The sequence below is a fragment of the Hyphomonas sp. genome (assembly GCF_046313975.1).
In the GTDB taxonomy this organism is placed as follows: domain Bacteria; phylum Pseudomonadota; class Alphaproteobacteria; order Caulobacterales; family Hyphomonadaceae; genus Hyphomonas.
In genome coordinates this window covers 1-54228 of record NZ_JBKBXB010000010.1, presented here as the reverse complement: position 1 = coordinate 54228, position 54228 = coordinate 1, and the positions used below count along the sequence as shown (strand labels likewise).

General features: G+C 63.4%; 57 protein-coding genes (1 of these 57 only partly in view). 29 read left to right on the top strand and 28 right to left on the bottom strand.

Features of this window, described 5'->3' with window-relative positions; all coding sequences use genetic code 11:
- The 8 genes from ACK4TE_RS05700 to ACK4TE_RS05665 form a co-directional block, all read left to right on the top strand.
- A protein-coding gene (locus ACK4TE_RS05700) for a peptidylprolyl isomerase (protein ID WP_409910522.1) crosses the window boundary here: on the top strand, window positions 1-229 show its end. Its footprint begins 695 nt before the window's first position; 229 of the gene's 924 nt are visible here — the last part of the coding sequence; its start codon lies beyond the left edge, outside the window; its stop codon occupies window positions 227-229.
- Between the two features lie 108 nt (window positions 230-337).
- Window positions 338-859, top strand: a complete 522-nt coding sequence (locus tag ACK4TE_RS05695) for a tellurite resistance TerB family protein (protein ID WP_409910521.1) — start codon at window positions 338-340, stop codon at window positions 857-859.
- A 26-nt stretch (window positions 860-885) separates the two neighbouring features.
- The gene (locus ACK4TE_RS05690) at window positions 886-1329 is read left to right on the top strand and encodes a TerB family tellurite resistance protein (RefSeq protein ID WP_409910520.1); all 444 of its coding nucleotides are present in this window, start codon (window positions 886-888) and stop codon (window positions 1327-1329) included.
- Window positions 1330-1520: 191 nt separating this feature from the next.
- A complete protein-coding gene (locus ACK4TE_RS05685; RefSeq protein ID WP_409910519.1) occupies window positions 1521-2831 on the top strand; it encodes a hypothetical protein in 1311 nt (436 codons plus the stop codon).
- A gap of 127 nt (window positions 2832-2958) precedes the next feature.
- Window positions 2959-3993: a ribonucleotide-diphosphate reductase subunit beta gene (locus ACK4TE_RS05680; RefSeq protein WP_409910518.1), complete on the top strand. Its 1035-nt coding sequence runs from the start codon at window positions 2959-2961 to the stop codon at window positions 3991-3993.
- A gap of 132 nt (window positions 3994-4125) precedes the next feature.
- Window positions 4126-4656: a hypothetical protein gene (locus tag ACK4TE_RS05675; protein ID WP_409910517.1), complete on the top strand. Its 531-nt coding sequence runs from the start codon at window positions 4126-4128 to the stop codon at window positions 4654-4656.
- A 108-nt stretch (window positions 4657-4764) separates the two neighbouring features.
- On the top strand, window positions 4765-6450 hold the full coding sequence (locus ACK4TE_RS05670) for a DNA polymerase III subunit gamma/tau (RefSeq protein WP_409910516.1): 1686 nt from the start codon (window positions 4765-4767) through the stop codon (window positions 6448-6450).
- A gap of 12 nt (window positions 6451-6462) precedes the next feature.
- Window positions 6463-6786, top strand: a complete 324-nt coding sequence (locus ACK4TE_RS05665) for a YbaB/EbfC family nucleoid-associated protein (protein ID WP_409910515.1) — start codon at window positions 6463-6465, stop codon at window positions 6784-6786.
- A gap of 69 nt (window positions 6787-6855) precedes the next feature.
- Here the strand turns inward: ACK4TE_RS05665 and ACK4TE_RS05660 are convergent, their stop codons facing one another.
- Window positions 6856-7308, bottom strand: coding sequence for a hypothetical protein (locus ACK4TE_RS05660; protein WP_409910514.1), 453 nt, complete (start codon window positions 7306-7308; stop codon window positions 6856-6858).
- Between the two features lie 146 nt (window positions 7309-7454).
- Here ACK4TE_RS05660 and ACK4TE_RS05655 point away from each other — a divergent pair, with 146 nt between their 5' ends.
- Together ACK4TE_RS05655 and recR are read left to right on the top strand one after the other, a co-directional pair.
- A complete protein-coding gene (locus ACK4TE_RS05655) occupies window positions 7455-8675 on the top strand; it encodes a Coenzyme F420 hydrogenase/dehydrogenase, beta subunit C-terminal domain (RefSeq protein WP_409910513.1) in 1221 nt (406 codons plus the stop codon).
- A 33-nt stretch (window positions 8676-8708) separates the two neighbouring features.
- A complete protein-coding gene (gene recR, locus ACK4TE_RS05650) occupies window positions 8709-9314 on the top strand; it encodes a recombination mediator RecR (RefSeq protein WP_409910512.1) in 606 nt (201 codons plus the stop codon).
- On the opposite strand, the gene thiD is transcribed toward recR, so the two are convergent.
- The 3 genes from thiD to ACK4TE_RS05635 form a co-directional block, all read right to left on the bottom strand.
- Window positions 9311-10123, bottom strand: a complete 813-nt coding sequence (gene thiD / locus ACK4TE_RS05645) for a bifunctional hydroxymethylpyrimidine kinase/phosphomethylpyrimidine kinase (RefSeq protein WP_409910511.1) — start codon at window positions 10121-10123, stop codon at window positions 9311-9313. The two genes, recR and thiD, sit on opposite strands and share 4 nt — an antisense overlap.
- A gap of 189 nt (window positions 10124-10312) precedes the next feature.
- Complete coding sequence (fsa, locus tag ACK4TE_RS05640; RefSeq protein ID WP_409910510.1) at window positions 10313-10963, bottom strand: fructose-6-phosphate aldolase; 651 nt, start codon at window positions 10961-10963, stop codon at window positions 10313-10315.
- Window positions 10964-11105: 142 nt separating this feature from the next.
- Window positions 11106-12416 carry a UDP-glucose dehydrogenase family protein gene (locus tag ACK4TE_RS05635; RefSeq protein WP_409910509.1) on the bottom strand — a complete coding sequence of 437 codons (1311 nt, stop codon included), beginning with the start codon at window positions 12414-12416 and terminating at the stop codon, window positions 11106-11108.
- Window positions 12417-12579: 163 nt separating this feature from the next.
- Between ACK4TE_RS05635 and ACK4TE_RS05630 the strand changes: the two genes are divergently transcribed.
- Window positions 12580-13200 carry a glutathione S-transferase family protein gene (locus tag ACK4TE_RS05630; RefSeq protein ID WP_409910508.1) on the top strand — a complete coding sequence of 207 codons (621 nt, stop codon included), beginning with the start codon at window positions 12580-12582 and terminating at the stop codon, window positions 13198-13200.
- Between the two features lie 6 nt (window positions 13201-13206).
- Here the strand turns inward: ACK4TE_RS05630 and ACK4TE_RS05625 are convergent, their stop codons facing one another.
- Window positions 13207-14958, bottom strand: a complete 1752-nt coding sequence (locus ACK4TE_RS05625; protein ID WP_409910507.1) for a hypothetical protein — start codon at window positions 14956-14958, stop codon at window positions 13207-13209.
- Window positions 14959-15037: 79 nt separating this feature from the next.
- Between ACK4TE_RS05625 and ACK4TE_RS05620 the strand changes: the two genes are divergently transcribed.
- Genes ACK4TE_RS05620 through ACK4TE_RS05610 form a run of 3 tightly spaced genes read left to right on the top strand, consistent with a single transcriptional unit; the run spans window position 15038 to window position 17105 of the window.
- Entirely contained in the window at window positions 15038-16051 is a 1014-nt protein-coding gene (locus ACK4TE_RS05620; RefSeq protein ID WP_409910506.1) for a glycosyltransferase, read from the top strand.
- Window positions 16051-16749, top strand: coding sequence for a class I SAM-dependent methyltransferase (locus tag ACK4TE_RS05615; protein WP_409910505.1), 699 nt, complete (start codon window positions 16051-16053; stop codon window positions 16747-16749). Before ACK4TE_RS05620 ends, ACK4TE_RS05615 begins: the two co-directional genes overlap by 1 nt.
- Entirely contained in the window at window positions 16746-17105 is a 360-nt protein-coding gene (locus ACK4TE_RS05610) for an EamA family transporter (RefSeq protein ID WP_409910504.1), read from the top strand. Before ACK4TE_RS05615 ends, ACK4TE_RS05610 begins: the two co-directional genes overlap by 4 nt.
- 4 nt (window positions 17106-17109) lie before the next feature.
- Here the strand turns inward: ACK4TE_RS05610 and ACK4TE_RS05605 are convergent, their stop codons facing one another.
- The gene (locus tag ACK4TE_RS05605; RefSeq protein WP_409910503.1) at window positions 17110-18627 is read right to left on the bottom strand and encodes a phosphomannomutase/phosphoglucomutase; all 1518 of its coding nucleotides are present in this window, start codon (window positions 18625-18627) and stop codon (window positions 17110-17112) included.
- Between the two features lie 231 nt (window positions 18628-18858).
- Between ACK4TE_RS05605 and ACK4TE_RS05600 the strand changes: the two genes are divergently transcribed.
- On the top strand, window positions 18859-19647 hold the full coding sequence (locus ACK4TE_RS05600) for a P44/Msp2 family outer membrane protein (protein ID WP_409910502.1): 789 nt from the start codon (window positions 18859-18861) through the stop codon (window positions 19645-19647).
- Window positions 19648-19659: 12 nt separating this feature from the next.
- On the opposite strand, the gene ACK4TE_RS05595 is transcribed toward ACK4TE_RS05600, so the two are convergent.
- From ACK4TE_RS05595 to ACK4TE_RS05585, 3 genes are all read right to left on the bottom strand, one after another.
- On the bottom strand, window positions 19660-20379 hold the full coding sequence (locus ACK4TE_RS05595) for a glutamine amidotransferase-related protein (RefSeq protein WP_409910501.1): 720 nt from the start codon (window positions 20377-20379) through the stop codon (window positions 19660-19662).
- Between the two features lie 8 nt (window positions 20380-20387).
- On the bottom strand, window positions 20388-22250 hold the full coding sequence (locus ACK4TE_RS05590) for an ABC transporter ATP-binding protein (RefSeq protein ID WP_409910500.1): 1863 nt from the start codon (window positions 22248-22250) through the stop codon (window positions 20388-20390).
- A gap of 81 nt (window positions 22251-22331) precedes the next feature.
- Window positions 22332-24053, bottom strand: a complete 1722-nt coding sequence (locus ACK4TE_RS05585; protein WP_409910499.1) for a DUF885 domain-containing protein — start codon at window positions 24051-24053, stop codon at window positions 22332-22334.
- 96 nt (window positions 24054-24149) lie between these two features.
- On the opposite strand from ACK4TE_RS05585, the gene sdhC reads away from it, so the two are divergent.
- From sdhC to ACK4TE_RS05560, 5 genes are read left to right on the top strand one after another with little or no spacing between them, the layout of a single operon-like run.
- The gene (gene sdhC / locus ACK4TE_RS05580; RefSeq protein WP_409910498.1) at window positions 24150-24548 is read left to right on the top strand and encodes a succinate dehydrogenase, cytochrome b556 subunit; all 399 of its coding nucleotides are present in this window, start codon (window positions 24150-24152) and stop codon (window positions 24546-24548) included.
- Window positions 24549-24559: 11 nt separating this feature from the next.
- A complete protein-coding gene (sdhD, locus tag ACK4TE_RS05575; protein WP_409910497.1) occupies window positions 24560-24943 on the top strand; it encodes a succinate dehydrogenase, hydrophobic membrane anchor protein in 384 nt (127 codons plus the stop codon).
- A gap of 28 nt (window positions 24944-24971) precedes the next feature.
- Window positions 24972-26759 (top strand): succinate dehydrogenase flavoprotein subunit, encoded by a 1788-nt coding sequence (gene sdhA / locus ACK4TE_RS05570; protein ID WP_409910496.1) that lies wholly within the window; start codon window positions 24972-24974, stop codon window positions 26757-26759.
- Between the two features lie 30 nt (window positions 26760-26789).
- Window positions 26790-27086: a hypothetical protein gene (locus ACK4TE_RS05565; RefSeq protein ID WP_409910495.1), complete on the top strand. Its 297-nt coding sequence runs from the start codon at window positions 26790-26792 to the stop codon at window positions 27084-27086.
- A gap of 26 nt (window positions 27087-27112) precedes the next feature.
- The gene (locus tag ACK4TE_RS05560) at window positions 27113-27895 is read left to right on the top strand and encodes a succinate dehydrogenase iron-sulfur subunit (RefSeq protein WP_409910494.1); all 783 of its coding nucleotides are present in this window, start codon (window positions 27113-27115) and stop codon (window positions 27893-27895) included.
- 9 nt (window positions 27896-27904) lie between these two features.
- Here the strand turns inward: ACK4TE_RS05560 and ACK4TE_RS05555 are convergent, their stop codons facing one another.
- Window positions 27905-29197, bottom strand: coding sequence for an adenylosuccinate synthase (locus ACK4TE_RS05555; RefSeq protein WP_409910493.1), 1293 nt, complete (start codon window positions 29195-29197; stop codon window positions 27905-27907).
- A 183-nt stretch (window positions 29198-29380) separates the two neighbouring features.
- On the opposite strand from ACK4TE_RS05555, the gene ACK4TE_RS05550 reads away from it, so the two are divergent.
- On the top strand, window positions 29381-30928 hold the full coding sequence (locus ACK4TE_RS05550; protein ID WP_409910492.1) for a S8/S53 family peptidase: 1548 nt from the start codon (window positions 29381-29383) through the stop codon (window positions 30926-30928).
- A 3-nt stretch (window positions 30929-30931) separates the two neighbouring features.
- Here ACK4TE_RS05550 and ACK4TE_RS05545 read toward each other — a convergent pair whose 3' ends face one another.
- The 5 genes from ACK4TE_RS05545 to ACK4TE_RS05525 all read right to left on the bottom strand — a co-directional run bounded on the left by ACK4TE_RS05545 (window position 30932) and on the right by ACK4TE_RS05525 (window position 35585).
- On the bottom strand, window positions 30932-31510 hold the full coding sequence (locus tag ACK4TE_RS05545; protein WP_409910491.1) for an acyloxyacyl hydrolase: 579 nt from the start codon (window positions 31508-31510) through the stop codon (window positions 30932-30934).
- A gap of 56 nt (window positions 31511-31566) precedes the next feature.
- A complete protein-coding gene (locus ACK4TE_RS05540; protein ID WP_409910490.1) occupies window positions 31567-32169 on the bottom strand; it encodes a flavodoxin family protein in 603 nt (200 codons plus the stop codon).
- 115 nt (window positions 32170-32284) lie between these two features.
- A complete protein-coding gene (gene serA, locus ACK4TE_RS05535; RefSeq protein ID WP_409910489.1) occupies window positions 32285-33880 on the bottom strand; it encodes a phosphoglycerate dehydrogenase in 1596 nt (531 codons plus the stop codon).
- Window positions 33873-34394 (bottom strand): GNAT family N-acetyltransferase, encoded by a 522-nt coding sequence (locus tag ACK4TE_RS05530; RefSeq protein ID WP_409910488.1) that lies wholly within the window; start codon window positions 34392-34394, stop codon window positions 33873-33875. Before ACK4TE_RS05530 ends, serA begins: the two co-directional genes overlap by 8 nt.
- A gap of 30 nt (window positions 34395-34424) precedes the next feature.
- Window positions 34425-35585, bottom strand: coding sequence for a phosphoserine transaminase (locus ACK4TE_RS05525; RefSeq protein WP_409910547.1), 1161 nt, complete (start codon window positions 35583-35585; stop codon window positions 34425-34427).
- Between the two features lie 190 nt (window positions 35586-35775).
- On the opposite strand from ACK4TE_RS05525, the gene ACK4TE_RS05520 reads away from it, so the two are divergent.
- Entirely contained in the window at window positions 35776-36612 is an 837-nt protein-coding gene (locus tag ACK4TE_RS05520) for a TauD/TfdA dioxygenase family protein (RefSeq protein WP_409910487.1), read from the top strand.
- On the opposite strand, the gene ACK4TE_RS05515 is transcribed toward ACK4TE_RS05520, so the two are convergent.
- Both ACK4TE_RS05515 and ACK4TE_RS05510 read right to left on the bottom strand, forming a co-directional pair.
- Window positions 36609-37166, bottom strand: a complete 558-nt coding sequence (locus ACK4TE_RS05515) for a lysoplasmalogenase family protein (protein WP_409910486.1) — start codon at window positions 37164-37166, stop codon at window positions 36609-36611. The two genes, ACK4TE_RS05520 and ACK4TE_RS05515, sit on opposite strands and share 4 nt — an antisense overlap.
- A 98-nt stretch (window positions 37167-37264) precedes the next feature.
- Window positions 37265-37666, bottom strand: a complete 402-nt coding sequence (locus ACK4TE_RS05510) for a YkvA family protein (RefSeq protein WP_409910485.1) — start codon at window positions 37664-37666, stop codon at window positions 37265-37267.
- A gap of 93 nt (window positions 37667-37759) precedes the next feature.
- On the opposite strand from ACK4TE_RS05510, the gene ACK4TE_RS05505 reads away from it, so the two are divergent.
- Entirely contained in the window at window positions 37760-38542 is a 783-nt protein-coding gene (locus ACK4TE_RS05505) for an SDR family NAD(P)-dependent oxidoreductase (protein WP_409910484.1), read from the top strand.
- Between the two features lie 186 nt (window positions 38543-38728).
- On the opposite strand, the gene ACK4TE_RS05500 is transcribed toward ACK4TE_RS05505, so the two are convergent.
- Entirely contained in the window at window positions 38729-39211 is a 483-nt protein-coding gene (locus tag ACK4TE_RS05500; protein WP_409910483.1) for a GFA family protein, read from the bottom strand.
- A 61-nt stretch (window positions 39212-39272) separates the two neighbouring features.
- On the bottom strand, window positions 39273-39740 hold the full coding sequence (locus tag ACK4TE_RS05495) for a MaoC family dehydratase (RefSeq protein WP_409910482.1): 468 nt from the start codon (window positions 39738-39740) through the stop codon (window positions 39273-39275).
- 138 nt (window positions 39741-39878) lie between these two features.
- Between ACK4TE_RS05495 and ACK4TE_RS05490 the strand changes: the two genes are divergently transcribed.
- Entirely contained in the window at window positions 39879-40556 is a 678-nt protein-coding gene (locus tag ACK4TE_RS05490; RefSeq protein WP_409910481.1) for a nitroreductase family protein, read from the top strand.
- Here the strand turns inward: ACK4TE_RS05490 and ACK4TE_RS05485 are convergent.
- The 5 genes from ACK4TE_RS05485 to ACK4TE_RS05465 form a co-directional block, all read right to left on the bottom strand.
- The gene (locus ACK4TE_RS05485) at window positions 40553-41095 is read right to left on the bottom strand and encodes a DUF4199 domain-containing protein (protein WP_409910480.1); all 543 of its coding nucleotides are present in this window, start codon (window positions 41093-41095) and stop codon (window positions 40553-40555) included. The genes ACK4TE_RS05490 and ACK4TE_RS05485 overlap by 4 nt on opposite strands.
- A gap of 92 nt (window positions 41096-41187) precedes the next feature.
- The gene (locus tag ACK4TE_RS05480) at window positions 41188-41652 is read right to left on the bottom strand and encodes a response regulator transcription factor (RefSeq protein ID WP_409910479.1); all 465 of its coding nucleotides are present in this window, start codon (window positions 41650-41652) and stop codon (window positions 41188-41190) included.
- A 131-nt stretch (window positions 41653-41783) separates the two neighbouring features.
- Entirely contained in the window at window positions 41784-42539 is a 756-nt protein-coding gene (locus tag ACK4TE_RS05475; RefSeq protein ID WP_409910478.1) for a VWA domain-containing protein, read from the bottom strand.
- Between the two features lie 190 nt (window positions 42540-42729).
- Window positions 42730-43413 carry a VWA domain-containing protein gene (locus ACK4TE_RS05470; RefSeq protein ID WP_409910477.1) on the bottom strand — a complete coding sequence of 228 codons (684 nt, stop codon included), beginning with the start codon at window positions 43411-43413 and terminating at the stop codon, window positions 42730-42732.
- Window positions 43414-43530: 117 nt separating this feature from the next.
- Complete coding sequence (locus ACK4TE_RS05465; RefSeq protein ID WP_409910476.1) at window positions 43531-44421, bottom strand: acyl-CoA desaturase; 891 nt, start codon at window positions 44419-44421, stop codon at window positions 43531-43533.
- A gap of 226 nt (window positions 44422-44647) precedes the next feature.
- Between ACK4TE_RS05465 and ACK4TE_RS05460 the strand changes: the two genes are divergently transcribed.
- Window positions 44648-45847, top strand: coding sequence for a hypothetical protein (locus ACK4TE_RS05460; RefSeq protein WP_409910475.1), 1200 nt, complete (start codon window positions 44648-44650; stop codon window positions 45845-45847).
- Here the strand turns inward: ACK4TE_RS05460 and ACK4TE_RS05455 are convergent.
- Both ACK4TE_RS05455 and epmA read right to left on the bottom strand, forming a co-directional pair.
- Window positions 45826-46869, bottom strand: a complete 1044-nt coding sequence (locus ACK4TE_RS05455) for a lysine-2,3-aminomutase-like protein (RefSeq protein WP_409910474.1) — start codon at window positions 46867-46869, stop codon at window positions 45826-45828. The genes ACK4TE_RS05460 and ACK4TE_RS05455 overlap by 22 nt on opposite strands.
- Window positions 46866-47909 carry an EF-P lysine aminoacylase EpmA gene (gene epmA / locus ACK4TE_RS05450; RefSeq protein ID WP_409910473.1) on the bottom strand — a complete coding sequence of 348 codons (1044 nt, stop codon included), beginning with the start codon at window positions 47907-47909 and terminating at the stop codon, window positions 46866-46868. The genes ACK4TE_RS05455 and epmA overlap by 4 nt, the downstream gene beginning before the upstream one ends.
- Window positions 47910-48022: 113 nt before the next feature.
- Here epmA and efp point away from each other — a divergent pair, with 113 nt between their 5' ends.
- The 3 genes from efp to ACK4TE_RS05435 all read left to right on the top strand — a co-directional run bounded on the left by efp (window position 48023) and on the right by ACK4TE_RS05435 (window position 49996).
- The gene (gene efp / locus ACK4TE_RS05445; protein WP_409910472.1) at window positions 48023-48595 is read left to right on the top strand and encodes an elongation factor P; all 573 of its coding nucleotides are present in this window, start codon (window positions 48023-48025) and stop codon (window positions 48593-48595) included.
- Window positions 48596-48849: 254 nt separating this feature from the next.
- Window positions 48850-49194 (top strand): PilZ domain-containing protein, encoded by a 345-nt coding sequence (locus tag ACK4TE_RS05440; protein ID WP_409910471.1) that lies wholly within the window; start codon window positions 48850-48852, stop codon window positions 49192-49194.
- 100 nt (window positions 49195-49294) lie between these two features.
- Entirely contained in the window at window positions 49295-49996 is a 702-nt protein-coding gene (locus tag ACK4TE_RS05435) for a response regulator transcription factor (RefSeq protein WP_409910470.1), read from the top strand.
- Here ACK4TE_RS05435 and ACK4TE_RS05430 read toward each other — a convergent pair.
- Window positions 49978-52731 carry a PAS domain-containing protein gene (locus tag ACK4TE_RS05430; RefSeq protein ID WP_409910469.1) on the bottom strand — a complete coding sequence of 918 codons (2754 nt, stop codon included), beginning with the start codon at window positions 52729-52731 and terminating at the stop codon, window positions 49978-49980. The two genes, ACK4TE_RS05435 and ACK4TE_RS05430, sit on opposite strands and share 19 nt — an antisense overlap.
- An 87-nt stretch (window positions 52732-52818) precedes the next feature.
- Entirely contained in the window at window positions 52819-53292 is a 474-nt protein-coding gene (locus ACK4TE_RS05425; protein WP_409910468.1) for a hypothetical protein, read from the bottom strand.
- A 340-nt stretch (window positions 53293-53632) separates the two neighbouring features.
- On the opposite strand from ACK4TE_RS05425, the gene ACK4TE_RS05420 reads away from it, so the two are divergent.
- Complete coding sequence (locus ACK4TE_RS05420; protein ID WP_409910467.1) at window positions 53633-54163, top strand: integrase arm-type DNA-binding domain-containing protein; 531 nt, start codon at window positions 53633-53635, stop codon at window positions 54161-54163.
- Window positions 54164-54228 lie beyond the last annotated feature (65 nt).

The following is a 54228-nucleotide window of genomic DNA, read 5'->3' as shown; positions in this document are numbered from 1 at the left end:
GCGCGCAAAGCTCGATGCGAATTTCATCACCTCGGCGAAAGTCGCCGCGGACATGCCGGAGGACGAGCGCCCTGTGTTTGAAGTGATGAATACAGCCTCCGCCGAGTGGGCCGCGCTGAAGGAGTCCAAGCGCGACTATTCCGCCATCGACGCTTTTGTTTCGACGCCGCCAAAGGTCCTGGACATCTGCACGCTGCCGGTGCCGGCACGCCGGGAAAATGGCGGATAGAGTGCCTTGTCCAGAAACCCGGAGTTGACAATTCCGAGCCGAAGATAGTCAATAAAAGCTGCATATGGCGTTCAAAGGGACACGCCGTTTGCTGCGAGGGACGCTTTTATGGCTCGGACGAATGTGGCGCTGCCTCAGCTCTCCTTGGGCGACTTGCTGAGCACGGCTGAACGCAAGCCCAAAGAGAGCATTCCATTCGGAGAGCGCATCGCCAGGATACTTGGGTTGCGGATGGACGCGCGGACATCTTTCTTCCTTGTAGTGTATGGCGCGGCAGCTGCAGATGGGCGGATTTCAGAAGAAGAAGCGACGGAACTCGATGCTCTGATGAGCCGGTCGCCAACATTGTCGAAGCTGTCGGCGGAACGGCGCGCGAAGCTGATGCGCAAGTACCATGCCCGATTGATGGATGCGGGTCGGCGCCGGTCACTCCTGTCGCGTGCCGCACGATCCGTGCCGGCAAAGAAGCGGCTTTCAGCCTTTGCCCATGCTGTCGATATCATTCTCGGTGATCGGGTCGTGCTGCCCTCCGAGCGGGCGTTCATCTCGGATATGGTTGGCCTGCTCGAGCTGGATGAAGCCAGCGCAACCGCGATCCTCAACGCTCTGCGCAAGAAGAATGACCACTGAACCCCAACCGGACGGAGGAGTTCCGAATGTCCATCAACGATATCCTGGACCAAATTCTCGGCGGGATGACCAAGGAAGAGGCATTTTACGCTCTTCTTGCTGCGGCAATGCTGATAGACGGAGAGGCCGACGAGCGTGAAGAACAAGAACTTGCCGCCCTCGCGCAGCGCACCCGAACGCTGTCTGCTCTCAAGCCGGGTGATTTGCAGAAGCTCAAGGAAAAGATCGATCCCCGCTTGCAAAAGGGATCTATCGACAGCTTGATCGCCGATGCCTGCGCCTCACTTCGATCAGAATCACCAGCCGTGGGGCTCGCGATTTTTGGCCATTGCTGCGACATTGTCCTGGCAGACCGGATCGTGCGCAATGAAGAGAAGATCTATCTGAAGACATTGATCGAAAAGCTGTCGATCGATCAGAAGGAGGCGGAATCCATGTTGCACGCGATCCGCGCCAAGAACGAGCACTAGGCGCCATCCACCCAACCTTACGCATTTATAATCTGCCGCATTTTCTACAGGAATCAGGGCGTTAGGCAGAGCGTGGATTTCAGCAGGCAGAAAGCCCCCGCGGCCCGCCTTGCCAGCGCAAAAGCGCCATTGTTTCGTCAGGGCGGGCTGGTTGTGTGGATGGGCGCGCCGGCAAATGAGGCGACGGGGCAGTGAGCATGGCGTTCGAGGGCAAGACACAGGTTGCGGAGAAACCCGCAGAGTTTGAAGCGCGTCAGACCGGGCGGCGATGCTTCGTCATCCTGCCTTACGCGACACCGAATGAAGGCGACGGGCCGCAGATCGATTTCGATGCGGTGTTTCACGAGCTGATCCAGCCGGTGGCCGAAGACCTTGACCTCGACTGTATCCGCTCCGACCGGGTCAGCCGCTCCGGCCTCATCCACCGCGAGATGGTGGAGAACATCATCGACGCCGATGTGGTGATTGCCGACATCACGCTCGGCTCACCCGACATCTTCTTCGAGCTTGGCATCCGCCAGGCCGCGCGCCGCGCCGGCACGGTTGTGATGTGCCATCAGGGCTCGGGCGAGGAATACAACATCACCGGGGTGCGCGCGCTCGACTATGAGCTGCCGCCCGAAGGCGCGCCCGGCCGCGCGCAGATCATCGCCGACTGCCGCGCCCTCCTGCGCACGCATATCAAGAACAGTCTCGACAACCGCGCGACCGATTCGATCGTGCACTCGCTGATCCCCGGCATCTCGATCCGCCTGCCGGACCGGCCCCTGCCCGAGCGGCGCTACCATATCTACAAGATCGGCCTTGCCGGCATCACCGGCCCGAAAGCGGCGCGCCAGATCGAGATCGTCACCGGCGACATTGCCGATGTGGACGACATCGATGTCTGGGTGAACCCCGAGAACACGCGGATGGAACTCGCGCGCCTGCACGATTCCTCCGTCTCCGCCACAATCCGCTATCTCGGCTCGCGCCGCGACCGGCACGGTTTCGTGCGCGATGATGCGATCACGCGCCTCTTGCGTTCAAAGGTCGGCACCCATCACCGCACCGGCATCGAACCCGGCACGACGATGGTGACGAAATCCGGCGCGCTGGCGAAAACCAACAAGGTGAAGCTGCTGGTGCATGTCGCCGCGCATCAGGGCGAGCCGGGTCGCGGCTACCAGCTGATCGGCGCCTACCGCAAATGCGTCACCAATTCGCTCGCCGCGGTGGACGAATACAACACCCGCTTCGGCGCCAAGATGAATTCCAAGTCCGTGCTGAAATCGGTTCTGATTCCCCTGTTCGGCAGCCGCGCACCCGGCGAAAGCCCACATGAGCGGGTGCAGGGCCTGATCCATGCCGCCAACCAGTTCCTGCTGCATTCTCCGGAAACGCGGATCGAGCGGGTTGCCTTCCTTGCATGGACGCAGGTGGACCTCGAACTCTGCCAGGCCGCGCTCCACCGTCTGGGCCTCAAACCCGCCGGCGCGCCGCGGGGTCCGGGAAAGGCCTGATACCGGCTCCCAAAAGGCGCGCTATCTTGTGCAATTCAAACCGCACATCTTGCGGCGTTAACACATTTTAAGCACAATATGTGGTGTTTTGATCCCATATCAGATACCTGCCTCAAGGAGCCCCACCATGGCTGACGGAAATCCCAATGTGCCCGGCCTGCTCACCCCGAGCCGCGCCTACAAGCCGTTCCGCTACCCTTGGGCCTACGAGTTCTGGAAGAAGCAGCAGCAGGTCCACTGGATGCCGGAGGAAGTGCCCCTCGGCGAGGACTGCAAGGACTGGGCGGTGAAGCTGACCGACGCGGAGCGCAACCTTCTGACCCAGATCTTCCGCTTCTTCACCCAGTCGGATGTCGAAGTCGGCGCCAACTACATGGAACACTACATGCCGCTGTTTAAGCCGGTGGAAGTGTCCATGATGCTGTCTTCGTTCTCCAACATGGAGACGATCCATATCGCGGCCTATGCCCTGCTGCTCGAGACGATCGGCATGCCGGACAGCGAATTCTCCGCCTTCATGGAATACAAGGAGATGGCGGCGAAGCACGACTATCTCGGCCAGTTCGGCACCGAGACGAACGAAGACATCGCCGTCTCGATGGCCGTGTTCGGCGCCTTCACCGAAGGCCTGCAGCTGTTCGCCAGCTTCGCCATGCTGATGAACTTCCCGCGCTTCAACAAGATGAAGGGCATGGGCCAGATCGTCACCTGGTCGATTCGCGACGAGAGCCTGCACTGCGAAGGCATGATCAAGCTGTTCCACACTTTCTGCGCCGAGACCGGCGTGATGACGGACGCGCTGCGCGAGCGTATCCGCGAGTGCTGCCGCACGGTGGTGGCGCTGGAGGACAAGTTCATCGAACTCGCCTTCGAGATGGGCCCGGTGGAAGGCATGACGCCGGACGATATCAAGAACTATATCCGCTACATCGCCGACTGGCGCCTCAGCCAGCTGAAGCTGGAGCCGATCTTCGGCATCACCAAGCACCCGCTGCCCTGGCTGTCGGAAATCCTGAACGGCGTGGAACACGCCAACTTCTTCGAGCAGCGCGCCACAGAATACTCCAAGGGCGCCACCCGCGGCGACTGGCACGGCGATGACGGCGTCTGGAGCCGCTTCGACGAACGCCGGAAAAAGGCGGAGACTGTTCAGGCCGAATAAGTATTCGTTGCCCGGTCCGGCGGGCCTGTGCGTATCCAGTCGAATCGATGTTTCGTTGCACAGCGCCCCGATAAAGGTTGCCGAATCAAAATCTCCCTTGCTAGTTTCCTGAATGGAAACAAGGGGACATACATGAATCGCATCAAAGCTTTTTCCGCCGCTTCGCTCATCGCACTCGGCCTTGGCGCTTGCGCAACCGCGCCGGAAGCCCCGCCCGCCGAAATTGCCAAACTGTCGGATGAAGCCTTCAAGGCCTTGATTGACCCGATCCTCGCCCAGCGGGACGTTTTCAAGAAGCCCTCCCTCCCGAGAGCGGATCAGCAGCTGACAGACCTGCTGCAGCGCCAGGACCTCACCGCAGACCAGCGCGCCGAAATTTATTACAATCGTGGTATCTCGCGCGGCCTGTATGTCCGCGATTATCCGCTGGCCTTCCCGCAATGCGCCGTCATGGACTATCAGGAGATGGAAAAGCTTTCGCCGAACCATCGCCTGATCGACAAGATGAAGGACAATCGCCAGTACCAGTTTGCGCGCGCCAAGTTCTTCGATGATGCGCCGGCTGCATGTGTTTCCGGTGCTGCCGCCTACAAGGCTGAACTCGGCGACTGTACCGGCCTGCGTGATGAAGCAGGCCAGTGCATCATCAAATACTCGTATTAGGGTCAGGTGCGCGCCAGCGGGCCCTGCAGGCAGATACATTCCGGGATGACAGCTGAGGCTGAACTCCCATTTGCCCCTCCGCCCTTCCCCCGCTAGTGTCCCGCCGACATGAGCGGTGACGATTCCCTGTTTGGAGACGAGGCTGGCGGCGCCTATCAGGTGCTCGCCCGCAAATACCGTCCGCGCCGCTTCGAGGACCTGATCGGCCAGGAAGCGATGGTGCGCACGCTTTCGAACGCGTTCGAGACTGGCCGCATCGCGCACGGCTTCATGCTGACCGGTGTGCGCGGCGTCGGCAAGACGACCACTGCGCGCCTCCTCGCCCGCGCGCTCAACTATGAGCCGAAGGCGGGCGCCAAGGGTAAAAAAGGCAAGTCCGAATCCGTGCCGTCCATCCATCTCGACCCGCCCGGTGAGCATTGCGATGCGATCATGGCGAGCCGCCACCCGGATGTGCTGGAACTCGACGCCGCCTCGCGTACAGGCGTCGCCGAAATGCGCGACCTGCTCGATTCGTCCCGGTACGGACCGGTTTCGGCCCGCTACAAGGTCTATATCATCGATGAAGTGCACATGCTGTCGACGGCCAGCTTCAACGCGCTGCTGAAGACGCTGGAAGAGCCGCCGCCGCACCTGAAATTCATTTTCGCCACCACCGAGATCCGCAAGGTTCCGGTCACCGTCCTCTCCCGCTGCCAGCGCTTTGACCTGAAGCGGCTGGATGCCGGCCTGCTGGCACAGCATCTGGGCAATGTTGCGGCGCAGGAGAAGGCCACGGTTTCCGAAGAGGCCCTCGCCCTGATCGCGCGTGCCGCAGAAGGCTCCGTGCGCGATGCGCTCTCCCTGCTGGACCAGGCAATTGTTCAGACTACGGAAGGTGAAGTCTCCGGCGCTGCTGTGCGCGACATGCTTGGCCTCGGCGACCGCACACGGCTTTACGATGTGTTCGAGCGCGCTGTCGCCGCGGATGCCAAGGGCGCGCTTGCCGAACTGAAAGACCAGATTGCTGCCGGCGCAGACCCCGCCGTGATCCTGAAAGACCTGATGGACATTGCCGCCGATGTCTCTGTGGCGCAGGCGACCGGCGAGGACTGGGCGCCTGCCGGGCCTGCCGAATGGGGCCAGCGCACGCAGGCCCTCGCCCAGCGCCTGACGCCGGCGCAGGCGGCGCGCAACTGGCAGATGCTGCTCTCCGGATACGGCGACCTGCAGCTTGCGCCCGATCCCGCCACGGCGCTCAACATGATCATCCTGCGCCTTGCTGCCGCCGCCGGTCTTCCGTCTCCGGAGGAAGCGGCCCGCATGATCGCCGAGGGGTCGCGTCCGCCGGGAAAGGACGCAGCGCCCCTTGAGGCGCCGCCGCAAGCGCCCGGCGGCCTCAACACCTTTGCCGATATCGTCCGTGCGCTGACTGATGCCCGGGAAGTGGCCCTCCAGGTGGACACCGAACGCTATATCCGCCCTGCCGCCGTACGCGAAGGCTATCTCGCCTATGCGCTCGCCCCCGGTGCGCCGGCCGGCCTTGCCGGGCGACTCAAGACCTTTCTCGATTTCGAAACCGGCATCGACTGGGCACTGGAGAACACCGAGACCAACTCCGAATCGATCCGCGAGCGCGAGCGCCGCGAGAAAGCCGAGCGGATTGCCGAAGCCGCCAGGCATCCGCTGATCGCCGCGACCCTTGAGGCCATCCCCGGCGCGGTAATCCTGGATGTGGACAGTGCAGACGCCCCGCTTGAAAATGGGGGCGATGGGGGCAATGTCATCCCCTTCAAGACCCGCCGCCCGGCCTGACGGAGACCGCAGATGAAAGACCTCGCCCAGATCATGCAGCAGGCCCAGGCCATGCAGGCGAAGATGGCTGAAGTGCAGGCCAAGATCGAGGCCACCGAAGCGGATGGAGTCGCCGGCGCAGGGCTCGTGCGGGTCAAGCTGAAAGGCAAGGGCGAGCTTGTCTCGGTCACCATCGACAAGAGCCTGATGGGCGACGAACCGGAAATCGTCGAAGACCTGATCAAGGCGGCCCATGCCGACGCAAAACGCCGGCTCGACCAGGCGATGGAAGATGCGATGCGCGCCGCCACGGCCGGTTTCGGCGGCCTGATGCCGGGCTTCAAACTGCCATTCTAGACCCGCTCAGCCCGGATACATGGCCGTGGCTAAGTCGGTACAAGAAAGCCAAACTACGATGTCAGCGGATTATCGCTTCGACTCTTTTTTGACTTTCTCCAGTATGTATCGCCCCGAGGAGATTTTCTTTGTCTTGTTGGCATATCCAGCACACATACTCTCTAGTCGATCTTGGTGTATCTTGAAGTAAAAAGAGCCTACGCCGTCGTCATAAATGTGGCGCGATGCGTAAGTTCCGGAGATATGACCACGCTCAGCAATCATACCCTCAAGCTTCCACTCGCGCTTGTCAGGGTGAACCTCAGTCCCCCAAACTTTCAAGCCGCGTTGCTTTATCTTGACCCGCGACTCCGTCCATTGATCGGTCTCGGGATAATCCTGGAACTTCGAAATATAATCTCCGGAAACATTGCATCGTCGTTTCAATACCCACTGTTTGGCGACATGCAGGCCGCCAATAATCAAGGAGCTGGCCAAGCCACCACCGACAGCCAACGAGATATCAAGGACGAGTTGGGACACATCAACCTCCAGTAGGAGGTCTATTTTATTGGATTGCAACATCCCAACCGTCAAGTGAGATTCAAAGGCGGCAGCAGACTCGCCAAATGGGTGAGCGAACGGATTCGCTCATGACACGGTCCTGGCTCCATCCTAGTCTAAATTCCATGACCACCGCCCCCTACACGCCTGCCCTTCGCCCCCCTGAGCCCCGCGGTCTGTGCACCGATTGCGGCGTCTCGCGGATGGCCGACGCAAAGGCCTGCGGGCGGGCTTGCCAGTTCATCCAGCCGGACTATCCGCGCCACGAACTGCGGCTTCACGGCCGGACGCGGGATGATCAGACAGCGGATGAAATGCATTTCGGCGTATTCCGCCGGATGCTGCGGGCGCGGCTTGTCCCCGCGCGGGACGGCGCGCAGTGGACCGGAATTGCGACAACGCTCGGCGAGCGGCTTCTCGCATCCGGCAAGGTCGAGGCTGTTCTCACGGTTGCGCCGGATCCGGATGACCGATGGAAACCGAAGCCCGTAATCGTGACACGCGCCGGTGACATGGCCGGGTGCCGGGGCATGCGGATGGGCTATTCGCCGCTGATCGCGTTGATGGAGGAAGTTGCCGCGCGGGGACTCAAACGCATTGCGCTGATTGGCATCCCCTGCCAGGTCTACGCGCTGCGCGCGCTGGAAGAGGAGTTTGGCCTTGAACAGCTCTATGTCATCGGCACGCCCTGCTCCGACAATACGACCACGGAGAATTTCCACGACTTTCTCAATCTGCTCGATCAGGCGCCCGAGATGATTTCCTACCTCGAGTTCCGCGCCGATTTCCGGGTCGAGCTGCGCTTTGATGATGGCCGCACGAAGCTGATCCCGTTCCTCTCGCTGCCGATCTCGAAACTGCCGCGTGATTTCTTCCCGCTCACCTGCCGCACCTGCGTCGACTATACCAATGCCCTCAGTGACCTGACGGTCGGCTATATGGGCGGCGAGGGCGAGCAATGGCTGATCGTGCGCAATGCGCGCGGCGAGGAACTGGTCAGCCTGCTGGGTGATGCGCTAGTGACGTCGACGCCCGGCTCGAAAGGCAAGCGCGCGCCGCATGTGGCGGCCTTCATCACCAATGTGGAGCGCGCCGCGGGCGGCCTGCCTCTGCGCGCCATGCCGGACTGGGCGCGCCCGATCGTGTCCTTCCTGCAGCCGCGAATCGGGCCGAAGGGACTGGAATTCGCGCGCACACGGCTGGAGATGAAAGCGGCTGAAACGGTGATACATCTGCGGCGCGAGGAGCCGGCGAAACTCAAGAACATGGTGCCGGTACATGTCTGGAAGTTACTGGAAAAATACGGAATTTTTCCAAAGGACGGCGAACGCAAGGAGCCCTCGTGACAGCGCCGCCGGACTGACGCATAACGCCCTGCCATGTCCCAACGCTCTGCCGGCCCCGAACTCCTGCGCCTGATCGACCTGATCGCGAAGCTGCCCGGGCTTGGCCCGCGCTCGGCGCGGCGCGTGGCGCTGCACCTCCTGAAGCGCAATGACCAGCTGCTGAAGCCGCTCGCCGAAGCGATGGCGGAAGCGGGCGCGCGGATCCAGAAATGCGAGGTGTGCGGCAACTATGACACCGTGCAGCCCTGCGCCGTGTGCCAGCTTCCCGGCCGCGATGACGGCGTGCTCTGCGTGGTGGAGGATGTGCCGGACCTCTGGGCGCTGGAACGCGGCGGCGCGTATCGCGGGCGCTATCATGTGCTCGGCGGCGTGCTCTCCGCCATCGACGGCATCGGCCCGGACGATCTCGGCATCGCCTCTCTCATCCGGCGCGTGGAAGCCGGCGGCGTGCGTGAAGTGATCCTAGGCCTCAACGCCACGGTAGATGGTCAGACCACAGCGCATTACATTGCGGACCTCTTGCAAGGCAAAGGTGTAGAGGTCACCCGCCTCGCGCACGGCGTGCCCGTCGGGGGCGAACTCGATCACCTGGATGATGGCACGCTGGCCGCGGCCCTACGTGCCCGCCGGGGCGTCTAGCGCTTTTTCTCGTCCAGCAGCCAGCCATGATGCACGGGCCCGTGGCCCTTGCCGAAACCCTTGGCGGCCCGAATCGCGCCCATGAGGTAGTCCCTGCCCTCCTGCACCGCTTCCGGCACGCTGCGCCCCTGCGCCAGCAGCGCGGCGATGGCGGAGGCGAGCGTGCAGCCTGTGCCATGGGTTGAGGTCGTTTCGATGCGAGGGCTTTCGAAAATCCATTCGCCCGTCGTCGTCTGCAGCACATCATGGATCACACGGTCGGCGATATGTCCGCCCTTCACTAGCGCGCCGTTCGCGCCCAGCTCCAGAAGCCGCTCCGCGGCCCGCCGCTGTCCGTCCAGAGACTCCACCGCCTTGCCGGTCAGAACCTCCGCCTCCGGAGCATTCGGCGTCACGAGGCGTGCGCGCGAAACAAGCTCCGTGCGGATCGCGCCGACGGCCTTCTCGTCCACCAGCCTGTCGCCGGAGGTTGCCACCATGACGGGATCGATCACGCGCGGGATGATCCCGGCCTGCGCATGCAGCGTCTCCGCCACCGCCTCGACCAGCGCCGCGGTGCCAAGCATGCCGGTCTTGACCGCGTCCGCGCCGATATCTGCAAGCGTCACTTTCATCTGATCCGTCACAACGCCCACCGGCGCCGGCCAGACGCCGTGCACGCCGCGCGTATCCTGCACGGTCAGCGCCGTGATCGCGGTCATCGCATAGCCGCCGAGCATCGTGACCGCCTTGATGTCCGCCTGGATGCCTGCGCCGCCGCCGGAATCTGAGCCGGCAATGATTAGGACGCGGCCTTGAGGTGTGGTCATGAAATCGCTGGCCTTTCCACAAAATCCATAGCGCACACAGCGGCGGAGAGGAACTTCCCCCTCCGGCCCTGCGGGCCACCTCCCCCGCTAAGCGGGGGAGGATGGCGCGGCACTGGACGGAACCGTATCCTCCCCCGTTTACGGGGGAGGTGTCAGGCGGCGAAGCCGCCTGACGGAGGGGGAGAATAACTAAACCTTGATGCCCGCCTTCTTCGCGTCGGCGAGGAAGGTTTCCAGCCCTTTGTCCGTGAGCGGATGGTTGACCAGGCTGCGAATCACTGCGGCCGGGGCGGTCATCACATCTGCGCCCGCCAGCGCGGCGAGCTTCACATGGTTCGGCGAGCGGATGGAGGCGGCGAGGATTTCGGTGTCGAACAGGTAGTTGTCATAGATCTGGCGGATCTCGGCGATCAGGTCCATGCCGTCGATATGGATATCGTCGAGCCGCCCGATGAAGGGCGAGATGAAGGTCGCGCCGGCTTTCGCGGCGAGCAGCGCCTGGTTTGCCGAGAAGCAAAGCGTCACGTTGACCTGGATGCCCTCCCCCGTCAGCGCCTTGCACGCCTTCAGGCCGTCGAGCGTCAGCGGCAGTTTCACCGCGACATTGGGCGCGATCTTCGCGAGCTTCTTGCCCTCTTTCATCATGCCGTCGAAATCGGTGGCGACGACTTCGGCGCTGACCGCGCCGGGCGTCAGCGCGCAGATCTCGGCGATGACCTCGGCGAAGGGCTTGCCGGCCTTGGCGATCAGCGAGGGGTTGGTCGTCACGCCGTCGATCAGGCCATAGGAGGCGAGCTCGGCGATCTCTTTCGTGTCGGCGGTATCGGCGAAGAATTTCATGGGTCGGGGTCCAGTCTGGTCAGCGAATCTGCGGGAAGCTGCGCCTGCATACTCAATCGGCGCCCCCGTTCCAAGTGTAGCGCTAACAAAACGCCCCTCCCGGAGGCCGGAAGGGGCGCAAATCTGCCCTGCGGGCGGGGGCTCAGACGGCGGGGCGGCCGATCGAGGTGTAGGCGAAGCCATGCTTGGCCATGTCTTCCGGCGCGTAGATGTTGCGCAGGTCGACCACCACATTGCCCTTCATCACGCCCTTGATGCGGCCGAGGTCGAGCGCGCGGAACTGGTCCCATTCGGTGATGATGACCATCGCGTCGGCTCCGTCGACCGCCTTGTAGGCGCTGTCGGCATAATCGATGTCCTTCAGGAGGTGGGAGGCCTCCTTCATCGCTTCCGGATCATAGGCGACGACCTTCGCGCCGGCGTCAACCAGCGCCGGCAGGATGTCGAGCGAGGGCGCATCGCGCATGTCGTCCGTGTTCTGCTTGAACGCCAGGCCGAGCACGCCGATGGTCTTGCCCTTCACATCGCCGCCGAGCGCGTTGATGACTTTCGTCGCCATCGCCTTCTTGCGGGCGGCGTTGACCTCGACCACCGTGTCGACGATGCGCACCGGGCTGTTGTAATCATTCGCCGTCTTGGTCAGGGCGAGCGTGTCCTTCGGGAAGCAGGAGCCGCCATAGCCGGGGCCGGCATTCAGGAATTTCGAGCCGATCCGGCCATCGAGGCCAATCCCGCGCGAGACTTCCTGCACGTTGGCGCCGACCTTTTCGCACAGGTCTGCCATCTCGTTGATGAAGGTGATCTTCACGGCGAGGAAAGCGTTGGCGGCGTACTTGATCAGCTCGGACGTGCGGCGCGCCGTGAACAGGATCGGCGTCTCGTTGAGGAAGAGCGGGCGGTAGAGTTCCTTCATCACCTGCTTGGCGCGGTCATCATCTGTGCCGACGACGACACGGTCCGGAATCTTGAAGTCCTTGATGGCGGCGCCTTCGCGCAGGAATTCCGGATTGGAGACGACTGCAAAGTCGCCGTCGGGCCGGACCTTGCGGATGATCGCCTCGACTTCGTCGCCGGTGCCGACCGGCACGGTCGACTTGGTGACGATTACGGTGAAGCCATTCATCATCTGGCCGATCTCTTCGGCGGCGGCATAGACATAGGACAGGTCCGCATGCCCGTCGCCGCGGCGCGAGGGTGTGCCGACCGCGATGAACACGGCATCGGCATCCTTCACCGCTTCGGCCGCGTCGGTGGTGAAGAACAGGCGCTCTTCCTTGACGTTCTTGGAAACCAGCGTGTCGAGCCCCGGCTCATAGATCGGCATGATGCCGGCATGCAGCTTGTCGATCTTCGACTTGTCCTTGTCGACACAGGTAACGATGTGGCCGAAATCGGCAAAACAGGCGCCAGAGACAAGGCCGACATAGCCCGTTCCGATAATCGCGACACGCATGGGGAATCCCTCAAAAAGATACAAAGCCGGGGGTGATCGCGTGCGGGGTGCAATTTTTGTGCGAGAGGGTCAAGGGGCGATTGCCTCAAGGGCACCGGCTTGACGGCACAGGTCCGCCGACATAGAACAAAAAGCGAACATAGTCTGCTGGCAGGAGCCCGGGATGAGCCTTGTTTTATATACAAACCCCATGTCGCGCGGGCGCATTGCCCACTGGATGGTGGAGGAAACCGGCGCGCCTTACCAAACGCGCTGGGTGCGCTACGGGCCGGAGATGAACGCGCCGGACTATGCTGCCATCAATCCGATGCGGAAGGTACCGGTGATCGAGCACAACGGAACGATCGTTACCGAATGCGCGGCCATCTGCCTTTACCTTGCCGATGCCTTTCCCGAGGCGGATCTCGCGCCCCTGCCTGACCAGCGCGCGGCCTATTACCGAGCAATCCTCTTCGCCGCAGGCCCTTGGGAACAGGCAACCACAATGCAGGCGCTCGGCATCAATATACCGGCCGACAAGTCCGCGATGGCCGGCTTCGGCGATTTTGACCGCACCTTGAACACCCTGCTCAGCCTCGTGCCGGAGGAAGGCTATCTCGCGGGGCCCAAATTCACCGCAGCGGATGTCTATACCGGCGCGCAGATCGGCTGGGGCGTGCAGTTCGGATCGATCCCGAAAACGCCGGAGGTGGAAGCCTATCTCGCGCGCATCCAGTCGCGCCGCGGCTTCATCCGGTCGAGCGAGATCAGCAATGCCGCCGCTGCCCAGTATGGCCCGGGCTGAACGGGGTCAGGGGCGGACGCGGTAGACCACGGTCTCGCCGGCGCTGGCGGCCGGCTCTAGCCAGCCGGGCACCTCTCCGGCCATCAGCCGGGCGATCAGTCCGTCCGGCGCATAGTCTGCGAAGAAAGCGAGATACTGATCGCCAGGACAGACCATGACATAGGAGACGCGCGAGGCGGCAAGCTTGGACTGCGCGTCCTCGGCCGGCACCGTCAGGATCGAGATGGCGGCATCGATTCCGGCTGTGTTGCGATGATAGTTGCCATGCAGGGCGCTGTGCGGCGTCTCCAGCAGGAGGTCTGGCGTATCATTTGGCGAGGCCAGGATGCGCCCCGCCGGCAGCGCCTGCAGCGCTGCCAAAGCTTCCGGCGTCAGGCAGCGCACGATCTCTGTCTCCGTCACCGCCGTCTTTGGCGTGATCATTATGCCGAGCGTCGCCCAGCTTGTCGGGAACCCGAGCAGCACCACAAGCATGTAGGAGAGGCGCGGCAGGCCCGTTTCGCCGGACTGGGTCTTTGCCGCGAGCAGGGCCAGCGGAAGGATGGCGAACAGCTGGCCGAAAATGTAGAAGCGCGTCTGATAGATCGTCAGCGCCGCCGAAATCGTCAGCAGAAGGACGAAAATCAGCATCTCGCGCCGGTGGATCGCTTTCCAGGCGAGGTAAGCCGCGGCGCCGAGACCGAGAAGGACAGGCCCGAGGCGGAACAGGATATTGGCCGGACGCGCGGGCCAGTCGGCAAATACCGGATGCGCCTCCGTCACACGGTCCAGCCAGAGCAGGCGGGCTTCCGGCGACAGGGCGTTCAGCGGGTTGGACAGGCAGTGCGGGCCAAGCAGCAGGACGAAACCGAGGCAGAACACACCGACAAGGCCGAGCGCGGCGAGGCGCAGGACCATCGGGCGCAGCGAGGCCAGCTGCGCGGTAAGGGCCAGCCCGGCGCCGCCGGCAACTCCGGCAAGCAGGGAGACCGATGACAGCGCGTCACAATGCACGACGCCATAGTCCAGCGGATTGACCGTGATGAGAAAGGCGGCTGTCAGCGTCGAGGCGAAGGATGCGCCGAACACCACGGCCGCCTTTCGCGCCGGCTCGCCCGTGAGCGCCCAGTCGAGCGCGACAAACCCCGCCATCGCGGCGACAAAGATATAGACTTCGACCCCGATGGCCGCCGCCAGCGCCAGCGCCGCGCCGGACAAAGCATAGCCGCGCAAACGGCGCGCGTCTCCGAACTGGCCCACCGCTGCGGCCGCCAGCAATCCGAGCTGCAGGTTGTGGTGATCGATTGCGCCTGGCAGGAACCTCGGATGAAAGAACAGGAGGCTGAAGGTCATAAGGCAGACAAACAGCAGCAGGAGGCGGCCGCCGAGCACCCGTGCGCCCGCAACCAGAGAGAACGTTACAATCAGTACACTGATGAGTGGCCAGGCAGAGATGGCAGCCGCAATTGCTGTCTCCTGCCCGACGAGGGGCGTCAGCAGGAAAGCAATCGATGCAATCGGCAGATCGACGAGGCGCGACCAGTGCATCAGCGTGCCGCCTTCCGGCCCGAGACGCAGCTGCCAGAGATCATACCAGCCCTTGCCGTCCAGGAGTTCGCGCACCTGGACGAGGCGCATGATATCGTCCGTATCGAGGCCGATATTTCCGAACTCTCCCGACAGGATCCTGTTCGTCATCAGGCTGATCACGACAGCGGCCGACAGGATCAGCCCCGCATGGCGTGCGGCCAGATCGGAAAGATTGGAGCGTGTCGGCACAGGTATTCCCTTCAAGAGCAAGGCAAACTTAACGAGTGCCGGTCTATGACATGGAAACTTTCATGAAGACTGAACGCGGATGACAACTCCTGAACTCCCCCGTTACAGCATCGCTGTCCTCCTGCCCTGCTACAATGAGGGCCTGTCGATCGCGTCCTGCGTGATCAGCTTCCGCAAGGCGCTGCCGGGCGCGCGGATATATGTCTACGACAACAACTCCACGGACGACACGGCGCAGCAGGCCGCCATCGCGGGCGCAACGGTCATCACCTGCCGCCGCCAGGGCAAGGGCAATGTCGTGCGCCAGATGTTCGCCGACATCGAAGCCGACATCTACATCATGGCGGATGGCGACGGCACCTATGACGCGTCCGCCGCGCCGCAGATGATCGAGGCCCTGCTGCGCGACCGCGCCGACATGGTCGTCGGCACACGCCGCAACATCACTGAAGACGCTGGCCGCCGCGGCCACGCGCTCGGCAACAACGCCTTCAACATGATCTACCGCGCCATGTTTGGCCGCGACTTCACGGACATCTTCTCAGGCTACCGCGTCTTCACGCGCCGCTTCGCCAAGAGTTTCCCGGCCCATTCTGCCGGCTTCGAGATCGAGACGGAAATGTCCGTACACGCCTCAACCCTGCGCCTGCCAGTCACCGAAATGGAACTGGACTATGGCCGCCGCGTGGAAGGCTCAAAAAGCAAGCTCTCCACCTTCCGCGACGGCTTCCGCATCCTCTCCATGATGGCGATGCTGCTGAAAGAAACTAAGCCCTTAGTCTTCTTCGGCCTTATCGCCGCCGCCCTCTTCGGCGCCTGCACCGTCCTGATGACGCCGATCACACTCGAATTCTTCGCCACCGGCCTGGTGGACCGCATCCCCACCGTGATGCTCTCCATGACGCTGCTCGTCGGCGCCATGCTGTCGCTCTCCTGCGGCGTCATTCTCGACTCAGTCTCCCGTGCCCGTATCGAACAGAAGCGCATCTTCTATCTCTCGCAGGCGCCCGCACGCGGCGAGCGCGCTTTCTTCGGCGCGCAGCCGATAGAGGAGCGCGAAGCGCCGGCCGCTGTCCGGGGCACGGGCTTCTGATGCGCCGCGAGATGACCAATCGCATCCGCTTCGTGCTGGAGGATATCGTGCCTCCGGCGCTGCGCGATTCCGGCCTGTTCCGCGCCGCCGCCTCGATGGCCTGGGGAAACCATATCGGCGATCTCGCGCGCTTCCGCGAACGCGCCGCCTTCCTCACGGATGAGGAGTATGAGGCGCTCTACCGCAAGCATCCGCGCGTGCATGAGGACACGGACAATTCCGAAGCCTGCATCGCCGCTATCACCGCCGATATCCTCGGCGACAGCGTGGTCGATGTCGGCTGCGGCACGGGCGCGCTTCTCCGGCGCATCCGCGCCGCCCGCCCCGGCCTCGCGCGGATGACGGGCGTCGATTTTGTCATTGATCCGGGCCTCGCCGATGACGGCATCAACTATATTGCGGAGAAGGTTGAAGCCCTCCCTTTCCCGGACAAGGCCTTCGATACCGTCATCTGCACGCATGTGATCGAGCATATCGTCGACTACCGCGCCGCCATCGCAGAGCTGCGCCGTGTGGCGCGCCGGCGCTTGATCATCGTCGTGCCGCGCGAGCGGGAATACCGCTACACCTTCAACCCGCACGTCAATTTCTTTCCATACACGCACAGTTTCCTGCGCGCCATGATGCCGGTTCCGGAGAGCCATGCCTGCCGCAATATCGGCCGCGACATCTATTACCGCGAGGACCTCGCGCCATGAGGTCGCTGCCGCTGCACGTCATCAGCCTGCTGGTGCTGACACCGTTCCTCATCGCCGCAGGACAGGTGATGTTCAAGCTGACGGGCGAAAAGCTTGCCGCCTATCCGGCGCAGCCTCTCCAGTCCGCCGTGTTCAGCCCCATCTTCCTCGGCGCCATGGCGCTCTATGGCGGCGCCACCCTGCTCTGGGTCTATGTACTGAAAACCGTGCCGCTGTCCTATGCCTATTCCTTCATGGCCCTGACATTCGTCATCGTGCCGGTGCTCGCCCATCTCTGGTTCGGCGAGCCGCTGAACGCGAAATACTTCGCCGGCATGGCGCTCATCCTCGCCGGCCTCTTCACGCTCTGGTCCTGATGCCTCAGATTTCCTGATTGTAGGTGCCGACTTCCGGATGCTTGCCAAGGCGCGGCTTCACTTCGTTGTGGAAGAGGTCCTTCATGTCGGCTTCGCTGGCCATCGACTCGACGACGACGACCAGTTCCGGCTTGTTGGATGAGGCGCGCACCAGAACCCAGGAGCCATCCTCCAGCGTCACGCGCGCACCATTGACTGTGTTTACGTCCACAACCTTCCGTCCAAGGATGGTTTCGCCCTTCAGGCCCTGATACTCGGCCACCATCTTGTCCACGACGCCGTACTTCACCTCATCGCCGCAATGCGGCGACATGGTGAGCGAGGTGTACGCCACGCCAAGTTCGTTCTTGAGATCCGCCATCGTGCGGCCCGGGTTGCGGTCAAGCATTTCAAGCACGGCCTTTGCCGCGACAAGCCCGTCATCATAGCCGAGCCCGATCGGCGGGCGGAAGAAGAAGTGGCCGGACTTCTCGAACCCCGCCAGCGCGCCCAGTTCCGTCGTGCGGCGTTTGATGTAGGAATGGCCGGTCTTGTAATAGTCGACCGTTGCGCCGTTCGCCTGCAGCACAGGGTCTGTCTTGTAAAGGCCGGTCGATTTCACATCGACCACGAATTTCGCATTCGGATAATGTCTGGAAAGATCGCGCGCCAGCATCAGGCCGATCTTGTCGGCAAAGATTTCTTCGCCGGTATTGTCGACCACGCCGCATCGGTCGCCGTCACCGTCAAAGCCTAGCACGACATCGGCGCCGTGTTCCTTTGCTGCCAGCGACATCTCGTGCAGCATCTCATGATCTTCCGGGTTCGGATTATATTTCGGGAACGTGTTGTCGAGATTGCAATCCATCTCGATCACCTCGGCGCCGATGCCCCGCAGCACATCGCCGGCAAACGCGCCGGCCGTGCCATTGCCGCAGGCGGCGACAACTTTCAGCTTCCGCGTCAGCTTCGTGCCGCCGATGATCGCCTGGATGTATTTCTCGCGGATGCCGTCGATGCGGCGATGCTTTCCGCCCTCGCGCGTGACAAACTTTCCGCCCATCACGATCTCTTTCAGGCGGCCCATCTCGTCCGGCCCGAAGGTCAGCGGGCGGTTCGCGCCCATCTTCACGCCGGTCCAGCCATTCTCGTTATGCGAGGCGGTCACCATCGCGCAGCAGGCCGCGTCCAGCTCGAACTGGCTCCAGTAGACCATCGGGGAGAGCGCGAGGCCCACATCCAGCACCTCGCAGCCGCCGGCAATCATGCCGAGCGTCAGCGCATTCTTGATCGGCTGGCTGATCGAGCGGAAATCATGTCCCGTCACCACGGACGGCTTCACGCCCAGCTCGTGGAACAGTGTCGCCATGCCGAGGCCGAGCGCCTGCACGCCCGTCAGGTTCAGCTCCGGCGCCTTGGCATGGCCGATGCCATTAAACCACCAGCGCGCGTCATATTCCCGGAATCCCGTGGGCTTCACCAGCGGCAGGATCTCGAATTCGAGCGTGTTCGGGGCGATATCGGCGAGCGGTTTCGGCAGCATCTGTGTCTCCGTGAAACGGGTCTGGCACGCTCCCAGGCGGGGAGCGGCGATTTCGCGATCCTTTTGCAGCTTTCGCGCCGCAGGGGAAGCATGCGCCCGGCGCCTGCTCACGAAAAGTTCAACAGACCTTAATTTGCCCCGCCTCGCCCCAGCCCTAGCTCGGGTCTCGCACCGGGTTTGGTCACCGGCCCTGTGCACCCCTCCCAGTTCAGATTTGCAGGAGACTTCAGAATGAATATTCGCGCAGCTTTGTGTGCCCTTGGCGCCGGCTCCTTCATCGTATCGATGCCTGCCCATGCGCAGGAATGGTATGTCAGCGGCTCAGTTGGCTACCTGATGCAGAATGACAGCTCGAACACCGGCGCAACCGGCGCGTTCACCACCGGCAACGGCGCCCCCGCCCTGCCCTTCGGCACGCCCGTCGCGACCGGCACGCCCTATGGCTGGGAAACGGAATTCGACACCGGCTATTCAGTGGCCGGCGAATTCGGCACCGCCTATGGCAACGGTTTCCGCTCCGGCATCGAACTGGTGTTCAGCAAAGCAGACGTCGACACGCACCGCCGCGTGAATGTTGCCGGCACGGTCATCGACGGCGTCGACGCCGCCGTGCTCACCGGCTCGGACACGCAGCTCGGCGTGACGGTCGGCGACGTTGTCGCTGCGCCGGACGGCGACAAGATCGAAGTGACCAGCCTGTTCGCGAACCTCTATTACGACTTCAATCGCGATGGCATGATCAGCCCCTATGTCGGCGCCGGTATCGGCTATTCCGATGTGCAGGTTACCTACCGCCCCTCCGGCGTCAGCATCATTGACGACAGCGAAGGCAAGCTCGCCTACCAGCTGAAGGCCGGCGCCACCTGGGCCATCAGTGAGCGGATCGATCTGTTCGGCGAAGCGGCCTACCGCACGACGGACGATATCAGCGTCCGCAACCAGCTCTTCCCGGGCTCGCTCGAGATCGAGAATACGCAAACCGTGCTCAGCCTCGGCGCGCGCTACCGCTTCGGTGGTTGATAGGTCTGCCTCTCACGAGGAATGCTGGCGGAGGAAGTTGACTATCCAACTCGCCAGCAGGCGGCGATCGCACTCACCCCCTAGAGATGCGATCGCCGCATCCGCCATTGCGGGATCAAGCGATTTTCCCCGCCGCGCACCGTACAGCGCCGCGGCATAGTCCGGCTCGAACTCCGGATGGCACTGGAAGCTGATCGCCGGAAAGCCGCGATAGTCGAGCCCCGCATAGGGCGTGAATTCCGACCGCGCGATCACGGAAGCCGCTTCCGGTCGCACCACCACCTGGTCCTGGTGGCTCACCGCCACCGACAGCGCCGGCGGGCAGGGCCCCGCCGACCAGTCCGGACACTGAACAATATCGTAGGTGTGCCGCCCGACGCCCCAGCCCTTGTCGGATTTTGTCACCTTCCCGCCGAGCGCCTCGCCCATCGCCTGATGGCCGAAACAAATCCCCACCTGCGGTGTCTGCGCCGCCGCCGAGGCGCGTATAAACTCCATCAGCGGCGCGATCCACGGCTCGTCATCATACACGCCTGCAGGCGATCCGGTATAAAGCACCGCGTCCAGCGTCGCCGGATCCGGCAGCGCCTCGCCTTTCACAACTGAAACCGTCTCGCACATGATCGCCGCATCCTGCGCCGCGACCATGCGCCGGAACATTTCCGGATAGTCCGGAAAGTCCGCGCGGATCGGCGCCGGCACGAGGCCTGTCTCGATGATGGTGAGTTTCATGCCCTGCCCTATTCCGCCGGCACTTCTTCTGCCTCGCGCCGTTTCGGCTCGACGAGGAAGCCGCCCGACTGGCGCGCCCAGAGATCCGCGTACAGACCACCTGCGCCCGCCAGCTCGCCATGCGAGCCCTGCTCCACGATCCGGCCCTCATCGAGGACAATCAGCCGGTCCATCGCCGCGATGGTGGACAGCCGGTGCGCAATCGCGATCACAGTTTTGCCTTCCATCAGGTCGAACAGGCTCTCCTGGATCGCCGCCTCGACTTCGGAGTCGAGCGCCGAGGTTGCCTCATCAAGGATCAGGATCGGCGCGTCCTTCAGGAAGATGCGCGCAATCGCGATACGCTGGCGCTGGCCGCCCGAGAGCTTCACGCCACGCTCGCCGACATGCGCGTCCAGCCCGCGCCGGCCTTTCGCGTCCACCAGCGTAGCGATGAACTCGTCGGCCTTCGCCTTGCGAATCGCGGCATGAATTTCCTCATCCGTCGCCTCCGGCCGGCCATAGGCGATGTTCTCGCGGATCGAGCGGTGCAGCAGCGAGGTATCCTGCGTCACCACACCAATCTGTGCCCGGAGCGAATCCTGCGTCAGCCCGGCAATGTCCTGCCCGTCCAGCAGGATGCGCCCGCCTTCGACATCATAGAAACGCAGCAGCAGGTTTGTCAGCGTCGTCTTGCCCGCGCCGGAACGCCCGACAAGGCCGATCTTCTCTCCAGGACGGATATGCAGGCTCAGCTTCTGGATCACGCCCGCGCCCTTGCCATAATGGAAGGTCACATCCTCGAAGCGGATATCCCCGCGCGACGCGCCCAGCGGCTTTGCCGCCTCCGCATCCGTCACCGCGACCGGCTTTTCCAGCATCGCCTTTCCGTCATAGACAACACCAATGTTCTCGAACAGGCCCGCCACTTCCCACATGATCCACTGCGACATCGACTTGATCCGCAGCGCCAGCGCGACCGCTGCCGCCACGGCGCCCGCGCCGACGAGATTGCCCATCCACAGGTACAGCCCGATTGCGGCAATCAAGAACACCAGCAGCGAATTATTAAGGTAGACGACAAAATTGAAGCCCGTCACCATCCGCATCTGGCGATAAACCGTGTCGAGAAAGCCCTGCATGCTGCCCTTGGCATAGGCTTCTTCGCGGCCTGCATGTGCGAACAGTTTCACGGTCTGAATGTTCGTGTACGAATCAACGATCCGCCCGGTCATCACCGAGCGCGCATCTGCCTGCGCCTCGGCAATCTTGCCCAGCCGCGGCACGAACCAGCGCAGTACGAAGCCGTACACCACGGCCCACAGGATGAACGGCGCCATCAGCCACGGGTCCGCCGCCGCCACCAGCGCCAGCGCGGAGAGGAAATAGACGATGACGAACACGAACACGTCGAGCACCTTCATCACCACTTCGCGCACCGCGAGCGCCGTCTGCATCACCTTGGTGGCGACCCGGCCCGCATATTCATTCCCGAAGAAACCCATCGACTGGCCGAGCATCTGCCGGTGCATCCGCCAGCGCGCGCTCATCGGCACATTGCCCATCAGGCCCTGGTACACGACGAGGCCCTGCACCAGCGTCAGCAGGGGCAGGCCCACCAGCAGCACGAAGCCCATGATCGCCAGCGCGCCGCCCTCGCGCGCAAAGAAATTCTCGCGGTCTGCCTGCGACAGCCAGTCGACGATGCCGCCGAGGAATCCGAACAGCGCCACCTCGCCGATGGCGATCAGCGCCGTGAACACCGACATGATCGCCAGGAACGGCACCGCATCGCGGATATAATGATACACGAACGGCCAGAATCCCTCCGGCGGCACGCCCTGCCGCGTTTCGGGAAAGGGCTCGATCAGGCGTTCAAAGAAGCGGAACATAGCCCGCCCCATGTGGCGTGGGGGATGGCAAAGAGCAAGGCCACCAAAGCCCCTTCTCCGTTGGGAAAAAGGTGCGTTGCACTAGGGGGCAACGCCCTCCGCAATCCACGCCTTCACCTGCGCTTCCAGAACGTCCAGCGGCACGGCGCCCTGCCCGAGCACGACGCCGTGGAAATCGCGGATGTCGAACCTGTCGCCCAGCGCCGCCTCCGCCTCTGCCCGCAGCGCGCGGATCTTCAGCTCACCGATCTTGTAGGCCGTCGCCTGCCCCGGCCAGCCGATGTAGCGGGTGACTTCGGTTTCGATATTCAGCGGGCTCAGCGCTGAGTTTTCCTTGAAACAGGCCTCCGCCTCCTCCCGCGTCCAGCCATACCAGTGCAGCCCCGTATCCGCGACCAGCCGGCAAGCCCGCCACATCTCGTAAGACAGCGCACCGAACCGCTCATACGGCGTCTCATAGATGCCCGCCTCGCCCGCAATCCGCTCGGCATAAAGCCCCCAGCCTTCGCCGAAAGCGGTGGCGTAATAGTCCTGCCGGAAGCGCGGCTGATCTGCCATTTCCTGCGCCAGCGCAATCTGCAAATGGTGCCCCGGCACCGCCTCATGCGCCGAAAGCGCCGGCAGCTCATACAGCGGGCGCTGCTCCAGCGCGTAGGTGTTGACCAGGTAGCTGCCCTTGCGCCCTTCCTCGATATCGCCCTGCACATAGCGGCCCGTCGTATAGCCCGGCGCAATCGACAGCGGCACCGGGTCCACCGTGTAGCCGAGCTTCGGCAGCGTATGGAAATACTCGGGCAGGATCACATCAATCCGGCTGGTAATCTCCCGCGCCTTCGCCATCAGTTCGAGATCGGTCTCGGCATAGAATTGCGGATCAGAGCGCAGGAAGGCGAGGAAGTCGCTGAAGCTGCCCTTGAAGCCGGTCTCGGCCATCACGCCCTGCATCTCGGCGCGGATGCGCGTAACCTCGGCCTGGCCGAGCGCGTGGATCTCTTCCGGGCTGTAGCCGGCGCCGGCCGTGTGCGTCTCGATGGTTGCGGCATACGCCTCATGCCCGCCGGGCAGGGCGGCGATGCCGGCGCCCTGGCGCGTGGCGGGGGCGTAGACGAGGTCGATGAACCGCGCCGTGTCGCGATAGGCCTGGATTGCCCGCGCCGCAGCCGCCAGCCCCTTGGCCCGAAGGCGCTCCGCCTCCGCCGCCGGGATCGTGTCCGGCAGGGTGAGGAATGGCTGGTAGAGGTCGCTGGTGGCCGGATCGTCCACAATCTGCGCCTCGATCTGTTCCCGCGTCGTCGCCAGCGGGTCCCTGTAGGCGGTCCAGCCCGTGGTGATGCCGCGCGCCATGTTTACGCGGTTCTCGGCAAAGTATCGGGGTACATCGTTCAGTCTCTGGACCCAGGCCTCGCCATCCTCGACACTTTTCAGCCGCACCCGCATCGCCGCAAACACCGGCGCCGCCTGGAACCCCCAGTCACCGGTGAACGGGATGCGCGCCATGTCCAGCTCGGCGGAGATGATGTCTTCCTTCAAGAGGCGCTCGAGGATGGCGATGTCCACCCGGCGCGGCGAATCAACCGCCTCGATCTCGGCCAGCAGGGCGCGGGCCTGATCGGCGCGGGCATTGATATCCGGCAGGCGCACGCTGCCCCAGCTGCGCGGCGCAGTGCCCGCGGCCCGGGCCGCCTCCCCGGGACTCCCGGCCTCGACATAGGCCTGATAGGCCTCGATCAGCGGCTCCAGCGGGTCGGCCGCGGCCAGCGGCGCAAACGCGATCAGGCATGCCGCGAGGACAGGTAGTTTCATAATGTCGCTCCCCACATGGCCGCGCGTTGACTTGACCATAGAGGCGCCTAGAACGCAGAGCCAAGTCCCTATTTAGGCAGGCAAGGATCCGTTCCCATGTCCGGCAGTCAAAAGGCCGATCCGCGGCCTCTTTCTCCGCATCTCCAGGTCTGGCGGTTCCACGCCACGATGGCCGCCTCGATCACCCACCGCATCACCGGTGTCGGCCTGTATGGCGGCACGCTGCTGGTCGCCGCATGGCTGATCGCGCTCGCCAGCGGGCCGAAATCCTACGCCACGGTCGAGGACATCGCCTTCTCGATCCCCGGACAGATCCTCCTCTTCCTCTGGGCAGTTGCGGTGCTCTACCATTTCGCCAACGGCATCCGCCACCTCCTGTGGGACGGCCCCGGCCTCGGCTTCTCGCCGAAAGTCGCAAGCCAAGTCTCGCTGTTCAACTATGCCTTCGCGGTGGTCGGCGCAGTTGCCCTCTTCCTCGCCGCGACGATGGCGTGAGGAGAGAGCCCATGTCCAAAGGCCAGTACCTCACCCCCGCCAAAGCCGCCCGCGGCCTCGGCTCCGCCAAGAGCGGCACCGCTCACCATATCCGCCAGCGCGTCTCTGCCATCGCGCTGATCTTCCTGGTGCCGTGGTTCCTGTTCTCGGTGATGAAAGCCGTGCTCGGCGGCTATGCCGGCGCCCTCGCCTGGGCCAGCTCCCCGATCAACTCGGTGCTCCTTATACTGACGGCCGCCGCCGCCATCTACCACATGCGCCTCGGCATGCAGGTCGTCATCGAAGACTATATCGGCAAGTCCGGCACCCGCGCCGCACTGATGATCCTCAACACCTTTTTCTGCGCCGCGCTGTTCGCGGTCATCGCCCTTTCCGTCCTGCGGATAGCGGTGTGAACACGAACCCCGGAAGACTGGACACCTGATGAGCACCTATAACTGGATCGACCATACCTACGACGTCGTCGTTGTCGGCGCCGGCGGCTCGGGCCTGCGCGCAGCGCTCGGCGCAGCCCAGGCCGGCCTGCGCACCGCCTGCATCACCAAGGTCTTCCCTACCCGCTCGCACACCGTCGCGGCGCAGGGCGGCATCGCCGCCTCGCTCGGCAACATGTCCGCCGACAGTTGGCAGTGGCACATGTACGACACCGTCAAGGGCTCCGACTGGCTCGGCGACCAGGACGCGATCGAATATCTCGTGCGCAACGCGCCGGCCGCCGTCTACGAACTCGAACACTGGGGCATGCCCTTCTCGCGCACCGAGGAAGGCAAGATCTACCAGCGCGCCTTCGGCGGCATGACGCGCAATTTCGGCGAAGGCCCGGTCCAGCGCACCTGTGCCGCGGCTGACCGCACCGGCCACGCCATGCTTCATACCCTGTACGGACAATGCGTGCGTGAAGACACCGAGTTCTTCATCGAATATTTCGCGCTCGACCTGATCATGGACGAAGACGGCGCTTGCCGAGGTGTCACCGCCTGGAAACTCGATGACGGCACGCTGCACCGTTTCCGCGCGCAGAAAACCATCCTCGCCACCGGCGGCTATGGCCGCGCCTATTTCTCCTGCACCTCGGCCCACACCTGCACCGGCGACGGCAATGCGATGGTGCTTCGTGCCGGCCTGCCACTGCAGGACATGGAATTCGTTCAGTTCCACCCGACCGGTATCTACGGCTCCGGCTGCCTGATCACCGAAGGCGCGCGCGGCGAAGGCGGCTACCTGACGAACTCCGAGGGCGAACGCTTCATGGAGCGCTATGCGCCGTCCGCGAAAGACCTCGCCTCCCGCGATGTCGTCTCCCGCGCCATGACGATGGAAATCCGCGAAGGCCGCGGCGTCGGCCCGGAGAAGGATCACATCTTCCTCCACCTTAACCACCTGACGCCCGACGCGCTGCACGCGCGCCTGCCCGGCATTTCCGAATCCGCGAAAATCTTCGCCGGCGTCGATGTCACCAAGGAGCCGATCCCGGTCCTACCGACCGTGCACTACAACATGGGCGGCATCCCGACCAACTATCACGGCGAAGTGCTGACGAAAAAAGGCGGCGACCCGGATGCGGTCGTACCCGGCCTGATGGCCGTGGGCGAAGCGGCCTGCGTGTCCGTACACGGAGCAAACCGCCTCGGCTCCAACTCGCTAATTGACCTTGTCGTCTTCGGCCGCGCCGCCGGCCTGCGCTGCGGCGCAACCACCGAAGCCGGCGCCCGCCAGCCGGAACTGCCGAAAGCCGCCACCGACGCGCACCTCGCCCGCTTCGACCGGATGCGCAATGCGTCGGGCGACCAGCCCGTTGCCGCCCTGCGCCTCGAAATGCAGAAAGCCATGCAGAACGACTGCGCGGTCTTCCGCAACGGCTCGGTCCTGAAGGAAGGCGTCGAGGCGATCGAGGACGTCTACAGGAAACTCCCCGGCATCGACGTGAAGGATCGCGGCCTCGTCTGGAACACCGATCTCGTCGAAGCGCTCGAATTCGACAACCTGATCGCCCAGGCCGCCGTCACTGTGAATTCGGCCGCCAACCGCGAGGAAAGCCGCGGCGCCCATGCTCGCGAGGATTTCTCCGAACGCGACGACGCCAAATGGATGAAACACACCCTCGCCTGGGTCGACGAGGCCGGCAAGGTCACCATCGATTACCGCCCGGTGCACGAATACACGCTCTCCAACGAGATCGAGTACATCAAACCGAAAGCGCGGGTGTACTGAGGATATAGCGGCCTGAAGGCGGAGCCCCCGATGAGCGAGTACAAATCGGTCTGGGTCCGCGCCGGAAGGCACATGAAGGAAGAGAAGAAACTGCTCGGAAAGGGCAAGAAACATATCGAGGACCCGAAAACGGCAGACCTCGCTGACCTTTCCGCCCAGATCGAAGACGCCTGCAACAGGCTGCATGAAGAAGGCTATGACGTGATCTCCATCCTCCCCTCCGTAGGCGGACATTCCGAACGCGGCGCCATCAATCAGGGCGGCTACGGGTTCGGCTACAGCGTCACCGATGGCGCGGTGATCACAGCGCGCCGGCGCGCACTTTAATTCAGGGATAATTCCAGGAACGCATCATGGTCCAGTTCACACTCCCCCAGAATTCCAAGGTCCAGAAGGGCAAGACCTGGCCGAAGCCCCAGGGCGCAACCAATCTGCGCGAGTTCCGCATCTATCGCTACAGCCCCGAGGAAAAGGCCAATCCGCGCTGGGACACCTATTGGGTGGACATGGACAAGGCCGGCACGATGGTCCTCGACGTGCTGATCTACATCAAGAACAATATTGACCCCACCCTCGCCTTCCGCCGCTCCTGCCGCGAAGGCGTGTGCGGCTCCTGCGCGATGAACATTGCGGGCCGCAACACCATCGCCTGCACCAAGGGCTTCGACGAGCTGCCCGGCGGCGTCATCTCCATCAGCCCGCTGCCGCACCAGCCCGTGATCAAGGACCTGATCCCCGACCTGACGCAGTTCTACGCCCAGCACGCCTATGTGAAGCCCTACCTGCAGACCGTCTCGCCGGTGCCGGAAAAGGAATGGCGCCAGTCGGAAGAAGACCGCACCAAGCTCGACGGCCTGTATGAATGCATCCTGTGTGCCTCCTGCTCCACCTCCTGCCCGTCCTATTGGTGGAACGGCGACAAGTATCTCGGCCCCGCCGCGCTCCTGCAGGCCTATCGCTGGCTGATCGACAGCCGCGACGAAGCCACCGGCGAGCGCCTCGACGACCTCGAAGACCCGTTCAAGCTCTACCGCTGCCACACCATCATGAACTGCGCTCAGGTTTGCCCCAAAGGCCTCAACCCCGCAGAAGCGATCGCCAAGATCAAGCACATGATGGTCGAACGCATCGCCTGAGGACGCGGTTCACCCCTCAAACGGATCGCGCATCAGGATCACGTCCTCGCGCTCCGGCGAGGTCGAAACGAGCGCGCAAGGCTTGCCGACGAGTTCTTCCAGCCGGCGCACATAGACAACCGCTTCGGCCGGCAGATCCGCCCAGCTGCGCGCGCCGCGGGTCGAGCCGCTCCAGCCTTTCAGGGTTTCGTAAACCGGCTCCACCGCCGCCTGGTCGGTCAGGCCGGCCGGGAAGTAATCGATCGTCTTGCCGCCGAGCTTGTAGGCGACGCAGACCTTGATTTCGTCAAACCCGTCGAGAACATCGAGCTTCGTCAGCGCCAGGCCATTCACGCCAGAGGTCGCGCAGGCCTGTTTCACCATCACGGAATCAAACCAGCCGCAGCGCCGCGCGCGGCCTGTATTGGTGCCGAACTCATGCCCGACCGTGCCGAGGCGCTGGCCGATCTCGTTCGCCTGCTCGGTCGGGAACGGTCCGGACCCAACGCGCGTGGTGTAGGCCTTCGCCAATCCGAGTACGTACGAAATCGCCCCCGGCCCGACGCCTGAGCCCGCGCTCGCATTGCCCGCAACCACGCTCGAAGAGGTAACAAACGGATAGGTGCCGTGATCGACATCCAGCATCACGCCCTGCGCGCCTTCAAACAGGATGCGCCGGCCCTTGCGAACCTGTTCGTCGAGAATCTTCCAGACCGGCTGCGAATAGGCGAGCACTTGCGGCGCGATCTTCAGAAGCTCCGCCTTCAGCTCCGCCGCATCCGGCGCCGGCAGGCCAAGTCCGGTACGCAGAGGCGTGTGATGCGCGATAAGCCGCTCAAGCTTCATGTCGAGCGCGGCGGGATCGGACAGGTCCGCGACGCGGATTGCGCGGCGGCCAACGCGGTCTTCATAGGCCGGGCCGATGCCGCGCTTGGTCGTGCCGATCTGCGCCGATCCAAGGGCCCCTTCCCTCGCCGCATCGATATCCTTATGCCAGGGCAGGATCAGCGAGGCATTGTCGGCAAGGATCAGGCTCTCCGGCGAGACGTCAACGCCCTGCGCGCGGATGCCCTCGATCTCGGTCAGGAGATGCCAGGGATCGACGACCACGCCATTGCCGATAACCGAGAGCTTGCCCCCGCGCACAAGGCCGGACGGCAAGAGCGCCAGCTTGAACACCTTGCCATCGATGACCAGCGTATGGCCGGCATTATGCCCGCCCTGAAAGCGGACCACCACATCGGCGCGCGCCGAGAGCCAGTCCACGATCTTGCCCTTACCCTCATCGCCCCACTGGGCTCCGACGACGACTACGCCTGCCATGGCGCCCTCCGTTCATAACCGCGGCGACAAGGGCAGGAATCGGAACCGAAAAGCAAGGGGCAGATGCGCGCGGGTACGCAATGCGTTGCGTCCCGCCCATAGCTCCCCAACGCGCGCCGAGTGAGCGCTTGAGTCTCACTAAAGTTGAATATATATCTATCGATACCGTATGTGGAGGGACAAGTGGCCGGTTTTGGAGATTTCCTGACTTACTTGGATCGACTGGGCGGCGACTTGGCGGCTATGGCAGGGGCAGATGGTAGACCCATGCTGCCAAGCGCTCTCATCATTGAGACCGCGGATATTCTGTCGGTTGGGCAGCTGAGGGAGCGCATGTGGCTCGTCTTCCGCGATATCCTACGGCAAGCAGGCAGACCCGAATTCCGCTTCGACGATGTGAAGGTTGAAACGCTGAGTGTCGATTCAGAAACGACGGATGACGAATTCGACCGCTTCTTCCTCGTCGAGCTCGATCCGGTCGATCAGTTGGCTGACGATGTGGCGCATGGCCGAGCGCTTATCGAGCTCGCAGAGTGGCTTGAACTGACCATCGACTGGATCGTCAGCGCCCATGCAGACCTGACTCTTCAATTGAATGAACTGAGGCCAACTGGTCCGGGTACGGAAATGCTCAGTGGTATATGTTCGGTCGGCCCTATTCCTCTTGGCGACACCTCGTTCAAACAGGATTGGTGGTTGCACAAAATCCGGCATCCCGAATTTTTTCCGTGCGACGGGCTTCCTCGGGGCGATTTTTCGGGACGAGGAATAACAATCGGCCATATCGACACCGGGTATGGCGCTCATCCCGAAATCGAGACCGGGTCTTGCATTCCGGGAATCGGCTTTGATTTCATCCTCAAAAGGGCGGGCGGATGGGAACCAGCCAATAGCGGGGCAAGGTCCCATGGACATGGCGACAGTACAGCCTCAGTGATCATAAGCCGGACACCCCACAACATGCGCGGCGTCGCCACCGGAGCTGTAACCGTTCCCTACAGGGCCATTGAGTTCGTCGCCGTGTTTACCGGAATGGGCCGGGTTGTTAAGGCGATAAGGATGGCTGCGCAAAGCGGCCATCCTGTTATCAGCATGAGTCTTGGGGGCATCTCGGCATTTTCCGGGCTGGAGAAACAGCTCAGCAAGGCCGAAGCGGCTGGAGCGATCTGTATCGCCGCTGCTGGCAATTGCGTAAAGCTTGCAGTTGCCCCCGCCATCTCGAACTACTGCATTGGTGTCAGCGGCACAGCCCCGAATGACGCGCCATGGCCATATGCCTGCAGCAGCCCGCATGGAAAACTCGACATCGCCGCTCCGGCACAATGGGTGCAGGCAGCAAGCCACAAAACTTCCCGCCCAGACCTGCTCTCAGAACGCGGCGAGGGCACTTCCTACGCAACGGCAATGACAGCGGGCGCTGCCGCCGTCTGGCTGGGCTATCATGGCTTGCAGGCGTGCCGGGATGCTGCGGATGCCTCAGGTGTTCCGCTTGCGCGATACTTCAAGGCATTGCTCCGCCAGACGGCGCGCGAGCCTAGCAACTGGAGTACTGATTATGGCGAGGGTATCCTGGATATGTGCAAACTGCTCAAAGCAGGATTGCCAGCGATCCCCCCGGCCGTAACCCAGCTTGTGGTGAAGCCGCCGCCACCTACAGCCCGCGCCATGTTCAACCAGTTTGTGCGGACCGCACGGCCTGATCGCGCCGATCAAATGCTTGCGGACGAATAGGGCTCAGTCGCCGAAACGGTAGCGAACACGCACGCCGATATTGTCGAGGCCCTGGTTGCGGCCCGAGCCCAGGATCTGGCCGTGGCTGAGATGTTCATACATCAGCTGCACGCCCCATTTCTCGCCCAAGTCCTTGTTCAGCGACAGGCTGGTCCGGAACAGGTCGCGCGAGCCGAAGAAAACGGCGGTGGCCGAGATCGGATCATTGCGCGGATCGCCCTGCGGATAAGGGAAGGTCAGTTCGCCATCGTGGATGGCATAGCCAACGCCCGGCTCGATCGCCCAGCCTTCGGCAAACTCCCAGTCCCATTGCAGGCCGACGCCGCCGAAATTCGTGTCGCCGGCGGTGTTGAGGCTACCCATCACATAAGGCCTCGGGCTCCAGAGGATGCTCAGGAACTCCGGCGAGTCGAAGACGATTTCGCCATTGATGTTCGGGCCATCTTCCTTGTTGGCATTGTCGCAATTGGCGATGCACACGTTGTGGGCAATGACGCCGAGGCGGATTTCATCAACGGGGCCGGCCTGCGCCACGAGCGCGGGCGCAAAGGTCAGGGACAGGACGAGAGCGGTTCGGCGCATGGACAATCCTTCATGACAGAAGCGTCACGCAGCCATCGCGCCCTGCCCCTGATCCGTCAAGCCAGCGCGGGCTCTGCGGGCACGCGGGCCCAGCGCAGCGTGGCTTCTGCGACACGCCGGCCGAACAGTTCCGCTGTTTTCAGGTCGGCGTCATTCGGTGTCTGGTCGGCGGGCAGGTCGACCAGCGACTGGGTGCCGAGGCCGAGGAAGAAGCCCGCCCGGTTGAGGGCCGTCCCGAAGTCGTGACCCGAGGCGTTGTAGCCGGTGGGCAGGCTGTTACCGACCCAGATCATGCCCTGCTGTGCCGCAAAGGTCGCGAGCTGCTGCAACGTCACCTGCTTGTCACCGGACAGCGAGCCTGAGGTGGTGAAACCGGCCGCGAGCTTGTTCTCCCAGGTGCGGCTCATCCAGACCTTGGACGAGGCGTCAATGAACTGTTTCATCGCTGCGGAGACTGAGCCCATGTAAGTCGGCGCACCAAAGATGATGGCATCCGCCGCCGCAAGTTCCGCCCACGGGCCCTTGTCGGGCGCACTCAGATCTTCCGCCTCGTAGAGGCGGACATCGGCGCCTGAAATTGCTGCGCCCTTGCGGACATGTTCGGCGACCTTGGCTGTGTGGCCGTAGCCGGAGTGATAGACGATTGCGATTCTGGCCATGACGGGGCCCCTTCTCTGTTACCGCCGAACAGATTGGGGCGGGTGACCCGAAGATCAGCCCGCCCCGGAGGCATAGGATTTATTCACCCCGCGCATGGCCGCGCGGAGGCTGCGCTCAAAAGCTCAGCACTTTCGCATAGCGAACCTGTGGCAAGGCATCGAGCTTCTCGATCACCGAGGCCGGCGGCATCGAGTCGATGCCGATCAGGGCAATCGCCTCGCCGCCCGCGGCCTGACGGCCAAGGTGGAAGGTGGCGATATTGACCTTGGCTTCGCCGAGCATCTGGCCGAGTGCGCCGATGAAGCCCGGCTTGTCTATATTGTTGACGTAGAGCGTGACCGGCGAGAAATCGCCTTCCAGCGCCATGCCCTTCACTTCAACGATGCGCGGCTTTCCGGCGATCAGCGCGCCGGCGAGCGTGCGCCAGCCGCCTTCGGGCGAATTCTTCGTCGCCTTGGTTTTCACCTTGATGCGGATCAGGCTGTCATAGACCGGGCTCTTCTCGGTCTTCGTCTCGGTCAGCTTGACGCCGCTATCGGCAAGGATTGCGGGCGCCGACACCATGTTCACATCGCCGCGCGAGGCGCGCAGCAGGCCCGCGAGCAGCGCGGCGGTCACCGGCTTGCGGTTGAGGTCTGCAACCTCGCCCTCATACTCGATCACAACTTCATCATATCCGTAGTCGGAGATTTGCCCTGCGAAGCTGCCCAGCTTTTCCGCAAGCTCCGCGAAGGGCCGGATGCGCGGAGCTTCCTCAGCCGTGACCGATGGCATGTTCAGCGCGTTCGTCACGGCACCTGTCAGCAGGTAGTCCGACATCTGCTCGGCCACCTGCAGGGCGACATTCTCCTGCGCTTCGTTGGTGGAGGCGCCGAGGTGGGGCGTGGCAATGAAGTTCTTCTTGCCGAAGAGCACGTTCTCCTTGGCCGGCTCGACCGCGAACACGTCGAAGGCGGCGCCCGCGATATGTCCGGTTTCGAGAAGTTCAGCGACAGCCTGCTCGTCCACCAGGCCGCCGCGCGCGCAGTTGACGAGGATGAGGCCTTTCTTGGTCTTCTGCAGGTTGTCGCGCGACAGGATGTTGCGCGTCTGATCCGTAAGCGGAACATGCAGCGTGATCACATCGGCGCGGCGCAGGAGTTCATCGAGCTCGACCTTCTCCACGCCGAGTTCCATCGCGCGCTCTTCCGTCAGGAACGGGTCATACGCGACCACGCGCATCTTCAGGCCGATGGCGCGCTCGGCAACCCGGCTGCCGATATTCCCTGCCCCGATCAGGCCCAGCGTCTTGAACGACACTTCGACGCCCATATAGCCGGATTTCGGCCACTTGCCGGCCTGCGTGTCGGCATTCGCGGCAGGGATCTGGCGGGCAGCCGCGAACATCATCGCGATGGCATGCTCGGCGGTGGTGATGGCATTGCCGAACGGCGTGTTCATCACGACGACGCCCTTGGCGGTCGCGGCCTTGATGTCGATATTGTCGACGCCGATTCCGGCTCGGCCGATGACTTTCAGGTTGGTAGCCGCCGCGATCACATCCGCGTCCGGCTTGCAGGCTGAGCGCACGGCGAGGCCGTCGAACTCGGGGATGATCTTGATCAGTTCCTCTTTCGAGAGGCCGGTCTTGGTGACGGTTTCGATGCCGCGGGACTTGAAGATCTCGACGGCAGCAGGAGACAGCGAATCTCCGATAAGGACTTTAGGCATTGGGGTCTCCATGGCGCCAGGCGGCGCGGGTGAGTTGATAAACAAGGCAATCATCAGGGCCGAAACGGCGCGGCCCCAGAAGTTTGAACCCGAGGGATTCGTAGAAGCGCTGGGCGCGGGTATTGTCCGCCATCGGATCGATCAGGATGTGCTCACAGAGCGGCCGGGCGAAGCAGCGGTCGATGGCGAGGTGCATCATCGCCCTGCCATGGCCCTTGCCCAGCTCGTCCCCTTCCCCGATCCAGATATCGATCGCCCAGGAATGCTCGGGGCAATCATTGCCCCAGTAATGGCTTTCCTCTTCGCGGCAATCGATCAGCTGGACGAAGCCGATGGGCCGGCCGTTCAGCTCTGCGATCAGGAACTCGCGCCACGCAACCTCGCGGCCAAGCTCCTCGTCCCAGTTCCAGTCATTCCATTCGGGGTCGCCGCCCACATCACGCACATGAGGCTGCTCATCCCAGTGCAGGATAAGCGGCAGGTCTGCGAGGGTCGCGGTGCGCAGGCGGATCATCAGCGGCGAGCGGGCATACGCCCTTCCCGGTCAGAGTTTCGACGCTTCCTCATGGAACGCCCAGTCCAGCCACGGCAGCAGCTTGGCGACGTCCGAAGGCTCCACCGATCCGCCCGCCCAGATGCGCAGGCCCGGAGGCGCTTTCGCGTATCCGGCGGCGTCATAGCAGGCATTCTCGGTCTCGAGGCGTTTCATCATCTTCTTGATGAAATCCCGCTGGCCCGCCTCATCGAGTTTCGCGACGCGCGGATCGGCGATGCGGAAAGTGATGCCGGTGTTCGAGCGCACATCTGCATCGTTGCAGAGGAACTGGATCCAGCTGGTCTTCGCTTCCCATTCCGTCAGGATACGGAGGCTTTCGTCGGAGCGCTCTTTCAGCTTCTTCCAGCCGCCGATTCGCTCCACCCAGTCCAGCGCCTGCAGGTAATCTTCAACGCATAGCATCGAGGGCGTGTTGATGGTGGCGCCTTCGAACAGGTCCTCGTCGAGCTTGCCGCCCTTGGTCATGCGGAAGAGTTTCGGCAGCGCGCGGTCCGGCGTGTAGGTCTCGAGCCGCCGCACGGCGTTCGGCGACAGGATCAGCATGCCATGGGCCGCTTCCCCGCCGAGGCATTTCTGCCAGCTATAGGTGATCACATCGAGCTTTTCCCACTCGATGTCCTGGCTGAAGGCGGCCGAGGTCGCATCGCAAATCACGATCCTGTCGGGGTTCGGCTTGATCCAGTCGGCATTCGGAACGCGCACACCCGAAGTGGTGCCGTTCCAGGTGAAGATGATGTCGGCATCATCGCGCGCCTTCGAGAAGTCCGGCAGGCCGCCATAATCGGCGACATGGGTCTTGCAGTCAGCGAGCTTCAGCTGCTTGGTCGCATCCGTCACCCAGTCGGAGCCGAAGGCTTCCCAGGCGAACACATCGACCGGCTTGGCGCCGAGCATCGACCACATGCACATCTCGACAGCGCCGGTGTCGGAGGCGGGCACGATGGCGACCCGGTAGCCTTCCGGCAGGCCGAGGATCAGCTTGGTGCGGTCAATCGCGGCTTTGAGTTTCTTCTTGGCGTCGCCCGAACGGTGCGAGCGGCCAAGGGCAGCCGTCACCAGGTTCTGAAGCGAAAATCCGGGGTATTTTGCGGTCGGGCCCGACGAAAAATGCGGGCATGCGGGGCGCACTACCGGCTTGGCGGTGATCACGGTCATCTGTTTTACTCCTATCCTCACAGATAGGCTGGGCACCGTTGGGGGTGCCTGGCCCGCGGCTGCTGTCGCATATTTCGGGGGCGCCTGCCAGTGGCATTTTTGTGAAGCCCTCAGGGAACCCCGCAGTTTCTCTCAACACACGTATTTCTTGCGCGAGCCCGGAACGGGTGCTTCACTCTGGCCCATGAGCCTCGACATCATCCCCCTCTCCGGCACGCTGGGCGCTGAAATTTTCGGGCTGGACCTGCAGTCCGGCCTGACGAATGCCGAGTTTGACCGGGTCCATCAGGCCTTCCTTGACCACAAGGTCATCGTCATGCGCGGCCAGAAAAACCTGCAACCGGAGGCGCAAAAGGCCTTCGCCCGGCGCTTCGGCACACTGAACATCCACCCCTATGTGAAGGGCATGGCAGACCATCCGGAACTCCTCGAGATCATCAAGGAGAAGGAAGACAAGGTGAATTTCGGCGGCGGCTGGCACACCGACATGAGCTTCGAGGAGACCCCGGCGCTGGGCTCCATCCTGCATGCCATCGAGATCCCGCCCTATGGCGGCGACACGCTGTTTGCCGACCAGCAGGCGGCCTATGACGCGCTGTCACCGGGCCTGAAGGAAACACTCAGCAGGCTGAAGGCCGTGCATTCGGCGAGCCGCGAATACGGCGTACACGGAGCTTCCGCGCAGGTGCGCAAGTCGATGGACTCGTCCGTCGCAGATGACGCGCCGGAATACGAACATCCCGTGGTGCGCACCCATCCGGTAACGGGGCGCAAGGGCCTCTATGTGAACCCGGCCTTCACGCTGCGCTTTGCCGGCTGGTCGAAGCGCGACTCGAAGCCGCTGCTCGATTACCTGTTCAACCATTCGCGCGAGGAACGCTTCACCTGCCGCGTGCGCTGGCAGGCCGGCGACGTGACGATGTGGGACAATCGCTGTACCTGGCACTATGCGCTGAACGACTATCCCGGCCACCGCCGCCACATGCGCCGCGCAACGGTAAACGGCGACAAGCCGTTCTAGGCGAGCGGCAGGATCAGGCCGAGCGTGATCGCCGCCTGCCCGAAGAAATACAGGAACCAGACCGCATAGGACGCAAGCTTCTGCGGCGGGGCACCCGCCGGGCGGCAGAACAGCTGGTGGGCGAGAATGGAGTCCGAGGCGATGAACATCAGGGCGCCAACGGTGACCAGCCCATAAGCCCCCGGCAGCGCGATGGCGGCGGCGCCCATCATCAGGATCACAGCGCCATAAAGAATGACCGGCAGGCGCATCTTCGCCTCGATCCACGGCACCAGCCAGCGGATGTAGAAGACACCGCCGAAGACCAGCGCCGCCTGCGCGATCTTCACCGGCCAACTCCAGCCGCTGCCCTCTCCCAGCTGCCAGAACAGCACGACATAGAACACATGCGCCAGGAAGAACGCGCCCATGCCGGGCAAGAGCCAGCGCGCCGGCTTGCCCGCCAGGAACAGGTCGCCCACCGCCGAAGCCAGCAGCGCCGCCCAGAGCAGCCAGGGCCCGCCTGCGGCAAACGCGATGCCGGCGAGAATGAGGATGCCCGCCATCTTGAGCATGGCCCGGGCGGGGCCTTCGCCGCGCCAGCTGTAGAGAAAGCCATAGGCCAGCGCCGCAACGGCGGCCGTGCCGAAGGCTGCCCAGAGAACGGAGGGACTCAGGCCTTGTCCCCGATGGGTTCCGGCAGGCGCAGCAGGCGGCGTGCCATCGCCCGGTGGCGCTCCTTCACATGCGCGCCGACCACGCTGAGCGCGGTTGCCAGCACGGTCGCGTCATCCGTGAAGCCGAGACCGACCACCACATCCGGCACCAGGTCCGCCGGCATGACAAAATAGGCCGCTGCGGCAAACAGCACGGCCTTGGCCTTGGCCGGGGTCAGCGGGTCGCGGGCGGCGTAATAGGCACTGGCAAGGTCGTCCGCGAACGGCACCCGGCCGGCAAGGCGCAGGAGCTTGGGAATGAGCCCCCGCGAAGTGCGCTCATGCCGCTCGATCGACTTGGGCAGGTAGACCCCGCCCTCGCCTTTCACCGTGTTGATGATTTCCGCTGCGTCAGACATTGCGCTCTCCTAAGGGCATTATAGTCCACTGCACTCATTCCCGAAAGTCAGGCCCGCAGGGGCCCCTGTGCAAACAAAGGAAGGCCACGCCTCATGGAACTGAACCCGAATATTTCCGCCGTGATCACCGGGGGCGCCTCCGGCCTCGGCGCCGCAACCGCCCGCAAACTCGCCAGCTACGGCGTCAAGGTCGCCCTGTTCGACCTCAACGCCGAGAAAGGCGAAGCCCTAGCCAAGGAACTCGGCGGCGTGTTCTGCAATGTGAACGTGACCGACGAAGCCAGCGTCGATGCTGGCTTTGCCAAATCCCGCGCCGCCATCGGCCAGGAGCGGATCCTGATCAACTGCGCCGGCACCGGCAACGCCATCAAGACCGCCAGCCGTGACAAGAACAGCGGCGAGATCAGCCACTTCCCGCTCGACAAGTTCAACCTGATTATCCAGATCAATCTTGTCGGCACTTTCCGCTGCATCGCAAAATCAGCCGCTGGCATGATGAGCCTTGACCCGCTGCCCTGCGGCGACCGCGGCGCCATCGTCAATACCGCCTCCGTCGCTGCCGAAGACGGCCAGATCGGACAGGCCGCGTACTCCGCCTCCAAGGGCGGCGTCGTCGGCATGACCCTGCCGATCGCCCGCGACCTGTCGCGCGAGAACATCCGTGTAAACACAATCCTGCCGGGCATCTTCAACACCCCGCTTCTGGCCGCGGCGCCGGAGCCGGTGAAACAGGCCCTCGGCGCGCAGGTGCCCTTCCCACCGCGTCTCGGCAATCCGGATGAGTATGCCTCGCTCGCCGTCGAGATGTGCCGCAACAATTACTTCAACGGCGAAGACGTCCGCCTCGACGGCGCCATCCGCATGGCGCCGCGCTGATTTAACTGCTCATGGCGGTTCCCACGCCTCCGGCGCGGAACCGCTGCACCTTCGCTTCGCTTGTGGCGCGCTCCTTCACGAGCGAAGCGAAGGCGCAAGCGCCGCGGGCTTCAGCCCGCGATCAGCGCTGAGCAGCTAGGCCGGAGGCCGCGCAGCAGAAAAGCCCGCTCTCCGGAGCGGGCTTTTTTACTTCCGCGCCGCCATCAGCGCGTCCCAGCGTGCCTCCGCCTCCCGGCCCCAGAGAGAGAGGCGATCCGGATAGAACTCCTCGAACACAGGCTTTCCGTCGTCGAGCGTCACCCAGCCCGCCTTGCTCGCGGTGAAGATGTGGACATCCGGCCGGATCGCCTGTTTGTCGTCAAGCGTTCCGGCGCGCACGAACGCTGCCGCCTCACGCGCTGTCGGATAGTGGCTCCACACCGCGACCTGGCAGTGCGGGCAGCGCGCGATCCACTGACCCTTGCCGCTTGCGCTGGGCGTATCGATGATCACTGGCGCCGCACCCAGCAGTTCGACCTCGGACGTTTCGATCAGCGTGTTCACGACGAAAGCCGAGCCCGTCTCCCGCTGGCACCAGGTGCAATGGCAACAATGCGTGATCATCGGCACGCGCTTCAGCCGGTAGCGGATCTTGCCACAGGTACATCCGCCCTCGAGATTTTCCGTCATGCCTGCCCCTATTCGAGAGCGGGCAAATTACAGGCCTCAGCAGCGCCGGCAAGACGCAGCGCTATTCGATGGGCGCTGAAGGATCGCGCACACGGATCAGCCCGTTGCCGATCATAGTCATCACGACTTCACCATGCTGGTTGAACACCGTCTGGCGCGATTTGGTCAGACCCATGTCAGGGCGGGATTTAGAGCGGCGTTTCTCGATCAGTTCGACTTCCACATGCAATTCATCACCCGGATAGACCGGCTTCACCCAGCGCAGCTCATCGAGGCCCGGTGAGCCGAGGCCCGCCGTCGGCTCGCCGTCTTTCCAGGTGTCGACCATCATCCGCATCGCCATCGCGCCGGTATGCCAGCCCGACGCTGACAGCCGGCCGAAGAAGGTTTGCTTCGCGGCCTCGTCATCGAGATGGAAAGGCTGGGGATCATATTTCGAGGCGAACTCGACCACCTCTTCGCGCGTCACCTTGTAGGTGCGCGAGGACCGTGTGCGCGTGCCGACCACCATGTCCTCGAAATACCGCATGCCGCCCTTCCCCTTGATCTGGTCCGATCCCGAGGTGGTCGCCGGAACGCCCGGCCTTGGCAAGCCTGACCCAGCGGGAGGGGGTGCGCGCGTCCACGGCGCCGCTAGAACAGGGCTGGAGAATTATGGGAGAGGCGCGTGGAATTTGACGATGTGGTGAAAGGGCGGCGAAGCATCCGGGGCTTCCTGAAGAAGCCGGTGCCGAAGGCGCTCATCCGGGAAATCCTCGAGATCGCGATGCGCGCGCCAACTTCGCTGAACACCCAGCCATGGAATTTCTATGTCGTCTCCGGCGATGTGCTGGACCGTATCCGCAAGGGCAATGTCGAGAGGAACCTTGCCGGCGTGCCCGACAGCCGCGAGTTTCGCATGGGACCGGGGTATGAAGGCGTGCACCGCGAACGCCAGATCGGCATCGCCAAGCAGCTCTTCGCCGCGATGGGCATCGAGCGCGACAACAAGGAAAAGCGCATGAACTGGGTCCTGCGCGGCTTCCGCCAGTTTGATGCGCCAGTCTCCATCGTTGTCACCTATGACAAGTCGATCCAGGGCAGCGATATCGCGCCTTTCGACTGTGGCGGTGTCGTCAACTGCCTGGTCAATACCGCCTGGAACCGGGGCCTCGGCTGCGTGATCAACAGCCAGGGCATCATGCAGAGCCCGGTCGTGCGCGAACATGCTCAGATCCCGGACGATCAGGTGATCCAGACCTGCGTGGCAATGGGCTGGCCGGACGATACCTTCCCGGCCAACGCCGTTGTGTCGGAGAGAAAGTCCGTGGACGAAGCCGCGACCTTCCTCGGCTTTGACGACTAGCCGCCTGTCCGGGCTGGCATGAACCGGCTGTTGCGCAACAAAAGGGCCGAGACCAGCGAGACAAGCAGGCCCACAGGCAGGATTTCCGTGAAGGTGATGGGCATCCGGAAGAGCGGGTTGGCGTACATTTTCGCGAACTCTTCGGCCTTGGCGAGTTCGGCGGCGATCTCGGCTTCACTGGCGCCTTTTGCCCGGGCCGCTTCGACGAGATGTTCGGCATACATGGCTCCGAAATCGAAACCCGTAAGGGCAAGGGTCGCCTCCCAGGCGAGGACATACAGAAGACCGGCAACGGCGCTGATGCCAAGGCCCATCAGAAAGGCCGGCAGGAACTTGATGACCCCGCCATTCACGACGTCGCGGTGGCGTTTGACAGCGAGAAAGATGACACTGAGAGCGACGAGCATGGTCGTATAGCCGATCAGCATGCCCAGATTGCCGGTCGGCGCCTTGTCTCCAAGTGTCACGGCAACAACGATCATCGGTATGCCGACGATCAGCCCAGCGATCAGGCCATTGCGGAGGATGGATTGCAGCATTGAAAGTCTCCTGTTGTTTCCCCGGAACCTCCGCCGGGGCCGGGGCAGCCGCAATCGCCCGAAAGGGTGATTTTCGTGAAATCACCCGGAATTCAAGGCAGCATGCCAAGTTCGCGCGCGCGGGCCAGCGCTTCGGTCCGCCGCCGCGCGCCGAGCTTTTCGAGGACGCGGGCGACGTGCGTTTTCACGGTGTTGGGCGACACGTTCAGGCGCGCGGCGATTTCCTTGTTGGCGAGGCCGTCAGCGATGAGGGCGAGCACTTCCATCTCGCGCTCGCTGAGGCCGAGCGTGCGCTGTGCTTCGGGATTGCCGCTGAAATCGGATGCGGGTGGACGCGCGGCGAACAAGCGCGCCCCGGCCCAGATGCCGAGCGCCATGAACAGGGCCGCGACGAGGAAGATCTGGATCTCGCCGGCAAAGCTGCGCGCGAGGCGCTGATAGTCGAGCCAGCTCAGTAGGAACGTGCCAGCGGCAAGGATGGCGCCGTAAAGGAAAACCGGCCGCGCCGCGCGCAGCCGGTCAGCCAGTCCCTGCTTTCTCTGTGCTTTCTGGACCATACCGCGCTCCCTGAACCGGGAGGCTAGACCAAACAACAGGCCCGCTCAATCTGAGCGGGCCTGGACCCGGCTGCTCTCTGGGTTAGCGCCTGAGGGAGGCGCAGAGCCGGGTAGCGCGGAGGGCGTGGAGATCACTGGCCCTTGCGCTGTTTCACATCTTCTTCGCCAGCCTGCGAACGGTCAGCTTCGTTGAACTCGACCGCAGGGGCAGCGCCCTTGCCATAAGCGCGGGCTTTCTGGGCGAGATTGTCCATCGACTCCTCAAACCGGCCCTGGCCGACCGCCATGGTTTTGGACGAGGCCATGCCGACAGCATCCGCGTCCGAGAAGCTCGCAAACTCGGCACCGAGGAAGACAACTTCCCAGCCTTTGGCACGGGCCCGGTCGAGCGCAGCTTTCGCGCCCTGCTTGGTCAGCTCGGTGGAGGAGTTCTCATAGCCATCGGTCATGATGACAATGACAGCCTTCTCCGGATTGTCGGCTTCGGCGCGGTTGACGATGCGGCCGATGGCATCGAACAGCGGGGTCATGCCACGCGGATTGGCTTCATCATTGGTGACCTTCTGCCACTTGGCCGGATCAGTCTTGTCGCGCAGCACATCGAATTGCATGCCATCATGATGGTCGAACACGGCGAGCGTGACGGCGGTCTTGATATCAGCGCCGGCGATCTCAGCGCCGGGCGCATCCGCCGCGAAACTGTTGGCATAGGCGTTTACCGAGGCGAGCGCCTCGTCCCAGATGCCGGACATCGACCCTGTGCGGTCGAGCAGGATGTAGGACTGGACCGTGTCGTTCTTCGGCGGCTTCGGCAGGACTTTGGATTCTGCGGTTGCCGCGAGTGCGAACACGGCGGCGACGGCGGCGATGGAGTGAATAAGTTTCATGGAGTGCGTCCCTTCCCTCTGGCGGTGTGGAAGAAAAGCTGCGCCCCGATTACGGCGCGTCTGTGACATGAATCCGCCAAGGCAAAGGAAAAGGGCCGCCTTTTGAGGAGCGGCCCTTCTTTTTTATGAATGCCTGTTCAGACTGGTCCGAAGGCTGAACAGGTATTCATTTTCGTTCGTACAAGGAGCATCAGCTGCCCTTGCGGCGTTTCACATCCGCTTCGCCGGACTGGCGGCGGTCTTCCTCATCGAAGTCCACGGCTTCGGCCTTCTCGAAATAGCGCCGGCTCTTGGAGGCCAGCGAGCGCATCGAGCCTTCGAAGGATCCGGCACTCAGGGCCATCGATTTGGCGCCGCTGACACCCACCGCATCCGCATCCGAGAACTTCGCGAACTCGGCGCCGAGGAACACGACTTCCCAGCCCTTTGCCCGCGCCCGGTCGAGCGCCGCCTTGGCGCCGTCCTTGGTCACTTCGGTCGAGGCATTCTCCGCCCCGTCGGTCATGATGACGATCACCGCCCGCTCCGGCGCATCGCCTTCGGCCAGAGCCACGATCCGGGCAATCGAGTCGAACAGCGGCGTCATCCCCCGCGGGCTCGCCTCGTCGTTCGTCACCTTGTTCCAGGTCGCCGCTGCCACGCCGCGGCGCAGGATGTCGAATTTCAGGCCGTCATGATGGTCGAAGACCGCGAGCGTCACTTTCTCATTGCCGCCGGGTTTCGCGCCGCCCTCCGGCTTGCCGAGCGCTTCGGCATAGGCATTCACCGAGGTCAGCGCTTCGGCCCAGATCAACCCCATCGAGCCGGTGCGATCGAGGAGGATATAGGCATGGGTATGCGCCGCCGGATTGGCGTGGGTGTGTTGGCTGGTCATGGATAGTCCTCCGTCGATGCGCCCCCACGCCCCGGAAAGCCCAAATGGGAAAGCGTCCCCTCGGTTAAAGGGGGCGCCTCGAAATTATTTCATGCTGCGGTGGCGAAGAGTGCCCGCTCAGGCGAAGCGCGGCGCGATCTTCAGGTTGCGCACCCAGCCGATCTTCTCGAGGAAAAGCAGCACAGTGCCATTATAGTCGACGATCCGGTTCCAGATGCCCTTTCGCGGACGATGCAGCGCACTCTGCGGCTCGTCATGGTGGTGATCGTGGAAGGCCTCGCCCCCTGTCAGCAGCGCCATAAGGTGGTCCGCCCAGACCGGCGTCTTCAGGTGGCCGAGCACGTTGATACCATACACGGTCGCATGAAACTGGATGGCGCGCCCGATGATGACACTCGCATGCAGCAGCGCCGTCAGCAGCAGCGAGCCGCCGCAGGCCCAGACGATCAGGTAGATGACCGCCGGGATGACGAAATGGATGACGAGGCTGAGTTCGTTATAGAAACGGTCCATCCAGATGATGATCGGATGTTTCTTCAGCCAGAGCGGCCAGTCGCGGTCGGTATCCTTCTTGTCGCGGAACAGGATCCAGCCGACCCAGGCCCAGCGCTTGGACTCGAACGGATTGTGCGGGTCGCCAGGCTGGTCGGCGAAGCGGTGGTGCTGGGAATGGTAGTTCACCCAGTCGCGCACCCGGCCCTGCATAGCGATCATCAGGTTGATCATCGCTAGCACCTGCGCCGGCGGGGCCAGCTCGCCCGCGCGGTGCTGCAGGATCCGGTGCAGCGGACCAATGCCCATATTGCACCAGAAAACCGAGAAGGCGATCACGCCAATCGCGAGCGGTACATACCACCAGTGGAAGGTCAGCTCGCTGATGAAGATGCCAAGCAGCACCATCGTGGTGAACAAGGCTACGCCGAGGACCGGATAGCCAAAGGCGGAAAAGAAGCTTGGAATGTCGAAGGTTTTCCAGGTTTTCGGAATCGCGATGGAGCGCGGCGTCATAATCATTCAGTCCTTGTCGGGCTGCCGGTTCCGGCAGCTTTCCCCCTAGTGTTTGAGCCAGTCTTCATATTTGGCCCTTAACACCTGATTAAGGCGTCTCGCCCCGCCGTCAAAGATGAAATTGCTTCGCAGCTGCAATGCTCGCGCACCTGTGACCGCCGCGCCGGGAGGGTGACGGACGCCCGCCGCAAGGCTATGCACGGGCGAGTGAGGTTGCGGGGGCCGGATGTCGGACGAACGGCGATTGAAGGAAATCAGGCAGGTCGCCGAACTCCTGCGGCTGCACGAAGATGTCAGCCAGGACAATTCCGACGTGCGCACGGCCTGCCCGCTGCACGAGGATTGCCGGGCGTCCGGGGACAATAACCTGTCTCTCGACCTGCTGAATGGCCGCTACACCTGCACGAACCATCACGAGACGGGCGACCTGCGCGATCTGATCAGGAAGATCGAAGCCGGCAGGGCGCTCGTGCCCACCCTCATCGAGGATGAGGAAGAGCCACCCCCACCTGCCCCGATCGATGCGCAATATTCCGTTGCGGTGACGGCCACCAATCCCGTCCTCAAGTCCCCCCCAAAAGTCTACCAGCTCAAGCCTGAACAGAAGCTGCCGGACCCTGAAGAAATCAAGGCCGAGCGCGAAATCCGGCTCGAAGCAATCCGCGCCGAGAAGGCCGAGCGGCGCCGGGGCGCGGGCGAGCGGGCGATCATTGCCCTGCTGGCGCTGGTCTTCGTCGCCGCCGGCCTGCTCGCGGCGGGCCTCTCCGGCTTTGCAAACTATCAGGCCTTTGCCTCCACCGTGGCCGATCCGCTGCAGGCGCGCGTCTGGGGCGCGGCCGGCATCATCGCCGCGATTGTCTCCTTCGGCGGTTTCACCTTCGTCTACTGGCACGCCGCCAACCGGCGCCGCATGGAAAGCCTGCGCGCGCTGGTCTTCGCGCTGATCGGTGCAGGCGCCTCCATCCTCGGCACCGAAATCTATATCCGCTCGAACAACCTCTCCGCCGCCGCCGAAATCAGCACCGCCGCGACCAACCGCGAAGTGCTTGAGACACAGATTGCCGACTGGCGCCGCCAGCTGGACGGCATTCCTCCGGAGACGCGCTCGGTGGAGGGACTGGAATCCTATCTCGCCGAAGTCGAACGCGTCGGGCGCACGGACCACAAGCCCTACCGCGACGCGCAGAACGAGCTCGGCCTCGCCAAGCGCCGCGATGATCTCATCGCCAAGATCGAAGCGGCAAACGCCGAACTGCTGGGGCAAGGCTCCGGCAACATCCTGCTCCGCGCGGAGCAACGCGCCTCGCTGCCAAGTTGGGTGTTCGCGCTGTTGCTGGAACTGTTTTCAAGTCAGGCGACATCCATTGGACTTGTCGCGCTTCTGATCCTTGGCCGCGGCCGCGCTCAGCTGTCCGCCAGCGGATAGTCTTCGCCATCGCGCCCGCGCACGACCCAGCCATCATCGCGCCGCTCGATGTCGGACAAGGCCAGCGAAGCCTTCGAGACACCGCCGGCAATGTCGAACACATAATGCGGAATGGCGAGGCCGGAGATCGTGTCACGCAGCGCGCGCACGAGGCGCTGGCCTTCTTCCACCGGCACGCGGAAATGCGACGTACCCGGCGCCGCGTCCAGCTGGTGCAGGTAGTAAGGCTTGATCCCCGCAGACAGGAAGGCGCGCATCAGGCCGGAGAGGTCTTCCACCGTATCATTGACGCCGCGCAGCAGGACGGATTGCGAAACAAGCGCAATCCCCTGCCCGGCAAGGCGCCGGCAGGCCGCAATCGCTTCGTCCGAAAATTCGGCGGCATGGTTTGCGTGGACCGCCACGAACACAGCCTTCGTCCGGGAACGGATCGCTTCGGCATAGGTCTCGGTCACCCGGTCGGGACGCGTCACCGGCATACGGGTATGCCAGCGGATGAGCTTGACATGCGGAATTGTCTCGAGGCGCTGCGTGATCTCGTGCGCCCGCGCCGCCGACAGCATCATCGGATCGCCGCCGGTCAGGATCACTTCGAAGATGTCTGTGTTGGCAGCGATATAGGCAATGACCGCATCCAGCTCTGTCTTCGTCAGCGCCTCGCCCTTTTCCGGGCCCACCATCTCGCGCCGGAAGCAGAAACGGCAATAGACCGGGCAGGTCGATGTGACCTTCACAAGCACCCGGTCGGGATAGCGATGCACGAGGCCAGGCACGGGCGAATGGCGATGGTCGCCAATCGGATCGGCCGTCTCGCCCGCCTTCACATCCATTTCTTCCGGAGACGGAACATATTGGCGTGCGATGGGACCGCCAAACCGTTTGCCATCAATGAGTTTCGCGAGCGGCTCCGGCAGGGCAATGGCATAGGCCGCTTCAACTTCCGCAAGCTGAGGCGCCAGCGTCTCGGTGACGAGGCCTGCGGCCTTCAGGGCGGCAACGGAGCGGAGCGTGGTGACCGTCATGCCCGCCCCTCTATAGGCACCGGCGTCCACAGAACATCCGAAATCTGCACCGCCCCGCTCGCCAGCATCACCAGCCGGTCAAAGCCGAGCGCAACCCCGCTGGCCTCCGGCATGGCGGCGACCGCCGCAATGAAGTCCTCATCCAGCGGATAGCGCTCACCATAGACGGCCTGCTTCAGCTCCATCTCCGCCACTTGCCGCTGACGCAGGAGGACCGCATCGGTCAGCTCGCGGTAGCCGTTCGCCAGTTCCACGCCGCAGGCATAAAGCTCAAACCGCTCGGCAAAGCGCGTATCGTCCGGATACGGACGGGAGAGTGCCGCCTCGCTGACGGGGTAGCGATAGAGGAAAGTCAGGCGCCCCTGCCCGAGGTTTGGCTCGATGCGCGTCACCAGCACTGCGGAGAACACGTCCGTCCAGCTCGCCCCTTCCGGCGTGATCACGCCCGCCGCCTTGGCCGCGCGCGCAAGACCGGCGGCGTCTGTCAGATGGGCCTCAAGATCGATGCCAGCAAACTTTTCGAAAGCAGAAACGAGCGTGAGATATTCCGGCTCGGCAAACGGATCACACGCCGCGCCTTTCCAGGTCAGCGCCGCGGAACCTGCCGCCTCCGCCGCGAGCCGCGCAATCTGCGCGCTGTCCTGCATCACCGCCTCCAGCCCCTCCCCGGCGCGGTACCATTCCAGCATCGTGAACTCGGGCGCATGGCGCGCGCCGGTCTCCCGGTTGCGGAAAGCCCGGGCGAAATCGAAGATTTTCGTCTCCCCCGCCGCCAGCAGCTTCTTCATCGCGAATTCGGGCGAGGTATGCAGGTAGAGCGGGGTCTCACGGCCATTCTCGGCCTGGAAGGCGGCAGCAAAGGCATGCAGGTGCGCCTCATTGCCCGGCGAGCGCTGCAGCTGGCCGACTTCGGTTTCGGTAAAGCCTTCCGCCTCGAACCAGGCGCGCAAGCGCGCCTTGATCCGTCCCCGCGCCGCAAGGTGCGGCCGGCGGCGGGAATGGGCCTCGGGCGACCACCAGGGGAGGCTGTCGGGGGTCATGTTGCTCCGGAATCGGCGGAAACGGAGCCAGCCAGCGGTCTGTGGCGGCTGGCCAAATGGCGCGGAGGCGGTATATAGCGGCGCTTTCGACCTCGCAACTCAGGAACGCCCCCATGGCCGTTGAAATCGCTGCGGATATCCGCAAAGGCAACATCATCGAACACACCGACGGCCAGCTCTATGTTGTCCTCAGGGCGGAATCCTTCCGTCCCGGCAAAGGTACGCCGACCACCACCATCGATATGCGCCGCATCTCCGATGGCATCAAAATCTCTAATACTTACAAGACGTCCGACAAGGTCGAGCGGGCTTTTGTCGAAGAAGTCGAGTTCTCCTACCTCTACCAGGAAGGCGACAATTACGTCTTCATGAACACATCCAATTACGACCAGGTCACCGTCTCCGGCGCCATGGTCGGCGACGGCGCGGCCTACCTGCAGGAAAACATGAACGTCACCCTGCAGATGTTCAACGGCGAGCCGGTCTCCCTCACCCTGCCCCAGCGCATCACTGCCGAGATCGTTGAGACCGAACCGGTGGTCAAAGGTCAGACCGCGTCGGGCTCCTACAAGCCCGCCAAGCTCGACAATGGCCTGCGCATCATGGTGCCCCCGCATATCGGCGTCGGCACCCGGGTGGTCGTGAACACCGATGACGGCTCCTACCTCGAACGCGCGAAAGACTGAGAAAAAGCTGGAATCTTTCGGAATCGCCCGCAAAAATTCAGCAGAATCAGCCATTTTCCGGGGAACCAAATCGAAAGGCTGCGCATAGTCCGCGTGAAGCCATTGTGCTTCTCCATCTACCAAGAACGACTTGAGAGCCAGCGCGGCCCAGCGCTGGCTCTTTTTTCGGGCCGGACTGACAGGCAACTGACATTTAACCGGAACGCCGGCATACTTGCAGGCATAGCCCGCAAGTCACGACCCAGGCGGCAAGAATGTCCGGCAGCAGCCCAGAATCCCCTCGCCAGCACACCCGCCAGCGCACGCTGAAGGGGGCCCGCATGGTGTTCAATGACGGCAAGAGCAGCTTTGACGTTCTCATCCGCGACCTGTCGGAAGGCGGCGCAAAGCTGAAGCTGGGTTCAGCCTCCTGGACCGCACCGGACACGTTCGATCTGATCATTCCAAACCCGAACACGGGCGTGCCGACGAAGCATCACTGCGAAAAACGCTGGCAGCGCAGCGATCTGGTCGGCGCCCGTTTCATTGAGCCTCAGCTGAACCGGCCGCCTGCAATTCCGGCAGCAATCAGCGCGCCTAACCTAACGACGCGGTCGTGATTGCAAACCTTCCGGCCGGCCCCCAGAGTGTCAGCCAGATTACAGCGATGACTGCAGAAAGGGGTTGTTGTCGTCTCGAAATATTGGTGAGGCGGGGCCCGTGAACATCATACTCGTAGAAGACGATCCGGATCTGATTGAAACCATCCGCCTTGGCTGGCCGGATGCGGCGGATCATATTGATTCCTACACGTCCTATGCCGATTTCCAGCCGGTGCTGTTTTCGGGCGGCCTCGCCACAGCCCATTGCGTGATCCTCGACCTGCAACTGCCGGACGCCTCCGGCACACAGATCGCCGCCGAGATCCGGCGCCTCAGCCAGATCCCGATCATAGTGCTGTCCGGCTGGGGCGAAACGGAGTTCCGCGCAAACCTGATCAATCAGGGCATCGACGACTATGTGCTGAAGCCGCTCAGCGTGAAGGAATTGCACGCGCGCGTGTCGCGCCTTGTCCGGCCGCGGGTGCAGGCTCCGGCCAATCTGTCACCTACGCAGATCAGCACCATCACCTTCGACCGGCCCCGCCGCTCGCTGCGCCTCGGCGCTCAGGAAACCGAGCTGACACATGCCGAATTCCAGCTGCTCAGCGCGCTGGTCGATGCTGGCGGCCGGGTCGTGCAACGCGAGGAGCTGTATCTGCGCGCCTTCGGTCGTCCGTACAAGGAGGGTGAAAAAGTCCTCGAGACCTATATCAGCCGCCTGCGCCAGAAACTCGGCCAGCTCGAACAGACAACCGGCGATGCCATCCAAACTGCGCGCGGAGCGGGCTACCGCATCGTGGTTCAGGCCTCCGACGCCTGAGGCTCCACAGACGCAGCCGCCGCATCCAGTGCCTGACGTACCGCTGCAGCGAGCTCTGATCGCCGGTAGGGCTTCTGCAACAGGTCCATCCTGGCGGGTAGCCGGCCATCCGCATCCAGCAGCTCGCGCGGATAGCCGGAGACATACAGCACCCGCATGCCGGGCAGCAGACTGCGCGCCAGCGCGACCAGATCGCGCACATCCGCCGATCCCGGCATCATGATGTCCGTGAGCAGAAGATCTGCCGCGCCGCCGTTCTGAATGTATCCGATCGCCTCGTCTGCCGTGCCGAGCGCCGTCACGCGGTAGCCGAGGCCCGTCAGGATGGCTTCGGCATTGTCGCGCACGGCCGGATTGTCCTCGACCAGCAGGACATGTTCGCTGCCGCCGCGAACGCCGCCGCGGATATGTCCCGGCGCGTTCTCGGTAAGGCTTTCAGAGGATACCGGGAAAATCAGGCCGACCGTCGTGCCGAAACCCGGATGCGAATCGATCAGCAGCTGGCCGCCGGACTGGGCCATGAACCCGTAGGCCATGCTGAGGCCAAGGCCGACGCCTTCACCCACAGGCTTGGTCGTGAAGAACGGTTCGAGGCAGCGGCGCAGTGTTTCAGCGTCCATGCCCGTCCCGGTATCGGAGACGATCAGCATCACGCGGTCGGCATCCGCAGGCTGGGCCTTTTCGAAGCCCGGCGCAACGCTGCCGGCAGGAACATGGCGGGTCGCAAGCGTCAGCACCCCGCCCTCGCGCATGGCATGGCGGGCATTCAGGGCAAGGTTCAGAACCGCCAGTTCCAGCTGGCCGGGGTCTGCCTCGACAAAGGCCGCAGGCTCGCCGAGATCCATCTCGATACGGACATTCGACCGGAAGGTCCGCCGCATCAGCTCGGCGCTGCGCTGGAGATGCAGGTTGAGATCAATGATCTGCGGCTTCAGCGGCAGGCGGCGCGCGAAGGCGAGAAGCCGCCCGGTCAGGTCCCTGCCCCGCTCGGCAGCGGAGGAAATCAGCTCGACCAGGCGGCGCTCCCTCGGCGTGTCGATCCGGTCGAGCAGGGTTTCCGCATTGCCGAAGATGATGGTCAGCAGGTTGTTGAAATCATGCGCCACCCCGCCGGTCATCTGGCCCAGCGCGTCCAGCTTCTCTGCCTGCACAAGGCGCGCCTCGGCGATCTTCTGCTGGGTGATGTCGACCATGCTGCCGACGATGCGCAGCGGGCCGCCGGTTTCGTCCCGCGAAATGAAGCCGCGATCGAGGACAAAACGCACATCCCCGTCATCGCGAAGGAAGCGGTACTCGTCCGTCCATGTCTCGGCATCCCCCCGGATCGCGCCCCAGAAAGTGGCGAGTACACGGTCACGGTCCTCCGGGTGCAGACGGTCCGTCCACGATGTCAGCTGGTCCACCAGCAGGGAGTCCGGCGCGCCGGCAAGGCGGCGGAAATTCTCGTTCCATGTCACCAGGCCGGAGAGTACGTCAAAGTCCCAGACGACATCATTCGTGGAGCGCGAGAGCATCTGATAGCGCTCTTCGTTGAGCCGGGCGCGTGCATCCGCCGCGCGCTTTTCCGACATGTCCCGCACCACGGCGACCCAATGGCTCATCCGGCCGGCCGCGTCCCGCACCGGAACGAGATCGATTTCGGCCGGCATGACCTTGCCTTCCGGCGTGAACAGACGAATTTCCTCCCGGCGGGATTCCCCGGCATTCAGGACGGTACGCAGCACCTCGACCGCAATTCCGCGCGCGATCACCCGCACGAGGGCTTCGATGGAATGGCCGACAATCTCGCTTTCCCGCAAACCGGAAACGCGCGTCGCGCCGCCATTGATGTAGACGACCGGCGCCTTGACTGCGTCATCGCCTGACCGCGCCTCGAAGATGAGAACCGCATCGTTCAGCCGGCTGATGGAAAGGTCGAGCAGGCGCAGGCGGTTGTCCTGTTCGACCTGCAGCGTCACGTCCTGGATGATGCCGGTCAGCATCCGCCCCTGCGGCCCGCCGCTAAGCTCGCCGATGCTGCGGATGTGCACGATGCGCCCGTCGGGGCGGCAGATGCGGTGGAATAAATCGAACTCGGTCTGACCGGACCCGGCGAAGTTGCGATAGGTCTCAACCACCTCGTCGCGGTCATCGGGATGCACCAGACTGGCGAAGCCCTCAAAGGTGGGGGTGTAGCTCGCCTCGTCGAGACCGTAGATCCGGTAGAATTCCGGCGACCAGTTGAGCCGGCCGGAGCCATACTCATATTTCCAGGCGCCGATGCCGATCAGCCGCTGCGCCGTGCGCAGGGTTGAGACCTGCTCCGACAGTTTCTCCGCCAGCGATTCCGCCGCCTGCCGCACGCCCTCCTCGCGGCGCAGCAGCACTTCCCGCTCGCGCACCAGGTCCATCGTGCGAGTAACGTCCCTCGCCGCGACGATCACGGCCGGCCGCCCCTGCCAGTCGATGCGGGAGATGGTGAGTTCAACCTGCAGGATCTCGCCGGAGCGGCGCTGGTGACGGAAGGTGCCGGCCCGGCACATGTCGTTGCCGCGGGCGGCATCGAGGCAGGACTGGAACGCGGCAAGGTCTTCCGCGGGCCAGAGCTGCGGTGCCTTCAGGCCGAGGAACTCCTCACGCGTGTAGCCATAGGCGGCCAGCGCCGCCGCGTTCACATCGAGGAAGCCGAGTGTCTCCGGATCGCAGATCCACATCGGATCAGGATGCCGGTCAAAGAAAACCTCGCGTTCCCACATCCCTGCCCGGCCCGTTCCTGTTGCGCAGACTCACCGCCAAGGATTAGCACAGGCTGGCTGCCTGCGCACATGAAACACAGCCCCGCGTCAGAGGCCCAGCGAGGCCCTGTCGAAGGTCTCGGGCCCGATCACGGCGCGCACAGCGGCCAGCTCCAGCAACACATCGCCCGGCGCAATCTCCAGCAGGGCGGCCATATCCTCCACGCCAAGCCCGGCGCCGAGGTGCAGGGCGGCAATCTCGCGGCGCTCGATCGGCAGGTTCAGCAGCGGCATCAGCGCAGGCTCAAGGTCCATGCCCCGGCGCGCGCGCGTGCCGGTCGTCCGCATCAGGCGGCGCACGGCAGCGATCAGGTAGCGATACGAATTCTCAGCTTCTTCCGGGTCGGGATCGGTCGAGAGGTAAAGGATGAGTGCATCCTCGACGATCTCGTCGGCCTCGGCGCGGTTGCCGGTCACCAGGCAGGTGAAGGCCCGAACCTTCCGGAGCACTTTCTCGACGGCCATGATGGTCCTGAGTTCGATCGCGGAATCGTCGTCAGACTGGCGAAACGCAAGTCTCATTCGCTCTTCCTCGTAAGGGTTGGTCACTAGGCAACACCTCTGCACGCGAACTGGTCACGGGGGTCTTTAGCAAGGGTCTAAAACCTTCAACTTGAAGGCTTTCCCGCACCCGGACCTGCAAGATGTTTCAGACTCGCGTACGCATGGCAATGCCAGGCCTGAAAACCGCGCAAATGGCGCACCCGAAGAGATTCGAACTCCTGACCCCCAGATTCGTAGGCACGCCGCCGCTGCCATACCGGACCGTCCGTACCCGTATTGAGGGTGTGCGACCCCTTGATTCATAGACATTATTCCATCGTGAGCCGTGTGGAGCCGTATCTACCGCATGGCCTGAAATATGGTCTGGACGATGGCTCAGAAGTTTACACAGGCGATGGTCGACAGGTGGCTGCGTGAGGCAGAACCTGGCCAACAGTTCTATGACGCAGAGGCGAAGGGCCTGCGGCTCGTCGTCGGCAGCACCGGTGGCGCCTACCGCCATGTGGGCCGGATCAACTGCCGTGGCGGTCGGTACATCACCATCAACATTGGTCGGGCCGACGAGGTGCAGCTCAGGCAGGCCAGGACCGCCTCGGCAGAGGTCCGGCTGGCGCTGAAGCGTGGCGAGGACCCGAGGAAGCCTGTGAGCAGCGTGCCGACTGTCCAGGAGGCGCTCGACCGATACGTGCTGCGTGATGATCTGACTGAACGCACCAAGGAGTTCTACAGGGAATGCCTCAAGGGGCCACTCAGCAAGCTGAGGCACATTCCGATGGACCTGCTCGAACGTGAGGAGGTCCGCACCCTCCACGAGGAGATCACGAGGGATCGTGGCCCCTATCGGGCGAACGGATCGATGCGATGCCTGAGGGCACTGTACAACGACTGACCTGAGACCCTCGGGTCCCTCATTCATTTCGAGAGTCTGGCCCTTTCATAGTCCATGGTTTGAGG

Excerpts from the sequence above, each read along its gene's own strand:
- ACK4TE_RS05530 (WP_409910488.1), bottom strand. The coding sequence starts at position 34,394 with ATGATCCGCCTGCGCACCGCGACCCTCGCAGACCTGCCGCTTATCCTG.
- ACK4TE_RS05555 (WP_409910493.1), bottom strand. The coding sequence starts at position 29,197 with ATGGCAGGCGTAGTCGTCGTCGGAGCCCAGTGGGGCGATGAGGGTAAG.
- ACK4TE_RS05620 (WP_409910506.1), top strand. The coding sequence starts at position 15,038 with ATGACAACTCCTGAACTCCCCCGTTACAGCATCGCTGTCCTCCTGCCC.
- ACK4TE_RS05680 (WP_409910518.1), top strand. The coding sequence starts at position 2,959 with ATGGCTGACGGAAATCCCAATGTGCCCGGCCTGCTCACCCCGAGCCGC.
- efp (WP_409910472.1), top strand. The coding sequence starts at position 48,023 with ATGGCCGTTGAAATCGCTGCGGATATCCGCAAAGGCAACATCATCGAA.
- epmA (WP_409910473.1), bottom strand. The coding sequence starts at position 47,909 with ATGACCCCCGACAGCCTCCCCTGGTGGTCGCCCGAGGCCCATTCCCGC.
- fsa (WP_409910510.1), bottom strand. The coding sequence starts at position 10,963 with ATGAAATTCTTCGCCGATACCGCCGACACGAAAGAGATCGCCGAGCTC.
- ACK4TE_RS05675 (WP_409910517.1), top strand. The coding sequence starts at position 4,126 with ATGAATCGCATCAAAGCTTTTTCCGCCGCTTCGCTCATCGCACTCGGC.
- ACK4TE_RS05560 (WP_409910494.1), top strand. The coding sequence starts at position 27,113 with ATGGTCCAGTTCACACTCCCCCAGAATTCCAAGGTCCAGAAGGGCAAG.
- ACK4TE_RS05540 (WP_409910490.1), bottom strand. The coding sequence starts at position 32,169 with ATGGCCAGAATCGCAATCGTCTATCACTCCGGCTACGGCCACACAGCC.
- sdhC (WP_409910498.1), top strand. The coding sequence starts at position 24,150 with ATGTCCGGCAGTCAAAAGGCCGATCCGCGGCCTCTTTCTCCGCATCTC.
- ACK4TE_RS05515 (WP_409910486.1), bottom strand. The coding sequence starts at position 37,166 with ATGCTCAAGATGGCGGGCATCCTCATTCTCGCCGGCATCGCGTTTGCC.
- ACK4TE_RS05670 (WP_409910516.1), top strand. The coding sequence starts at position 4,765 with ATGAGCGGTGACGATTCCCTGTTTGGAGACGAGGCTGGCGGCGCCTAT.
- ACK4TE_RS05690 (WP_409910520.1), top strand. The coding sequence starts at position 886 with ATGTCCATCAACGATATCCTGGACCAAATTCTCGGCGGGATGACCAAG.
- ACK4TE_RS05695 (WP_409910521.1), top strand. The coding sequence starts at position 338 with ATGGCTCGGACGAATGTGGCGCTGCCTCAGCTCTCCTTGGGCGACTTG.
- ACK4TE_RS05505 (WP_409910484.1), top strand. The coding sequence starts at position 37,760 with ATGGAACTGAACCCGAATATTTCCGCCGTGATCACCGGGGGCGCCTCC.
- ACK4TE_RS05590 (WP_409910500.1), bottom strand. The coding sequence starts at position 22,250 with ATGTTCCGCTTCTTTGAACGCCTGATCGAGCCCTTTCCCGAAACGCGG.
- thiD (WP_409910511.1), bottom strand. The coding sequence starts at position 10,123 with ATGACCACACCTCAAGGCCGCGTCCTAATCATTGCCGGCTCAGATTCC.
- ACK4TE_RS05510 (WP_409910485.1), bottom strand. The coding sequence starts at position 37,666 with ATGTCTGACGCAGCGGAAATCATCAACACGGTGAAAGGCGAGGGCGGG.
- ACK4TE_RS05470 (WP_409910477.1), bottom strand. The coding sequence starts at position 43,413 with ATGACCAGCCAACACACCCACGCCAATCCGGCGGCGCATACCCATGCC.
- ACK4TE_RS05610 (WP_409910504.1), top strand. The coding sequence starts at position 16,746 with ATGAGGTCGCTGCCGCTGCACGTCATCAGCCTGCTGGTGCTGACACCG.
- ACK4TE_RS05500 (WP_409910483.1), bottom strand. The coding sequence starts at position 39,211 with ATGACGGAAAATCTCGAGGGCGGATGTACCTGTGGCAAGATCCGCTAC.
- ACK4TE_RS05630 (WP_409910508.1), top strand. The coding sequence starts at position 12,580 with ATGAGCCTTGTTTTATATACAAACCCCATGTCGCGCGGGCGCATTGCC.
- ACK4TE_RS05600 (WP_409910502.1), top strand. The coding sequence starts at position 18,859 with ATGAATATTCGCGCAGCTTTGTGTGCCCTTGGCGCCGGCTCCTTCATC.
- ACK4TE_RS05665 (WP_409910515.1), top strand. The coding sequence starts at position 6,463 with ATGAAAGACCTCGCCCAGATCATGCAGCAGGCCCAGGCCATGCAGGCG.
- ACK4TE_RS05545 (WP_409910491.1), bottom strand. The coding sequence starts at position 31,510 with ATGCGCCGAACCGCTCTCGTCCTGTCCCTGACCTTTGCGCCCGCGCTC.
- ACK4TE_RS05455 (WP_409910474.1), bottom strand. The coding sequence starts at position 46,869 with ATGACGGTCACCACGCTCCGCTCCGTTGCCGCCCTGAAGGCCGCAGGC.
- ACK4TE_RS05430 (WP_409910469.1), bottom strand. The coding sequence starts at position 52,731 with ATGTGGGAACGCGAGGTTTTCTTTGACCGGCATCCTGATCCGATGTGG.
- ACK4TE_RS05595 (WP_409910501.1), bottom strand. The coding sequence starts at position 20,379 with ATGAAACTCACCATCATCGAGACAGGCCTCGTGCCGGCGCCGATCCGC.
- ACK4TE_RS05565 (WP_409910495.1), top strand. The coding sequence starts at position 26,790 with ATGAGCGAGTACAAATCGGTCTGGGTCCGCGCCGGAAGGCACATGAAG.
- ACK4TE_RS05480 (WP_409910479.1), bottom strand. The coding sequence starts at position 41,652 with ATGGTCCAGAAAGCACAGAGAAAGCAGGGACTGGCTGACCGGCTGCGC.
- ACK4TE_RS05440 (WP_409910471.1), top strand. The coding sequence starts at position 48,850 with ATGTCCGGCAGCAGCCCAGAATCCCCTCGCCAGCACACCCGCCAGCGC.
- sdhD (WP_409910497.1), top strand. The coding sequence starts at position 24,560 with ATGTCCAAAGGCCAGTACCTCACCCCCGCCAAAGCCGCCCGCGGCCTC.
- ACK4TE_RS05520 (WP_409910487.1), top strand. The coding sequence starts at position 35,776 with ATGAGCCTCGACATCATCCCCCTCTCCGGCACGCTGGGCGCTGAAATT.
- ACK4TE_RS05655 (WP_409910513.1), top strand. The coding sequence starts at position 7,455 with ATGACCACCGCCCCCTACACGCCTGCCCTTCGCCCCCCTGAGCCCCGC.
- ACK4TE_RS05485 (WP_409910480.1), bottom strand. The coding sequence starts at position 41,095 with ATGCTGCAATCCATCCTCCGCAATGGCCTGATCGCTGGGCTGATCGTC.
- sdhA (WP_409910496.1), top strand. The coding sequence starts at position 24,972 with ATGAGCACCTATAACTGGATCGACCATACCTACGACGTCGTCGTTGTC.
- ACK4TE_RS05495 (WP_409910482.1), bottom strand. The coding sequence starts at position 39,740 with ATGCGGTATTTCGAGGACATGGTGGTCGGCACGCGCACACGGTCCTCG.
- ACK4TE_RS05465 (WP_409910476.1), bottom strand. The coding sequence starts at position 44,421 with ATGACGCCGCGCTCCATCGCGATTCCGAAAACCTGGAAAACCTTCGAC.
- serA (WP_409910489.1), bottom strand. The coding sequence starts at position 33,880 with ATGCCTAAAGTCCTTATCGGAGATTCGCTGTCTCCTGCTGCCGTCGAG.
- ACK4TE_RS05425 (WP_409910468.1), bottom strand. The coding sequence starts at position 53,292 with ATGAGACTTGCGTTTCGCCAGTCTGACGACGATTCCGCGATCGAACTC.
- ACK4TE_RS05475 (WP_409910478.1), bottom strand. The coding sequence starts at position 42,539 with ATGAAACTTATTCACTCCATCGCCGCCGTCGCCGCCGTGTTCGCACTC.
- ACK4TE_RS05635 (WP_409910509.1), bottom strand. The coding sequence starts at position 12,416 with ATGCGTGTCGCGATTATCGGAACGGGCTATGTCGGCCTTGTCTCTGGC.
- ACK4TE_RS05605 (WP_409910503.1), bottom strand. The coding sequence starts at position 18,627 with ATGCTGCCGAAACCGCTCGCCGATATCGCCCCGAACACGCTCGAATTC.
- ACK4TE_RS05460 (WP_409910475.1), top strand. The coding sequence starts at position 44,648 with ATGTCGGACGAACGGCGATTGAAGGAAATCAGGCAGGTCGCCGAACTC.
- ACK4TE_RS05420 (WP_409910467.1), top strand. The coding sequence starts at position 53,633 with ATGGTCTGGACGATGGCTCAGAAGTTTACACAGGCGATGGTCGACAGG.
- ACK4TE_RS05615 (WP_409910505.1), top strand. The coding sequence starts at position 16,051 with ATGCGCCGCGAGATGACCAATCGCATCCGCTTCGTGCTGGAGGATATC.
- recR (WP_409910512.1), top strand. The coding sequence starts at position 8,709 with ATGTCCCAACGCTCTGCCGGCCCCGAACTCCTGCGCCTGATCGACCTG.
- ACK4TE_RS05585 (WP_409910499.1), bottom strand. The coding sequence starts at position 24,053 with ATGAAACTACCTGTCCTCGCGGCATGCCTGATCGCGTTTGCGCCGCTG.